This is a genomic window from Sphingobacterium sp. GVS05A (assembly GCF_019969845.1).
GTDB lineage: Bacteria > Bacteroidota > Bacteroidia > Sphingobacteriales > Sphingobacteriaceae > Sphingobacterium.
In genome coordinates this window covers 115,343-173,013 of sequence record NZ_JAHXYR010000008.1, presented here as the reverse complement: position 1 = coordinate 173,013, position 57,671 = coordinate 115,343, and the positions used below count along the sequence as shown (strand labels likewise).

The window sequence follows — 57,671 nt, the reverse complement described above, 5'->3', positions numbered from 1 at the left end:
CAATTCAATCGTTGGGGCATAACTATCGTATGCCGGTTCGAATATAATTACTTCATCTCCCTGGTTGACGACTGTTGCTATAGCTGTAAAGATGGCCTGTGTTCCCCCGGCTGTAACCGTGAGTTCTTCAGTTGGATCTATATCCACGGCATATACCGCCTTGTATTTATTTACGATCGTCTCCCGTAGACTTTGTGCACCGATCATTGGCGCATATTGGTTATGTCCTTTTTCCATTGCGGCAGAGACCAATTGTACAAGCTTGGGGTCTGTCTCAAAGTCTGGAAAACCCTGTGACAGATTCAGCGCCTGCTCCTCATTGGCAAGCGTGGTCATCTTGGTAAAGATCGATGTACCGACATGTGGAAGTTTAGCTATTAGGTTGAAGTTCATTTTTTGACATTTTATTAATCTACCAAATTAGTGGATTTTCTTATATTTGTAAATATATACAAGAATAGCAACATGATAAAATACATCACACTACTTTTTTTGGTTCTTCCGTTCTTTGGTTTAGCCCAGAAAAAAGAATTGACCAAACAGGAATATATCGCCCGCGTAAAAGCAGCACCGGATTCCATCTCAACTTTAGTTGATTTGCGTCGTGTAGGCGGCTACGACCCTGTCTATACAGAGTTACAGGCGCTTTATAATACCTTGAGTGGCAATGTAAAAAATTCCATTGAAGGAAAAGAGTTTCAGGAATATCTAAATGCACTGGAGACTGTTCAGATCGGCAAAGTTGCGCCTGCTTTTACACAAAATGATACAACAGGCACCCCTGTACAACTATCCGATTTCAAAGGTAAATATGTATTACTTGATTTTTGGGCTTCATGGTGTCCAGACTGTCGCGTTGAAAGTCCAGATCTAGTAAAAACTTACGAACAGTTCAAAGGAGACAACTTTGAAATCCTCGGTATATCCTTTGACAAAGACCGCAACTCTTGGATCAAGGCCATTCACACAGACAAGCTACATTGGAAACATGTTTCTGACTTAAAACGTTGGCAAAATGATGTTGGCACTTTATACGCGGTGAAATCTATCCCCCAAAATGTATTGATTGACCCGAGTGGAAAAATCATTGCGAAGAATTTACATGGCGATGCTTTACGTGCGAGGCTAAAAGAAGTATTAAAGTAAGAACGAATGTTAGCCATGAGGAAATAGGAGAAATATTAAAGAAAAAAACAGGTGTCCGAAAATCGAGCACCTGTTTTTTTGACACTGATTTATTATTCTATTTAGCCAAATAAAGCGCTAAACAGGTCTTCCAATTTAGCTACTGGTCTAATGGCAATATTATATTTCTTGGCATCCAATCCTTTGGTATTAAACTTGGAAATAAAGATCCCATCAAAGCCCAATTTCTCCGCTTCTTGGATACGTTGTTCAATCCGATTTACAGCTCTGATCTCTCCGGATAACCCGACTTCACCAGCAAAGGTCAGGCTGGTCTTTATCGGAATATCTTGTTGTGACGAAATAATAGCCACGATAACTGCCAGATCGATGGCTGGATCTTCAACGCGAAGCCCTCCGGCAATATTCAAAAATACATCCTGTGCGCTTAACCGAAAACCAAATCGCTTTTCCAATACAGCCAACAACATGTTTAATCGTTTTGTATCATAACCTGTAGATGAACGTTGGGCAGTACCAAATGCGGAATTGCTCACCAAAGCCTGAACTTCAATCATCATCGGTCGCATTCCCTCGAGCATAGCCGCAACGGAAACACCACTCACGGGTTCATCTCGCTGTGAAATCATAATTTCAGACGGATTTGACACCTCTCGCAACCCGGAACCCTGCATTTCATATATTCCCAATTCCGAAGCGGAGCCAAACCTATTTTTTACCGCGCGCAATATACGGTAGACGTGATGGCGGTCACCCTCAAATTGGAGTACGGTATCGACCATATGCTCTAAGACTTTCGGTCCAGCAATCGAACCATCTTTGGTAATATGGCCTACAATAAATACTGGGGTACTGGTTTCTTTGGCAAACCGGAGTAATTCGGCTGTACATTCCCGCACTTGGGAAACCGACCCCGGTGCCGATTCAATCTGCGCGGAATGCAAGGTTTGGATGGAATCTATGACAATGACATTAGGTTGTACTGTCTCGATCTGCTTGAAAATATTTTGTGTCGATGTTTCCGTCAGAATATAACAATTGGCTTTAGAGGATTGTGACAATCGCTCGGCCCGCATCTTGATTTGCTGCTCGCTCTCCTCTCCAGAAATATAGAGGGTTTTGACCTGTGGAATGGACAAAGCCAGCTGGAGCATCAATGTGGATTTTCCAATTCCGGGTTCGCCTCCTATCAACACCAGGGAACCCGGAACGATTCCCCCTCCCAACACCCGATTAAACTCCTGATCTGGAGTCAAGATACGCGATTCATCCTGATATACAATCTCATGAATAATAGCCGCTTTGTTTGCCCGCTTTGTATTCCCTGTTGTTGTTGTGCTTCGCCATTCAGGAACTTTTGAGCTTGACTTTTCGACCACTTCCTCCACGAAACTATTCCATTGTTTGCACGAAGGACACTGTCCCATCCATTTGGGAGCCTCATAGCCACAGTTTTGACAGAAATATGCAGATTTTGTTTTTGCCATTCTACGAAATTACAAATTTCTATCCTTTACTTTACCCTTCATTTTCTTTTAAAATCCGTAGAAAATTCTGTCCCATGATTTTAGCGATATCTGCTTTATTGTAACCTCTTTCTAAAAGTCCTTTTGTCAATAAAGGAAATTTAGAAACATCTTCTAAGCCTTGGGGAGCAGATTCGATGCCATCAAAATCCGACCCTACCGCAACATGGTCGATCCCTACTTTCTTGACCAGATAATCAATATGGTCCAATAGTTTGGACATTGGTGCATCGACCTCATACCTAACATCTACGGGCAACTTATCATACATCTTCCAGGTACTCAAAGTGGTATCGGCATTCTCACCAAATTGCTGTGTATAGATTCTCTTTAATCGTGTCTCATACTCGGGATCTAAAAAACCAGAGTAAAAATTGACCCCGATCACACCGCCATTTTTCTTCAGGGCCTCCAATTGTTCATCTTTCAGGTTTCGGAAATGTGGACATAAACGATAGGCATTGCTGTGTGACACCAATATAGGCTTACTGGAAACCGCAATGACATCATAAAAAGTCTGCTCACCACCGTGGGAGAGATCGACTAGCATGCCAAGTTCATTCATTTTTCGAATGATCGCTCTCCCATGATCTGTTAATCCCTTTGCCTTCGAATCCATCTTGCCAGACTCCATCGCAGCACAACTCGCCCAAGGCACATTATAGTTCCAGGTCAGGGTTAAATATTTCGCACCACGTTCATGGAGTTTGATGAGATTGTCTATGCTCCCTTCGATCATATTACCGCCTTCCACACCGATCAATGCAGCAATTTTTCCGGCTTTTAAAATAGCATCAATATCCCTTACTGATTTTGCCAAAGCAATGTTCTCGGCGTTGGCAACGATCATTTTCTCCAGTGCATCTATTTGCGCATTGGCATGCTCAAATGCACCGGTCTTCCATTTTGCATCATCGGACCAAACAGCAAATACCTGCACATCGACTCCACCTTCTTTTAATCTTGGCAAATCCGTAGCGCCTGTACTCAGTCGCTGACCAATATCCTTTCCTCCGAAAATTGATTCATAGATTACATCATTATGTCCATCCACAATAACCAGATCCTGATGAACTTTTCTATAATCCTGACTATAAGCCAACCTGTTTAAAGGTAATATGCCAAGTCCCATCAACAATAGCTTTTTTATCATTTCTTCACTTCATTGATTGCTTCATAAATGGCATCCTGAATCCGGCTACGAATATTGAGATCCAACAATTTGGTACTGACCTGCGGGTGCACGCGATTGGATAGGAAGATATAAATCAATTGGTTTTGGGGATCCACCCAGATACAGGTGCCTGTATATCCCGTATGCCCAAAGACAGTGCTATTGGCCAATTTAGAGGGGTACTCATTTTTTGGGTTTGGATCCCAGCGGTCGAACCCCAATCCTCTTCGGCTTGTCGCAGACTGCTTAGACGTAAAAAGATCTATTGTTTCAGACTTAAAATACCGCTCACCGCCGTATTCTCCACGGTTGAGCAAAAGCTGGCCATATATCGCGAGGTCATTGGCTGTAGCAAATAAGCCGGCATGTCCAGCGATACCGCCGGCCATCGCTGCCCCCTGATCGTGCACATAACCTTCCAACAATGTCTTACGAAACGAAGTATCCTGCTCGGTAGATACAATCTGCTCTTTTGCAAATCGTTCCCTTGGAAGGTACCCTGCATGTGTCATACCTAATGGTTTATAGAAATTTTCCTGAACATAATCCTGCAATGGTTCGGCAGTCTGATGTTCGGCAACCTCCTTCATCACATACATGCTAATATCACTATACACATAGTTTCCTGTTGGCTTAACAGGCGATTTTAACATTTCGGGCCACATCACATCGCGATAATAGTGATTGAGAATATAACTATTGTCAGCCATCTTGACCTGATGTTGTTGGTCCGGTACGGCAACAACATCACCTGCTTTTAAATATTTATAAAAAGGGATAAATGGTGTAAACCCTGCTTCATGTAGCATCACAGAACGCAATTTGATATCCTTTTTATTGGTATACTTTGCCTGCCACAGGTAATGCCCCATCGTACTATCGAGATTAATGATATTACGTTCCGTCAATCGCATAATCACAGGTGTAGTACCCGCAATTTTACTGACTGAGGCCAGATCAAAAATATCACTTGTTTTTGTTGGAATGTCTTTTGAATAGGTATGATAACCATAAGATTTCTCCAATAACACCTGCCCATCTTTGATAATCATCACAACTGCACCAGGGGTTGCCTGCTTTTCAATAGCTTCTTGTGCAATGGCATCAATTTTTTTGGTCAATTTACCCAAATTCAGATTGGAGTTTTTACCTGAACTGTATTGCAGCCTCGATTGAGCCGTCTTAACATTTCCTACAGTAATCGCGGCACCACCAAAAATAGACATCGCGGCATTGCGTTGACCAAGTTCAGTAAAAGGAGCCAACAACTCGATCAAATCAGACTGTGGATGTTCGGACAATGATTTTTTGTTGCGTTCTTGTTCAAAGAAATGACAAAGAACAACTTTTTTATTGTTCAGTACAGCCTGCTTTAACTGTGACAAGCAATCGGCATCCAAATCATCTTCCTTACCCGCAACAATAATCGTATTATAATATTTGATATCTTCATCAAATTTACTGAAATCAAATAGCGTTACGCCTGCATAACGTGCCAATTGGTTTGTAAACGCGGCATATTTTTCAGCATTAGGCACAACGACGGCAATACGTAACTGCGCCAGATTGCCCAGAGGGAGTAGCTGATCAACATTATTGTAAAGTATGGTTTCATTCTTTATGGTCGACTTATACTGAGCGAACAAGGGGCCAATACAGAACAAACCTGCAAATAACACCCCAAAAAATCCTTTTTTCATTCTGATTTTATCGTTTTTTAGGTTCTATCAAATAAAAATACGAATAAAATAAAAAAGCAAAGTCCTTTCCCTAAAAAAAATCAATTTTGTTACGCCTGTTTTTTACAGCTTCAGTATAGGGATTTTTAGGATGAGCAAGTATAAATCTTTTTTTTTCTGTAAGTTTGGTTAATGCCGGAATTGATTCAAGATAAAACTATATTTTCCCTTTTGGAGGTTAGCAAAAGTATCCAAAAAACGCTTGCTGAGCGTTACAAGAGCTTATATTGGATCAAGGCGGAGATGAATAAACTCAACCATTATACGCATTCCGGGCATTGTTACCCTGAGCTCGTTGAAAAACAAGACGGTAAAATTGTAGCCGAGATCAGATCAACTTTGTGGAAAGCAGACTTCACACGAATCAACAACAATTTTCTGAAAATTGCGCAAGAACCCCTACGGGAGGGTATTACGATGTTATTTCAAGCAAGTATTTCCTATGATCCGATGTATGGTTTGAGCTTAAGGATTGTCGATATTGATCCAACTTTTACGTTGGGAGAGCTGGAGAAAGAGAAGTTGGATAGCATAAGAAAGCTCAAAGAAGAGGGTATTTACGAGGCTAATAAATCAGTTCCGTTCCCAACGCTTCCAAAAAGACTAGCCATTGTTTCGGTGGAAACAAGTAAAGGCCTTTCCGATTTTTACAAGATTATCAATCAAAATCCTTGGGGCTATCGGTTGGAATGCACCTTATTTCCGGCGCTCTTACAGGGGGATAAATCTATTCCATCAATTATCAATCAACTTGCGATCATTGCCGATAAAATTGCTGAATTTGATGTGGTTGCCATTATTCGTGGCGGTGGCGGTGAGGTTGGCCTATCGAGCTACAATAATTATTTGTTGGCAAGGGCTATCGCAATCTTCCCTATTCCTGTATTGACCGGAATTGGTCATTCTACCAACTATACTGTGAGTGAGATGGTGGCCTACAAAAATGCAATCACACCAAGTGAGCTGGCTGATTTTCTCATTCAAAAGTTTCATAATTTTTCTGTTCCTATTGACAAAGCAACTGAAAGCATCCAGCTACTGATCTCTACTCGTTTTAAGGAAGAAAGGAATACTTTGGCTCAAATAGCAACGCATATCCAATGGGTTGGGAAAAGAGAACTTCAGACTGCGCGCGCCAATATTCAACAGATTCAGCACGAACTGGCTGCGCTGATCAAACTACGCTTTTATGAACATAAAACGGCGTTGGCACATACCGAACGGATTATCCAGCTTTCTGATCCGCGGAGGCTGCTTAAACAAGGGTTTTCCATTACAAAAGTCAACGGCAAGTTACTTCAATCTATCGATCAGATATCTCCGGGTGATCTGATCCAAACGATGGTGGAAGATGGCGAAATTACAAGTACTGTAACGGATAAGAAGGCGCTTAGCACCAGTTCCGAAAACAACTAACCGGAACTATATTAGTGTGAAAAATTTAAAGAGATAGCATACAATGGAACAAAAATACACGTATACCGATGCCTTCAATGAATTACAAACGATTGTAAAAGAAATTGAGAATGGAACAACAAATATTGATGAACTTGCAGAGAAAATCAAACGTGCATCTGATCTCATTGAGGTATGTCGGGCAAAATTGACCGCAACCGAAGACGAAGTGAATCAGTTGTTGCAAAAGATCTCTCCTGTACAAGATTCAGATTCTGGCTCCCCCTCCTAATATTGATATGCAACAATTTGTCTATCCCTTCGCAAAACTTTAACGAGCTCTTTATGTTGATTTATGTTGCCTGTCAATCGCCAGGTAGTGTTTAGACTTTCCTTATTATACCGTTGATTTACAATTGTTGCTTTAAACCCCATCTGTCTGATCAATTGCTCTGTATGTTCAAAATCTGCTTCAGATAAGGTCTGGAGCTCATAGTCTTTAATTTTATGGTAATTATCAATATAAGTCTGTAAATAGGTCAACAGCCCCAAAATCACTAAAACCAACCCTACACCGATAAAGGCTAAAAAAATATTCCCTGTGCCGACACACATTCCCAGAGATGCGGTTGCCCATATCGTTGTTGCTGTTGTAATTCCGCTAACTTTATTATCTTCTTTAAAGATTACTCCAGCCCCTAAAAAACCAATTCCTGTAATAATATTAGCTGCTAGCCGATCTGGATTTCCGACACCTATCTTCAACGAAATAATAGTAAAAAGGCAGGAGCCAAAACTCACCAGTATAAAAGTCCGTAATCCAGCGGATTTATTGCGGTATTCGCGTTCGACACCAATCAACAGCCCTATCAACACTGATAACATAATCAATAAGACGTCCTTGCCCTCAAAAGCATGTAATAAATTGTCCATGGGATTTACTTCTATTCCAACTCCAATTTACAAAAAATAAGGAGTACCTTTTACAGAACCCCCTATTTTTATAGTAGCTATTTAGATTTTTTTCCATGTATCCCTGGTCTAACCGAACAATAAATCAAGCATTATCAAATACATGAAAGGCGTATGTTTCCAGTACTAAAACATTGGAACTTCAATCAGCAGCAATTTTGCATTGTACTCAGCCTTAATCTCAATTTTATCCAACTCGTAGATGCCCATGGCGTCTCTCCTCGATAATGTTTCGTCGGCCACTTGTACCTTGCCCTCTAGCACAAAAAGATAAATCCCATTTCTTTCAGAATGAACAGTATACGGGATTGTATTCCCTTCATCCAAGTCCGCAATATTGAAATATGCATCTTGATGAATATGAACCGCATCTGGATCGGAAACATCAGGGGACACAATGGTTACAAACTTATTATGACGGTCCAAATGTAGGTAAGACTTCTGGTCATAACCAGGAGTAAGATTCATTTCATGGGGTATTATCCAGATCTGAAGAAACTTAACAAGCTCCTTCTGGTCCCCATTAAACTCCGAATGCTTTACTCCCTTTCCTGCAGACATAATTTGTACATCTCCAGTTTCAATGTTTCGGACATTGCCCATACTGTCCTGATGGGAAAGTACTCCTTCCAGAGGTATGCTCACAATCTCCATATTGTCATGAGAATGGCGACCAAAGCCCTGCCCCCCTTCAACCTGATCATCGTTTAATACGCGTAAAGCCCCGAAGTTTACTTTTTCTGGATCAAAATATTGCCCAAAGCTAAACGAGTGGGCACTTTTCAACCAACCAGAATCAACATGGCCACGATCGTTTTCTCGGTGTATGATCTTTTGCATCTGTTCCTCCTGCTATATAAACAACTATTAATCAGAGGGCAAAACTCATACCAACAAGCGTTTCCCGAAAAATTCTGCCAATTTGACAAAAACTCACTTAGAGCACTTTCAATTTATCAGGGGCAACCGCCAGAATAAGTGCCCGGGCAAGAATTCTATTGGGATCAACTACAACCATTCCATTATGATCTTTTTCTGGAATAGCCAATGGCAATTCGGCACATCCCAAAATAATCACCTGAGCACCTTGTTTTTTCAAGTCATCCATAGCCATTAATAGGTCTTCTCTTGCCTTATTGGCTATAGGTGCTGGCTGTGCCTTAATACCATAATCTTTATCGTAGATAGCATTGTTTACCTTTTCTTTCTGTGCACCTTCAGGTTCCACAATAGGAAAACCCTTTTTCATAAAAGCTTCCCGATATTGGCTATAAGCCTGTTCACCTGCTGTCGATAGCACACCTATTGTACTCTCTGGATAATTTTCATGAACAAAGCGCACCGTTTCATGGACAACATGAAGCAACTTCAGTTCATTCCCTAAACGGGCCATCTCATCCTGGATAACTGAAAAAATCGGTTCTGCATGCGCTGTATTCGACGGAATTGCCGCAATCGTTGCGCCAGCCTGTTCCAGTTGTTTTAAAATCATCGCTATTGCCTTTCCTGGATTCTCCTTCGATTTATCCAATAAATATGCGGAACGATCTGGAATCAAATTAGGGCAGGAAAACAATAACAGTGGCAAGTGTTCCTGATCGGAACTTGCCACTGTTTCATCTATAATTTTCTTGGCTATATCCAAGCCTGCATAAGGACCTAGGCCACCTACTATACCAATCATAACTACTATTTTTTATACCTTATGATATAACCAATAGCTCGCCGAATGGTTTGATAAAGTTTACCATTCAATGGCTTGATCCTCATCTGGAATCTGTGTATTGAGCTGACGCTCCAAAATCAATGAACCAGAAACCTTGAATTTGATCGCCGTAGTAGAAACAAGCGTATAATCGGTAAATTCGTAATCCACATTATTGATGGTGATATAACGATGCAATAAATAAGGACGGACGGCGTCCATCTGTTCTGAAACAGTATAACTTGCATCTTTTTTGACAACGAACTTCATATTTGGATTTACGGCACGAAAGCTTACCCCACCCTTGTCATTGAATGTTGCAAAAACTTGATAATTCTTCCGGTCCTTTCGCTCTTCATCTATATTACCCGCATAAAAGAAGATCGTATTCTCATCGACAACATAACTTTTGATTTGACTTTTTACGATCGGGGTTTCATTTTCATGTCCTTCCATAACAACCTTCAAGGCCGTCCCGCTATAGGTCCCGGAGTAATTGTTAAAAGGGTTGATGCGTAATAGTGCTTTTTTATAATGCTTCCGGGGATTGACCTTATATTTAGCCCCCGGATCATCCAAAATAGCCAAGGGAAGCACCCATTTTTCGGTCATATCAATACCCTTCAATGTAAAATCAATGGCCATTAATCCGGTATTTTCTCCAGACTTGATATCCACCGCTGATGGAATCGAAAAAAAGTTAGTACTGAGCTGTTTGTAATAAAAATCCGTCCTCGTCTGGAATCGTTCGTAATTCAGGATACCCAATGTATCAGCATCCACCCCAACCTTGACCGAAAGATTATTATCGTTGGTTGTCGACCCGCTGACTTCCAGTGGCTGCATAAAGGTGGTCTTTTGCCCATCCTTGTAACGAACATAGATATTCGCGACCCCCTCACTTTCCAAGGGTGCCTTAAAAGAAATGTAATGTTCGAATTGTTCCTCTTTCCATTCATCATTACAAGAGCTGCAGACAGCAAGTAAAGTGAGGAACAACAACTGTATATATGACTTGTTCATAAAATGCATATTTGGTTAATCATTATAAGTCCATCCAGGATTTTGAGTCAAATTCTTATTGCGCTTAAGTTCGGTATGGCTAATCGGCCAAAACCACATTTTGTCGGCAAAGGTTGTCTTTAAGGTCCAGATCGCGACGGGCTGATAGAAAAGGTCACGTTCCTCTACATTCATCAAAACGTTACAGCCATACACCGGCAATGCTTCTTCAACAGGCGCATCCATCCAACGGCGTAAATCATAGTAGCGCTGACCTTCGCCCATAAGCTCAATAAAGCGTTCCCTTTTCAATGTTTTACGCAGTTCATTCTTATTCCCATATATATTGGCCGAATAATCAGGCACACCTCCGCGGATGCGGACAGGATGGATGCCCTTTTGCATTTCAGCAATGTCACGGCTGATCGAGTAACTTGCTCCACGCCAAGACGGAATCGTATACGAACCGTTTAACTCATTTAGCGCCTCAGCATACATCAACAATACATCTGCATAACGGATGGCTGGCTCCGCCTTAGGAATAATACGTGAGCCAACTCCACCTTCATAAGTATCATTGGGATGAACAAACTTCTTAACCCCGAAACCCGTACGCAACCAATAGCCATTCGCTGAATTAAAGCCGTTTCCTCTTGGGTCAGCGCTATAATAGAAGATTTGTTTATTGCGGTTTTCTTCTTTTGTTTCATTAAGCAATGTCCAAAAACTTCCACTATAAGCCACCGAAGCATAGAATCTCGGTTCTCGATTTGCATATTGCAAGGACACACCGGGACGCAACGGTCTGTATGTTTTATTGTCATAATTTTCCTGGGTCACAAAACCACTGACACGATTTGAACCATTTCCACGGCCGATTTCCTTATCCTTACCCGGTACATCCGTGCCATCATTCATATAGTACGCGTCCACTAGCTTCTGTGTCAGTCCATGTGTATTCCATCCCGTTGCTGAACGCGGCAGCTGGTGGATGACCATTTGGTCGATACCCTCATTCGGCTGGTTGTTACCCCGGGTAAATATTAACTCCGGATTACCCGAAGCAGTCAATGTCCCATTAAAGACCTCTGCATATGATTTAGCAGGATCAATGTCCGCCCAACCTGCTGGCCAGCTTTTATCCGAAAAATTATGATCCTGAGGAGGTCTGACTGTTGCATCATCACCCGTTTCCTGAAAAGGTGCGGTGTAAAGCCGATATACCCCCAGTTCGATGACATCGCGTGCAGCGGCTGCAGCCTTTGCCCATTTCTCTTCTTTATAATCGGCAGACAACAGGCGTTTCATCTGCTTGTCTACCAACCGGGCAGCATAACCTGAATTATTCCCATTGGCCAAAGGACTTGCTGCATACAGAAGCACCTTAGCCCTCGCAGCCAATGCTGCCCCCACAGAGGGGCGGGCGGAACCATCCTGTCCACGTCTCATCCCAAGGGCTTCCATTTCTTTCGCAGCTGTTAATAGCTCGTTGCTGATGAATTCAGCACACTCATCATAGGTGTTTCGCGCAATAGCCAGTTCTTCATAACTATCTGTATAATCCAGGCCTTCATCGGGCAGTATCGGAATTGGTCCATATTTACGGAGCAACAACCAGTAGAGGTAAGCCCGCGCAAAACGCGCCTGCCCCCGATAATCTACGATTTCGGCCTCGGACATCTCGGTATTCATGTAGATATTATGGATAAAGGTCGAAGCATTCCGAATCCCGCGATACGATTGAGCCCATGTTCCTTGTTTATCAGTTTCTGTATACAAACCCATTTTAAACATATTATAGGACAGTTCATTTTTGGATGGATCGTAATCCTTGTCCCGATCACCATAATACATATCATCCGCGAAACAGTGTGGTGTCAGGCCTTTACTCGCGACATCGGCATTTTCACCTTTAAACTCCTCAAATACATGAGCCAGCCATTTCTCCGAATACAGCTTGCTTTTAAATGTTTTTTCCAAGGTGATCCGATCTTTAAAATATTGGTCGGACTTTAAGTAATCCTTTTTACAGGATGAGATCACAATAGTGCCCAAAGTGAGCATTAACGCAATATATAATGTCTTTCTTTGCATCTTTTTCTAATTTTATAGGTTAACATTGATGCCAAATGTAAATGACTTGGGGAGGGGATAATCCTCACCCCTTGGTGTTGCCAGCTCCGGATCCCAAAGTTTGAATTTTGACCAGGTCAATAAATTTGAGCCGACGAGAAACAGGCGAATACTATTTGCCTTAATCCGATTGGTCAGGTGTTTTGGCAGTGTATAACCAATGTCCAGGGTTTTCAAACGAAGATATTGTCCGTTTTTTAACCAAAATGTTGACTCTCTGAAATTATTAATATTGTCTCCAAAACTTAAACGTGGATAAGATGCATTCGGATTTTCGGTCGACGGGTCGCCTGATATGTCGGCAGAAATCCAACGATTATCGCCCATGACACCTTTCATTACCTGCCCCCATTCGCCCTCACGAAAGGCTTGCACCGTTTTTCCATAAATAGAAAAAGTAGACTTCCCTGATCCTTGGAAATGGACACTAAGGTCAAATCCCCGCCAACTCACTGAAGCACCTACACCATAAACCAAATTAGGTCTCCGCGTCGCTCCTATGGCCACCCTGTCTCCATCATCCACTATGCCATCTCCATTGACATCTTTATATTTTATATCTCCGGGCTGATAATTCGGTGGATTATTATCAAACTGTTGTTTCGGGCTATTGCGAATATCATCGTAATCTTTAAACAAGCCCAAAGCGATCAATCCTATAGACTGATCCACACGATAGCCTTTTTGATTTTGATAACCATATACGTTATTTTCCTCATCGATTGCCGTAATTTCGTTCTTACTATAGGTGATATTGCTACGTGCCGTAAGGTTCAATTCACCGATCTTCTGTTTATATTCCAAGCGTCCGTCGAAACCACGTGATTTTACTCCACCCACATTAGCTCTTGGAATACTCTCCAAACCAACCATGCTTGGCAAAAATCTTCGTTCCATATAAATGCCAGTACGTTTCTCATCAAAGAAATCGAAGTTGGCGACAATTTTATCGCGAAATAAAGCGATATCCAAACCCAGGTTATTTTTGGTAGCCATTTCCCATGTTACGTAGGGCGAAGCTACCTGACTATACCGAATACCACCATAATAACGATCTAGGCCATAGTCAGCCCATTGATACCCTCCTTCGGGAATCCTTTGGCCACCGTCCAGTATAAGGTTCCCACTATTATCTCTACGCCAAATTTCATCAATCGTATATAAGTACGGGAAGCGTTCGTTGTTGTTGCCTATTTTAAGTTGGTCATTTCCCACCTTACCCCAGGAGTAACGTACTTTAAGCAAATTCAGCCAAGGAACATTATTTTTGACAAAAGGCTCCTCGGAGATATTCCATGCTGCTGCTACAGCGGGAAAGAAGCCATATTGTTGCCCCATGGCAAAGTTTTCCGAACCCGTATAACCAAAATTAAAATCAGCAACATAACGCGACTTCCAATTATAGGTCAATCTTCCGGCTAATGCCTGGTTACGTCGTGATACACCATTTTTGATATCATTGCCCAAATCAACTGTTTTGGTAAAAGCATCCCGGGTGAAACGTGCTACTGCTCCTAAATTATGATCTCCAATTTTGCGGTCATAGTTGAACATGACATCATAAAACTCCCGTCTATTTCCCTCAGAATACCCTCCCTGTTCCATTTCTCTGGGATTAGCCTTATGCGTAAAAATCAGATTTCCGTTCTCATCACGCGCGCGTTCGGCATGCCATAATTCAGGCAATTTAATACGTGTGATATTGTTATTATTATAGGTATCAAAGCCGACAATCCCTCTAAGTCTTAAACCTTTGGTAATAAAATCAAAGTTCTGTTCGATTGTGACATCGGTCTGCACTTTGTTTTGCCAATTTTCATTGAATCCTGACTGTGTTGACATGACCCATGGATTGATCTTATTGCCATCTCCTATTGTTGGTACACGGCCGTTGGAATACAATACTGGCGTACTGATCGGAGAATATCCAAAAAAAGAACCCCAAAGATCCTGATCACCCAGGCCTGGACTATTCCGTTTGTCCAGTGATCCCGCGACGCCAACTTTCAATACGGTGCTTTTGGTCACGTTGATATCCGCGTTCAAACGGTAATTCCACCGTTTATAATTAGCATTTGTATTATAATCGTTGCGCAGTGTTTCATCCGTTTTATACATACCACCCTCATCTATATAGCTTCCCGACACGAAATAACGCGTTGTAGCCCCGCCTCCAGTCATGTTGAGGTTTGCCCGGTAGGTCATGGCACCATCTTTCAACAATAGATCTTTCCAGTTGACATTGGGATAAAGATCTGGGTCCAATCCCAAACGCAGGATTTCTAATTCTTCAGGACGATAAATAGGTTCAAAATTTCGTGTGATCCGGGCCTCATTTAATAGGTTAGCATAAGTAACACCATCCTCAAATTCAGGCGTAATCGTACGTGTATTATAAATGGTTTCGTCCTTAAAATTGATGTTGATCTTCCCCTCTTTACCGCGTTTAGTTGTGATCAAGATAACTCCGTTTGCACCTCTAGAACCATAAATTGCAGTCATAGCTGCATCTTTAAGCACTGTAAATGTTTCAATATCTTCGATATTTATATCATTGATATCGCGCTCGACATTGTCTACCAAAACTAAAGCGGCACTACCGCCACCGAAGGTAGAAATACCACGTATCCAAAACTCGGATATATTTCTACCGGGCTGACCAGACTGCATCATCGCCATTACTCCTGGTACATTTCCAGCAAGTGCATTCGTTATACTTGAAGTCGGGTTGGCTTTCATGGTTTCTACATCGACTCCACTTGCAGCCCCCGTCAAAGTCAGCTTCTTTTGAGTTCCCGTACCTGTTACCACCACCTCATCCAATACACTAGTCTCCGATTCTTTCAAGCTCACATTAATGATATGTGAATCTTTCACAAGTACTTCCTGTTTTTGGTAGCCAACAGAAGAGAAGACGAGTGTTTTGTAACGCTCTACCTTTATCTTATAGTTACCTTTGCTATCTGTGGTCGTCCCAAGACCGGGGGCATCTTTCACAGCGATGCTGACACCGACCAGTGGGGACTTCTGAGTATCAATAATGACACCCGTTACTTCCACAATTTCTTGTGCGAAAACACTCAAGCTGAAACTGAGAAGCGCCATACATGTTAGTAATATTTTATTCATCATCTTATCACAGGTTAATCTTGGTCATTTTCATCCATTTCCTCCAGTGCGATCTTACGAATTCGCCTATTCTCCCGGTCTCCGATATAAAAAGCTTGTTCTTTTTCATTATAGGCAATGCCTGATGGTCGATCAAAACGAGCATCTGCCCTTAGATCTCCATTAACATAACCGTAAGGATTAGTATTCAGGCTTGAACTACCTCTGCCGGCAAAAGTTGTTACGGCACCTTCAGGCGTAAGCATACGAATGGCATGATTCATAAGGTCTGTAAAATAAAAATCGTACACATCGGGCTTACCTGCTTCCACATAGGCTTGATTTTTGACAAATACCCCTTGGTAGGGCTGATTGACACGGGCTGAGGATCCGACCCCATCTTTATAGCCAGATTCACGGACCTTCCCGCAAACTAAATAGGGTTGATTAAACCGTTTTTTATCCCAATTATAGTCCGCACGCATAATATAACCTTGATTAATCACCAAAATATACGCGTAGTTTCCAGTCGGATGAATCAATGCCCGATATTCCCACTCCGGATCCTGAATCACATATAACTGTTCGGCTTTTACAGTTTTATCGGTGAAATACTGATTGAGATCGAAACGGAAGAACTCTCCCTTCGCATAACTGTTAAAATACATTTCCCCATTAACTGGGTGAATGGAGGCCCCATTACATTGTCTACTTTTGGTCAGTACTTCTTTATCGAGAAAGCTCTTTGCGCGGGAAAACAATAGGGTAGATTCATCATTCTCTCCACCTCGATCTTGTGCCACAATCATATATTTCCCATCTACCGAAAAATCTACACTACGTGGACGGTTAAAATCGGAGCGCTTTTTGGTAATCGTGCTATCCTCAAAATTAACTAGATAAAGGCCATTATTGTCATCAAATGTCACCCACAGATGTTTGGGATTCGTGGGGTCAAACTTCATAAAAGAGGAGAGCCAAAAACCACTGGCCATTTTGTTTTGGTCAGCATCTTTAAACTTGCCATCTTTCCAAGGTTCGTCACCGCGGGCATTCCTGTAACCGGCGAGCGTGGATACCACCAGCTTACGTTTATAGTCAAACTTTGCTTCAGCCCGGCCAATGACAGGTTTCTCGACTCCGCCAACACGAACTTCGATATTCCCCTCGAAAGCCTGTTTGGGGACAAGGCAATACAATGACTCACCTAAAGCATTAATAACGACTGCTTGTTGTCCACCTATTAGCACAGCAACATTTTTTGGATCATTCCCAAAATTCTGTCCATAAATAATTAGGCGTTGTCCCATACCACCCGATTTTGGACTGAAATCAGACACGACCACTGGTTTAGAAGGATCAAAAGGTTTTGCTTCGGCAACAATGGCCGGCGTGTCGTTCTTGCAGGCCCAAAGACCAAAGGTGAGAATCATAAAGACCCAGAGTCTACCCAATCGGTACAAGGCTCTGCCCGCTACTTGTTTTGTTCTCATAAATTATGATTTGGTTAGAATTTATTTCAAATACTTTTTTTTAGTACCCCAGTGGACCGCTTCCGGATATTTTATCTTTAGGCTTATCTCGTTGAAAGCATGTCAGGGACTTAACTAGTTTTCCTTACGTCGAAATTTTAGGACGAACGAATCGATGCCCGTCCTTTTGATGGGCGAACTTCTTTTAAAAGTTTACACATAATTGATTTTTTAAATTATAGCTAAATGGTATTAGCTTTTGACAGCGAAAAAAGACTTTCGTGCAATAGCTTCAAAGTCTTCCTAATTTATTTAAATTACTTTTCTAATACTTTCTATTTCCGTTTTCAAATCCCGAACATGGCACAGCTTGATGTTTTATTAGAAACTCTCTGTTCCTCGTTTAATAGTTACTTCAAACCATTCTACTAATCATTCGCATTGTACTGTCTGTTTCGTTCAAAAAAATTTGTTGGATATTTCTTAAATTTTGGTTTCTAATATTTCTCTAAGATGTTCCGCTTTATAATTGATTACTCAAAAGTAGGGAACGTAAAATTTTTGAGACTATCGAATTATCTCAATAATCTGCGTATTTGTATCAAACCAAAACATCCATAATACAATACTCTATAAACTAGCTTACTAAGAATTTATTTTTTCTGTACAACTCATCAGCTAGTTGATATATAGTCCTTGAAAAGTAGATTTATTTCATTTTGGTCCAGATTGAGATCTTGGATCCTTTTGTTTATGATTGTTAGTTTCTTTTGTCGATATTTTTTAGGGACAACACATTAAAATCAAATAGAGATCAAATTAGCTCTTTTCACAGTACTTGTTCAGTTCTCGTTCAGTATTTGCTCAGTGATAACTCAGTATAAACTGAATAATTAGTGACTGATCACTGTCTAAAAATTGATTGAAAATTGTTATTAGGTATAATCTGGTATTAGGATGTTTCGGCTTTAATGCCTATCTTAACTATCCATATTATAATCAGTTAGTTATGGCAATCATCAAAAATGGCGTTAATGGAACTGTTTCTGGGAAGGCAGGTTCCGTTGTGTTTGTGTTAACGAAAACAGGAAATTATGTGCGTTCTCTCCCGCGCATTAAAAAACGGGCACCTACGCCTGAACAGCTGCTCAGTAGAACGCGTTTCAAAATTGTGAGATCGCATATTAGTCTGTTAAATTCGATCATCAAGATAGGTTATAAGGCGTATAGCTATCCAAAGCGGGCATACGATGTCGCCATGTCTTATAATCTGAACGAAGCACTTATCCAGGAAGGAGACGGTTTTGTGGTTAACTGGCAGAAATTTATGATTGCCAAAGGAAGCCCCAATCCCATCACTTCCTACACGGTGGATTTCGATCAAGAAAAACAAGTGCTTCAGGTTACTTGGGAATATGATGCCTATCTGGAGAAGAAGTTTGACACAAGGTCTTACGATTCCTTCTTAATCCTGTATAGCGCAGCGGATAATGGTGTTGAATATCCACTTTTGATGAACGACTCGAAAAACAGCTTAATCTCTGGAAAACAAGATGTTAATATTCCAGAGCATAGAAAGGAAGCGACTTATGAAGTGTATATATTTTTCGTAGAGAGCTATGGCGGGGGGAATACAGACAGCCTCCACTTGGGTAAGATAAAAGTTTGAGCGGTATCATGTGTCATTATTCCAGATTGAATGTAAACCGTAGTGCGAAAATCTTAAAAAGATCAGATGCTTAAAATAAATAATTTAAAGAAATTTTATGGGAATCACCTAGCCTTACACATAGGAGATGTAGAATTCGGAGAAGGAATATACTGACCAAAGGACACAATGGTTCAAGAAAAAGCACCCTGCTCAAATACTTAGCTGGAATTTCATCATTTGATAGGAAATTGCATATGAAGGTTGTTCTTCACTTTTTTCTTGGGAATCAATGTAGGCTTTGTAGATACTGAAAAACAAAAAAACCTGCAAATTTACTATTTTGCAGGTTTTTATTTTGTAGCCCGTAGGGGAATCGAACCCCTGTTTCAAGAATGAAAATCTTGCGTCCTAACCCCTAGACGAACGGGCCATTTTTAATGCAACTCCAAAAGCTTTCTTGTTTTTGGAGTTGCAAATATAGACCTTAAAATCAGTATTACAAAAATAATTTTAAATATTTTTTAGATGAGGTCAAAACCGATGTCACGTCTGAAGTATTTTCCTTCAAAATAAATTCTTCCGGCATCAGCAGTTGCCTGTTGAAGCGCATCAAAAAGTGAGTCTTGTAATGTCGTAACGGCAATTACACGTCCACCGGCAGTGACAACCTTACCATCCTGCTCCTTGGTCCCTGCTTGGAATACAATAGATTCCTTGACGTTTTCCATATTCGCGATCTCTTTTCCAGATTCATAGGCTCCAGGGTACCCCCCAGCCACTAACATCACCGTAACAGCTGTTTTTGGAGAAACCGTATAAGAACGTTGGTCTAAATTTCCTTGCGCAACGCCTTCCAACAGATCCAACAGATCAGATTCAATTCGTGGCAATACAGATTCCGTTTCAGGATCACCCATACGAACATTATATTCAATGACATATGGTTCCCCTTCAATATTCATCAAACCGATGAAAATAAAGCCTTTATATGGAATACCATCTTTCTTCAGTCCTTCGACAGTTGGTTTGATGATGCGTTCTTCCACCTTATTCAAAAATGTTTCGTCAGCAAAAGGTACTGGAGAAATAGATCCCATTCCACCTGTATTTAATCCCGTATCCCCCTCACCTATCCGTTTATAATCCTTCGCAGAAGGTAATACCTTATAGGAGTTTCCATCTGTCAATACGAATACCGATAGCTCAATTCCTTTTAAAAATTCCTCAACGACAACGACGCGGCTTGCCTCTCCAAATTTGGAATCCGCAATCATCGCTTTTAGTTCAGCTTTGGCATCTTCAAGTGTTTCACAGATCAAAACGCCTTTTCCCGCAGCCAGACCATCAGCTTTAAGAACGATCGGCAATTTTTGGCTCTCTAGATAAATCAATCCTTCCTCCAATGACGCGACATCAAAAGAACGTGATGCAGCGGTAGGTACACCGTGTCGATCCATAAACTGTTTCGAAAAATCTTTTGAGCCTTCTAATTGGGCTCCTTCCTGTTGCGGGCCGATTACTGGAATATCTTTCAAATCTTCACGGTTCAAAAAATAATCATGAATACCTTTTACCAATGGCTCTTCAGGTCCCACGACTACCATTTGGATAGCATTTTCCAACACAAAGGATGCTATAGCTTCAAAATCAGTAACTTTAATATTGACATTTTGGCCATATGCTCCTGTACCAGCATTTCCTGGAGCAATAAATAATTGACCTAAACGTGGACTTTTCGACAACTTATAGGCGAAGGCAGATTCACGACCTCCGGAACCGATTATTAGGATATTCATAGCACAAAGATATTTTTTTTATGCTAATTTTCAGGCATAAGATGGTTCAAAAACGGATTTTAAATTTATTTTCCGGTTCAAAAGAACTCCAAAGCATCAATACAAATAATTTAACTGCTCCAATTCGATAATATTTTGATTTATAAGTTGATTAAAGGAAAAATATTTTCTAATTTTCAAGAAACATTAGTCATATGTACGCTCGAATATTGTTGTTAGTCAATTGCCTATTACTTCCTTTCTGGGCGCTCGCTCAAATTGATCAAACGTTACAGACATTGGAGTCTTACCATGAAAATCATGTAACCGAAAAAATTTATCTACACCTAGACAAAAATGACTATTCGGCCGGTGAAAATATTTGGTTCAAAATGTATTGCACCACCGCACCTTTCAATTATTTGAGCAATATCAGCAAAATCGCCAATATCGAATTAATCTCCCCAACAAATAACGTCATCAAGAGCATCAAAATTCCACTAACATTAGGGCTCGGCATTGGTGATTTCAGCTTATCTGACACTCTCGTAGAGGGTTCGTATAGAATTAGAGCGTACACCCGTTGGATGCAAAATGATTCCATATCCAATTTCTATGAGCGAATTATCCCTATTACCAACGGAAGAGCAGATAATGTCATAACCCAAAGCACATTACTTAAAAATGGAAATGAAAATTTCTTCCAGATCAATCTAAAAACAATTCAGGGGGCACCTCTCATAAACAGTAGTGTAAGCTATGCCCTCAAACAAGATGGCCAAAAGGAAAAGACTGGACGGTTAAAATCCAATGAAAATGGAACAATAGCACTTGAACTCAAAGATAACTTTAATGGCGGGCTATTAACATTGCAATTCCTGTCCTCAGATAAAAGACGTGTTCTAAAGAGTTTTACTATCCCAAATCCAAATCAGCAAAACAGTATCCAGATTTTTCCTGAAAGCGGTGAATTAGTAAACAATATCTTGAGTAAAACTGGAGTCAAGGTGCTTAGGCCCGCAGGCTTGGGTATAAAATCAAAAATCAAAATCGGGGAGGAAAACCAGGCGCCGATCATCGAATTTGAGACCAATACCCTTGGTATGGGAAGCATGCCGCTAATTCTAAGCACTGGAAAAAAATATATTGCCACAGCAATCTTCCCGGATGGAAATTCGGTAAGCACCCCACTGCCTCCAGTAGCAGCCTCAGGCTATGTACTCACCGTAAATTCGGGTTTAAAAGACAAGATTGCAGCCCAATTATCCTCCACTAACGATTTGGTAACCGGCAAAGAGGTTTATCTAATCGCACAATATAACGGCATCGTACTACATGCTGTAAAGCAAAAATTAAATGGACCAGAGATTCTTTTCAACATTCCCAAAAAGGATCTTCCTTCGGGAGTGATTCAACTATCTGTACTTAATGAGCAGATGACTCCCATCATCGAGAGGCTCGTCTTTAATTACAATGCTCCTAAAACAATATTTCCAATAGCGATCCAATTAAATAAATCCTCCTTTGCGACGAGAGACCAGGTCATCGCAAACCTCTCCGTTAAAGAAGGCAGTAGCGATACATCAAAAATAGCGGCACTCTCCGCAGCTGTAGTCAATCTAAGTAAAGTCGACTCTACCACAGACCAATATTATTCTTCCATAATCTCGGAGCTTCTACTCAAATCCGATCTCCGTGGTTTTATAGAGCGCCCCAATTATTATTTTGAAGATCTAAATAACATCCGGTTTAGTGAGCTTGACAACCTCATGTTGATCCAAGGCTGGCGTATACTGGATTGGAAGAATTCTCTCCTTCCAACCAATAATCTCTATCCACCAGAAAAAGGTCTCACGATCTCGGGAACTGTAAAGAAAACTGGGCGCAAAGCGGTCGTTCCCAATGCTAAAGTGACCCTAGTACCAACCAGCAATATGATGCTGAGTATAGATACATTGACAAATAATGATGGTCGATTTGTTTTTGAAGATCTCTTATTCGCCGACAGTATTAAATTTATAGTAACCGGGAATGGCCCGAAGGAGAAGAATAGGGTCGATATACTTGTCGACGAGACCACAAATCCTGCAGTTAATGAAAGCAAAGACCAGCCTTTGATCGCGAATGATGTAAACACCAAACTGATCGATCAGCTCAAAGGTAGCCAGCAATTTTTGACAGAACTGGAAGCTGCTGGTATTATTCAAAAAAGTATTAAATTAGAGGAAGTCCAAGTTAACAGGGTAAGGACCAATAAAGCAGACAAAAATTCAAGAAATCTCAATGGCCCCGGCCATGCAGATCAGGTCATATCTGCCGAAGATCTATCGACCTGCACAACCCTGGAACAATGTCTCGCGGGGAGACTAGTGGGCGTGATCTTCCGAAATGGAGTCCCTTACAGTACCCGATCGATGGGAATGAACGGGGGTAGTCCCATGCAGGTTGTTTTAGATGGAATGTACATTGAGGCGGATCAGATCAGCATGATCAATGTTCAGGACATCGCAAGTATCGAGGTGCTGAGAAGCATAGGCAATACCGCCATTTATGGTATGTATGGCGGAAACGGTGTATTGGTCATTACGAGTAAATCTGGTGAAGCATTTTCAGCGTCCTATACACCGACTGGGATTGTCACTATTGTACCGAAAGGATTACATGTAAACCGTAGCTTTTTCAAACCACAGTATAATACTACGCAAAAGCAGGAACTGAAGCGTGACCTGAGAACAACCATCGCCTGGGAGCCTAATTTGGTCACAGAGAAAAATGGAAAAACCAAATTTGATTTTTTCACTTCTGATGAACCCGGAACTTATAAAATTACCATCGAAGGAATTGACATGGAGGGTAAAATTTCCCATCTTGAATATTTAATAGATGTAAAACCACAATAGCAACCCGAACAAACCGTTATAAATTTATATAAATTCGTTATGGAGCATATCAAAACCAAAATAGAAGACCATATTTTAAGTATTTTTTTGGATCGGGGAAAGTCTAACGCCATCGATACACAGCTATTGAAAGAGCTTATAGAGACATTGGAATCTGGCCAAGAAAACGATGCCGTGCGCGGAGCGGTTCTTATCGGTAAGGAAAACTTTTTTAGTGCCGGTCTTGACCTAATAACCTTATTCGGTTATGACGAGGATCAAATCCGGGAATTCTGGAATCTTTTTTTGGAGGCAACATCGCTACTGGCCTCTTTCCCTAAACCGATAGCTGCCGCCATATCTGGACATAGCCCTGCTGGAGGTTGTGTGTTTGCCTTATGTTGCGATTATAGGATCATGGCAGAGGGTAATTTTGTCATAGGACTTAATGAAATACCTGTTGGGCTTATCGTTCCTGAAAGTATCTTTCAACTTTATGCCTTTTGGATCGGGAAACGATATGCTTACCAGAATCTCCTCGAGGGAAAACTGCTTTCTCCTCAGGAAGCAAAATTACAGGGCTTAGTCGATGAAGTCGTTCCAGCGGAAATACTTTTTAATACCGCAGCAAAGAAGATAAGACAGATCACGCAGTTTAATCAAAAGACATGGCAGACTTCTAAACTAAACTTCAGAAAAGAAATAATTCTTAAATTGCGCGAAAATAGAGAAGAAACTATTCAAGCTATTCTCGAGCAATGGTGGCTACCGTCAACACGGTCTATATTAAAGTCGATCATCGAAAACTTGACTTCAAAAAAATAATATTAAATAAACGAAAATAACATGAGAAATCTCTTTTTCTTTGTTCTTATCTGTCTCTCCATAGGTGTGATCTCCTGTAGAAACAATAAAAAAGAAGACAAGGCAGTAAAAATTGCCCAGGATTCTATCCCTTTGGATACAATAAGCAAACCGGACACGATCGTAAAAGAAGTGAAGAAAGAGGATACTGAAACACTTGAAGAAGTATTGGAAAAAATTGCCAAAGCATATACCGATCAAGACAGTAAAACAATCAACAACTATATCCATCCAAAATTAGGGATCTATATCATCTATCGTCCGGGGGCATTGGATTCATATGTGCATCAAAGTAGTTTTGACTTTTCCAAACCAGTACCAGAATATCATTCGTATGAAAAACTAAGTTACAAAGGACCTTTAAAAGCGGGAAAACTACCTGCTTTTGACTGTGGAACAATGAAATGGGACAAACTAGGCTTTTTTTATGATAAGAAGTCACGTCCGAATGAACTGTCACAAACAGCAAAATTCATGAATGAGATTTTAGATGCAAAAATTAATCAAACCGAATTACAGCGATTGAGAAATATAGAAACCAGAAGCTACCGTGCGATCATGACTTCCAACGAAAGCGAAGAACCTTTCGTTTTTCATGTCACGAAAGAGGGGGAAAAGTGGTATATTACAGTCATAGACCGCGCCTATGCAGGTTGTGACGCATAAAAGAATTTTTTACATTTAGCCATATTTAACGATCATGGGAAATTTAGATAAAGACATACTAGAGAAAATCGACGATTGGTTAACCTCCAGTTATGACGAGGAAACAAGAGCCTCCGTCCAGAAATTAATAGATGATCAGGCAGAGACAGAACTTATTGATTCATTCTACAAGGATCTTGAGTTTGGAACAGGAGGTTTAAGAGGAATTATGGGTGTGGGGTCCAACCGTATGAATAAGTATACAATTGGAAAAGCTACACAGGGATTATCAAACTATCTAAAAAAACAGTTCCCCAACGAGGAAATAAAAGTAGCCGTCTCCTACGATAGCCGTAACAATTCGCAGTCCTTTGGTCAGCTTGTTGCCCAAGTATTTGCAGCAAACGGTATCAAGGTTTATCTTTTTAACGAACTGCGTCCTACACCGATGCTATCTTTTGCAATCCGCCATTTTGGATGTAAAAGTGGCGTCATGTTGACTGCTTCGCATAATCCCAAAGAATACAATGGTTATAAAGCTTATTGGAACGATGGATCGCAATTGACAGCTCCCCATGATAAAAATGTGATCGATGAGGTCAATGCTATCGCCAGCGTCAAAGACATCCAATTTGAAGGGAATCCCCAAAATATAATTCCTGTTGGTGAAGAAATTGATCCAATTTATATTGATGCCAATAAAGCATTAAGTATACACCCGGAGGCTGTACTGGCACAAAAGGACCTAAAAATAGTTTATTCTCCGATACATGGTACGGGAATTACGATCGTTCCTAAAATGCTCGCCTCATGGGGCTTTGAAAATGTTACTGTGGTCACCGAACAAGCGACTCCCGATGGAAACTTCCCTACAGTGATCTATCCTAACCCTGAGGAGGAGGATGCCATGGCCTTAGCGAAGAAAAAAGGGGAAGAGATTGATGCAGACCTTGTTTTAGCAACCGATCCAGATGCGGATCGCGTTGGGATTGCGGTTAAAAACAGTCAAGGCCAATTTCAATTACTCAACGGGAATCAAATTGGCAGTTTGTTAATCTATTATGTGCTGAGTGCAAAAAGTGATCTAAAACAATTGGGCAACAACCCTTATATTGTGAAAACGATTGTAACCAGTAACCTTCAGGCTGACATTGCAAACCATTACCATGTTGCTCATTATGAAACACTCACTGGGTTTAAATATATCGGCGAACTGATAACAAAACTAGGTGATTCAGCGCAATATCTTGCCGGTGGAGAGGAAAGCTATGGATTCTTAGTCGGCGATTTAGTCCGGGATAAGGATGCGCCTAATTCATGTGCATTCTTGGCAGAAATGACTGCATATTTTAAGTCAAAAGGCAAGACTGTATATGAAGTTTTGTTAGACATCTATCAAGAATTTGGTTGTTATCAGGAAAAACTGATCTCCTTAACAAAAAAAGGAAAAGCTGGAGCCGAGGAAATTCAAGCCATGATGGCTGGTCTACGGCAAAACCTACCTACCAAGCTCGGCGGAATCGAAGTCAAAGAAATTAGGGATTATGAGCTTTCCCAGACCACTGACATGAAAACAGGCCACAAAAGCGAAATTACTCTTCCAAAGTCGGATGTATTACAGTTTATCACTGTGGATGGTGACGTGATTTCAGCTAGACCTTCGGGCACAGAGCCCAAAATCAAATTCTATTGCTCCGTTAAGGGGACGCTTCAAGATAAAAGTAATTACCTAAGCCTTCAAAATATATTGGAGGAAAAGGTAGACCGTATGATGAAAGATATAGTTGGATAAATGGAAAAATGGAAACGATTATCATCGGAATATATTTGTAAGGAACCTTGGGCAACATTACGCAGGGATACTTGCGAACTACCCGATGGGCGCATTAATGACCACTATTATGTCCTGGAATATCCGGATTGGGTCAATATGGTCGGCATCACTGCACAAAATGAGCTATTAGTAATCCGGCAATACCGCCATGGTGCAGGTATCATTTCATTGGAAATTCCGGCCGGTACCACTGAGCCAGGAGAAAATCCACGAGACGCCGCAGTCCGGGAAATGCTCGAAGAAACGGGATATCGGTTCGATAAAATTGAAGAGATTGTGAGCCTCTATGCCAATCCTGCGACAAGTGGCAATATCACGTATACCTACCTCATGACAGGTGGACAGAAAGTTCAAGAACAAGATCTGGACGAACATGAGGAGATTGAAGTTTTTCTTATCCCACTTGAGGAAGCGAAAACAATGTTGCTGGAAAACAAATTTAGCCAGGCATTACACAGCAGCGCATTATTCTATGCTTTTAATAAATTAGGCTTGTTATAAAACAAGCCTAATTTTATTCTGTTTTTCTCTTTCATACTTTAATTTTTACTAGACTTTTGATTTTTGTACCTTTGTCCTATGGCAAGAGAAATTTTTGAAACCAAGCGCAAGGCCCTGAAAATAAATCTAAATCCTGAGATTTATGGAACCTTCGCTGAGATCGGTGCTGGACAGGAAGTCGCACGAAACTTTTTCAATGCAGGGGCCGCTTCAGGCACAATTGCAAAAACAATGTCGGCTTATGACATGGCATTTAGTGACGCGATTTACGGTGAGGAAGAAGACGGCAGATATGTCAGCAGGACCCGTTTACAAAAAATGCTTTCTCATGAATTTAACTTGTTGACCCAACGCTTGCATGGTGATAAATATTGCAACAAAAAATTCTTTGCCTTTGCGGACACTGTTACCACGCTTAACTTCACCAAAACCAATGAGCCTCATGGCTGGATTGGTCTACGTTTTCAACATGAAGTCGGTGGCCCCACAAACGATATTATTGTCCACGTTAGACTTTTGGACAGTGACAATCAGCTGCAACAAAAAGTACTGGGCATTATCGGTGTAAACCTGCTGTTTGCGGCTTATTACTACACAGAAAATGTGCAGACCCTGATTGAATCCTTGGTCGATAATTTATCTGTCGGATCGGTCGAAATTGATTTAGTTAAGTTAAATGGTCCTTTGTTTGAAAATGTCAGCCAACGACTGATCAACTTATATCTCATTGCCAAAGGATTTGCAAAGGCAGCTATTTTCCAACCAGATGGTAAAGCGGTACAGATCAAGGATTATTTGTACAAAAAGAATATCATCTTGCTTCGTACAAAATACCGCCAGAAATCACTTCCTAACTTTGACCTATTTAACCTTGCTGTCGAGCAGTTTAAGAAAAATACGGGGGCAACGGACAGCGATACCATTGTATTGATTGAGGTGTTAATGGGTAATGTATTGGAAGATACACATGAGATCACGGATGAAGATCTACAGGAATTTGCATCGAGAGCAGATGAATTATGTGCCACAGGTAATAACATTATCGTCAGCAACTTCCGTAGAAATAATCATCTAGCGGAGTTTATAAGCAACTTCAAACCCAAAAATATCGGGATTGCAACAAACGTTTATAACTTAAAAAATATCTTCAATTCCGATAACTACAATAAAGAACTGTACACCAATGAACTATTATCCTACATCTCAGGTATGTTCAATAAAAATGTAAAGCTTTATGCTTATCCATATCTATTGAAAAAGGAAAATAAAATCATCACAACGCAAAATATGCCGGTCTCGGAAGAAGCCAAACCACTATTTGAATTCTTAATTAAGAACGGTTATATCATTGACATTGAAAATTACGACGAGAAATTTGTAAAAACCGTATAACATAAATCTCTGCTATAATTTTTTATATAGTCCAATTTGATTAAATTGGACTATATTTATGTTTAAGCCTTATGAAGCAAGAAAATGTAATATTAGTCGATTCCAATGACGCTGTCATTGGGAGTATGGAAAAATACGAAGCTCACGAAAAGGGTTTGCTACATCGAGCTTTTAGTGTCTTTTTGTTCAATGACAGGGATCAGCTGCTTATGCAGCAAAGGGCTTTGGACAAATATCATTGCGGTGGCTTATGGACCAACAGTTGCTGTTCGCACCAACGTCTTGGAGAAAGCAACCTAGATGCTGCCGAACGTCGTCTGATGGAAGAACTCCGGATCAGGGCATCAGACATGTATGATGCATTTTCATTTGTATACAAAGCCGAGTTTGACAATGGCCTTACCGAGCATGAATTTGATCATGTACTTATTGGAAAATTCAATGGTGAGTCTAATTTTAATGTTGCGGAAGTAGCAGCCATACAATATATGGATCAGCAACAGATCAAAGATGAGATCGCGCACTTTCCAGAGAAATTTACCCCTTGGTTCAAGCTCATTTATCAACGTGTATTTGAAACCTATTTGGACAAATACAAGAAATAAGATCATCAAAAAGGCCTGTAGCGATAAAAGCAGATCGACGTCCTCCGTATCATGGCCAAACTCCATCAACAGCACGCTAATAGAAGCTTTAGGGGCCGCTAGTCCTGCAAATAAAAAAGAGCAATTCTATAACAAATTGCTCCCCTCATTTTATACTGATCAAGAAACCACTATAAGTATTTTTTATAAATGGAATACATAATCTTTAGATCGTTTTCATTCAAAAATGCGGTATTCACATCTTGTTGAATATAGTGAATTTTAAAAGCCTTTATGGCTGCATCCAGATTACGGACATCATAGCCAATAATACGCAAAGCCATTTTTGGATTAAAATCGGTTGGCGGCGTTTCTAAAAATTCCTCATACCAATAGCCAAATCCCTGATCTGCCAATTTTTTCCAAGGGAATCGTGATGGGTCATTTTTACGCGAAGGTGCCAGATCCATATGTCCGATAAAATTTGCCTGTGGAATCTTATAGGTATTTTTCAAATAGTTCAGCAGCTGAACCAACGCATTTATCTGTGCATCCGTCCAGGGGTCTGTCGTCCCATTATTATCCAACTCGATACCTATCGACGAAGAGTTCAGATCAGTATCATTTCCCCACTTACCCAGACCAGCATGATGTGCCCGGTATAGATCATTCACCATCTGTACTACCTTACCATCCCGCCCCACAACATAATGTGAACTTACTCCGGCTTTCGCAGAGTGAAACGTACGGATTGTCTGTCCTAACGAATCTTGAGCTGTATGATGAATGACCACAAAATTAGGCTTTCGGATACCGAAATTGATGGAGGCGATCCACTGCTGATCTTTGACATTGACTTTCTCCAACTGCCCAGATACAGGAGACTGGCGATACAGCTTAGAAAACTCTTTTGCTTGGTTTTTATATACCTTTTCGGTCTTAGCATATTTATTGCCAGCACAAGATGTGATCAATGCTGCAATAATAAAAAGATTGAATCGTGATGTTATCCTCATATCGAAATGTTTCAACACAAATATACTTCCAAAATAGGATATCGGTGTGATTGTACCCTAAAATGATACAATAATCTTCCTTTTCAGAGGAGGCTCCAATGAAATTGCCAATTGTTTTCGAGTGATTAGCCGCACATGAATAGCTGATCATCAAAAAGTCCAGACGGAATAGCTGGACTTTTTGAGATCGATGTAACGTATCGATATTTTATTTTAAAGCGCTTACATTCAATTTACCCATGAATGCCTTCAGCTCATCTAAACTATACCCATTGCCTCTTAGTGTGATCAAATAACGATCTTTTTCAAGGTAACTGATTTCTGAACTCTTTGGTGTCGAACCTTCTACACCTTTATTATCGGTTGTTTTTGCACGCTTTCCTTCAAAATCACCCGTTTTCTCTACTTCTGTATCAGTAATATTTTCTGAATCAACCATAAAACCCATTTGAGCAAGACTAACAATAGCGGAAGCAGTTTCACCCGCACCATCAATAATGCTTATTTTAATGTCCTTTTGATCATCGACAGTATACGTTGCGTCGCCAGAAACAACACTGACACCATACATTGAGCCGGCAGAATAAGATGTTCTTTTCAAACCGTCTAAACTTTCTGGGAGAAATGCTTTTAATTCGTCCGAACTCAATGGTTTTTCAGATTTTAGTTTGGTCTGAAGTTCTTCCATTTTCTTTGCACCGTCAGTCAGGTTATCTAGATTAGATACCCCTTTAACCACATCCGAGATTCCCGCACTTGTTTCATTATCATCTGCTGCACCATCCTTGGATTCGTTGCGATTACCGCAACTTGTGATCAAAATAGCTGCACCCAATAATAGGGACATTACGCTCAATTGTCTTTTCATGATTATCAGTTTTTTAGATAAAACGTTAGAAAGATAAAAAAATGATTTAATAGGCGCAACTATTTAAAATATAGCAGTAAAATAGCCCTATTCGTTTTTCCGAACTTATTCAAGAATGTTTGGGAATCCTCATACTTCCATTCTTTTCTGTGCCTATCCTTTTGGTTTATAAAGGCTTCATTTAAAAGCCTTAAATATTGTCCAGACTCCTGCAAATAAGCTCGTGTGGTCTCACACGAACAGCCAGTACATTTTGTATAACAACAATATAATGACCTTTTCCAAATTCTCAGTAAAAATAAAAGCCCCTCCGATGTGGAGAGGCTTTAAGGATATTATTTTTAAGACTATTACGCCTCAGCATATTCTTCGATAGACGGACATGAGCAGATCAATGTACGGTCTCCCTGAGAGTCGTTTACACGACCTACAGAAGGCCAAAACTTACGCTCTCTTACGTACTCCAACGGATAAGCCGCAGTTTGACGACTGTAAGGTCTATCCCACTCATCTGCAGTAACGACTGCTGCTGTATGTGGAGCATGCTTCAATACGTTATTTGCTTGTTCTACTTCGCCAGATTCAACCGCAGCAATCTCCCGACGAATGGCAACTAATGCATCACAGAAACGATCCAATTCAGCTTTAGATTCAGACTCTGTTGGTTCGACCATCAATGTTCCCGCAACAGGGAAAGAAACTGTTGGTGCATGGAAACCGTAGTCCATCAAACGTTTTGCGATATCAGCAACTTCGATACCTACATTTTTGAATCCACGGCAATCTAAGATCATCTCATGCGCACAACGACCATTGCTACCAGAATAAAGTACTGGGTAGGCATTCTCCAAACGTGCTTTAATATAGTTTGCATTCAATATTGCTGTGCGTGTAGCGTTAGTCAACCCTTCACCACCCATCATCGAAATATAAGCGTGGGAGATAATCAAGATTGATGCTGAGCCAAATGGTGCTGCCGAAACAGCAGTAATTCCTTCTTCTCCTGAAGTAGAAACAACTTGATGGTTTGGCAAGAAAGGCACCAAGTGTTTAGCAACACCGATCGGCCCCATACCTGGACCACCACCACCATGTGGAATACAGAACGTTTTATGCAAGTTTAAGTGACAAACGTCAGCACCAATATGGCCCGGACTAGTCAAACCTACCTGTGCATTCATGTTTGCTCCATCCATATATACCTGACCACCATTGGCGTGAATGATTTCACAAACTTCAATGATAGATTCCTCAAATACACCATGTGTAGATGGGTAAGTTACCATTAAAGAGTTCAGGTGAGCAGCATGTTCTTCTGCTTTTGCTCTTAAATCTGGGATATCAATATTTCCAAGCTCATCACATTTCACTACCACCACTTTCAGACCAGCCATTGAAGCCGATGCAGGGTTTGTACCGTGTGCAGAAGCTGGAATCAAACAGATGTTACGACCATGATCGCCGCGGCTCTCATGATAAGCACGGATAACCATTAGACCTGCATATTCACCTTGCGCTCCTGAATTAGGCTGGAAGCTCATTTTAGCAAAACCTGTGATCTCTGATAACCAATCGTTCAATTCACCGATCATCTGCATGTAACCAGAAGTTTGATCTGTTGGTGCAAATGGATGTAATCCACCAAATCTCGCCCAGGTAACTGGAGTCATTTCAGCTGTCGCATTCAGCTTCATTGTACATGAACCCAATGGTATCATAGAATGACACAATGATAAATCTTTCGCTTCCAACGATTTAATATAGCGTAACATTTCATGTTCAGAATGGTAGCTATTAAAGTTTGGATGAGTTAAGTAAGCTGAAGTACGAATCAATTCCGCAGGAATCGAAGAGCTCAAGTTTTCCTCTAGCGTATCGAAATCTACATCGTTCAATGTTTTGCCTTGAATTTTTGCAAACACTTTTACGATCGTTTTGATATCCTCATAGGTTGTTGTTTCATCAATAGCGATAGAAACTTGTGAACCATTGTAGTAGAAGTTCAATTCATTGTTCAACGCTTCAGATTTTAAAGCGCCAGCGTGCCCACCTAAATCTACACGTAGAGTATCAAAGTAAGCGTTATTCAATTGAGTATAACCCAAAGACTGTAAAGCTTGATCCAATAAATTTGCTAAAGCATTGATACGGGATGCAATATTTTTGATTCCTTCTGGACCATGGTAAACAGCGTAGAAAGAGGCCATGATAGCCAATAAAGCTTGCGCTGTACAGATATTAGAAGATGCTTTATCACGACGGATATGTTGCTCACGAGTTTGTAAAGCCATACGTAAAGCGTACTTTCCATTCGAATCAGAAGTTACACCTATAATACGTCCGGGAATATTGCGTTTGAAGCTATCACGTGTAGCGAAGAATGCGGCATGAGGACCACCAAATCCCATTGGTACACCAAAACGTTGTGAGTTACCAACAACAACATCTGCCCCCCATTCTCCTGGAGGAGTCAACAAGGCTAAACTCATTAGATCTGCAGCCGCACATACTGTAATATTTTTACCGTGTGCAGCGTCAGCAAATGATTTGTAATCAATGATTGATCCGTCCGCCGCGGGGTATTGTACAAATGCAGCAAAAACATCATCTGTCAACTCTGATTCTTGAATAGCTGTAATTTTCAGCTCGATACCGAAAGAAAGCGCACGCGTCTTTAACACGTCGATCGTCTGTGGATAAGCATTTTCAGAAACCAAGAATACATTTGCATCTTTGTTTTTACGTGCTGAATAAAGCATAAACATCGCTTCAGCAGCAGCTGTAGCTTCATCCAACAATGAAGCGTTTGCAATTTCCAATCCAGTAAAATCAGAAATAACGGTCTGGAAGTTTAACAGCGCCTGTAAACGACCTTGTGCAATTTCTGCTTGGTAAGGTGTATATTGTGTATACCATCCTGGGTTTTCAAACACATTACGTTGAATAACACCTGGAAGGATCACATCATAGTAACCCTGACCAATAAAAGATTTAAAAACTTTATTTTTCTCTGCGATTTCCGCTATCCGCTTTAAATAAGCAACCTCAGACAATGCTTTTGGAAGATTTAAAGGTTTTGGAGCGCGGATTTGAGAAGGGACCGTTTGGTCAATTAGCTGGTCAATTGACGATACGCCCAATTTGGCCAACATTTCATTCGCTTCAACTGGACTTGGGCCATTGTGGCGACTTTCGAATTTTTCTTGGAAGTGTATATTGCTCATGTGTGCAAAAAGTTAACGCTTATAGACAGTTAGCGACATAATAATTAGGTAATTAACTCTCTTATAAACAGTCGTTTTTTGGATGAGCAAAGATAGCAAAATAAATGACTGAAAACGAAGCAAAAAAGTGTATAAAAAGTCAGTTTTCAGTACAAGCGAATGTGCAATCGATTGTCCTCACTACATTAAAATTCAAATAAAGACAACCAACAGCTTTTCATATTAAAAATATACCAATCAATCCGAAAAAAGATTGACACAATGACAAAAAACAAAAGATTATGCTACTATTTTTCAACCATCATTTTTTCTTTTTAAAGATATTCTTTTTGCAATGGCGCTGATTTTTCAATACATTAGTATAAGTACCAATTGTAATTGATTGCTGACACAACGAAATTATTCAGAACGAATGTCACGCAGATTCTGGAATACGCTGATTCGCTCAAAAATATTGAGAACAGGTATTTTCTCTTTCCTACAATAGGGCTCATACAAGTAAGATTATCATTTCTTTTTAACAAATATAAACCAGCGAAGTAACGATTATAAATCATGAGAAAACAGGTAACAGACAGCGTACTTCTAGTAAGACCCTCTGTCTTCCGCAAAAACGAACAGACCGCAGTCAATAATTTTTTCCAAAAGGACATTGAAAATCTAAGCGGCGAAGAAGTAAATAGAGAAGCACAAGGTGAATTTGATGCTCTTGTCAATGAATTGAAATCACATGGTATTTTAGTGACCGTCATTCAGGACGATGAAAAATCTGAAAGCCCAGACAGTATATTTCCGAACAATATTGTCTCTTTCCATCAGGATGGCAAAATTATTTTTTATCCGATGTTTGCCCCCAACCGCCGAAAAGAGCATTTATTGGACTTTGAGGGGCCGTTGAAGCAAAACGGTTATTATGTAAAGTTGATTAAAGACCTCAGCGAGTCCGAAAATAATCGACAATATTTAGAAGGAACAGGTGCTCTTGTACTAGATCGTACACATCGCATTGCTTATTGTGCCCTGTCTGAACGAGCGGACCGGACAATGTTAGATGAATATTGTAAAACTGAAAACTACACTCCTATTGTCTTTCATGCATTTCAGACAGTCAATGGCGAACGCAGACCTATCTACCATACCAATGTGGTATTGGCTGTGGGAGAAGATTTTGCAATTTTATGCCCGACTGCAATTGATAATCCATCTGAGCGTGAGGCACTACTAAAGAAATTAAAAGACACTGGTAAGGAAATCATCGAGATCAATGAAAACCAACTGGAAAATTTTGCAGCAAACTGCCTTCAGGTGAGAAATAAATATGGAAATCGTTTTATTGTCCTAAGTGATAAAGCATTGTCATCATTAACACTGTACCAAACGGCACAATTGGAAAAACACGGCAAAATTATCCATCAGGATTTACATGTCATTGAAACCTGTGGCGGTGGTAGTGTCCGTCATATGATGGCTGAGGTATTCCTTCCAAAGGAAAAAGTGATGAATGCTTAGGCATTCATCACTTCCATAGATAATCAAATTTCCAAGATAAAATAAAGAAAGACCAAATCCATAATGAATTTGGTCCTTCGTCCACTTTACAATATTCACCTTGCTAATCAAAGGCTTATTTTGACTTAGGTGCTAAAATCGGTTTTTAATATAACCATTTTTGTTTATTAGCTAAAAAGAATAGCGTAATCCTAGCTGAAATTGATAGGGATTACCTGAAGGAGTAACTATCCCTGAATTGTTCACATTATAATTAAACTGCTGTTTCGTAACATCAAAAGGGATCAGCTTCTCTCCAGCAGCATCTTTTCCACCTAAAGCATATAAATTCTGGTTACCTAAAGATTCATTGATACCCCAAGTTTTCTTGAAGAGATTGCCCACGTTGAAAAGATCTCCCGATATTTCCAATGCATGGTTCTTATACAAATTGAATTTCTTAGCAATCCGTAAGTCAATCAAACCATAGAAACCATTTACTCCTCCATTACGTTCGGCCATTTTACCCTGGTATTTTTTGATATAATCTTTAAGACTTTGACTCGCCTCGGGATTATTCAACAGATTGTTTAAGCCAGTAACCAGTTGTTTTGACGTATTGGGATTATTGGGGTCAAAGATAAAGGCCAGATCATTGTCTCCAGCAACAAAGTCTCCATTAATATTTCCTCCCGCCAATAAACTATAACGTGTACCGCCAATACCAGAATAGCGTACCCCCACACTAACACCGTAAAATGTTGGCAACGTACCATAGATCACAATCTTATTGCGGAATTGATTGTTCGAATAGCTCATCTTACTCAAATCGCGCGGATCATCTTTCACAGCCAAAGATAAAGTTGCTGTATTAGCTACATTTCCGTTGAAGGAGGTATTGTCTTTCGCATCATTCCAGGTATAGCTAACCGAGATAGATCCATCTTTATAATATTGATAACTGGCATCCAATACGACAGCAAATTGATTAACTTTTCCTTCAGAATTCAATTCCAGAACGCGGCCAAACTTATCAGAAATACGTCCTTTTTTCCAATCCGGAGCACCGTCTACGATAGATGTTGCTGGGACAAATACACCTCTATTATCCTCATTAGCCAATCTAAAGAAAGGATCCTGTACCATATTTCGATCTACGTACATATAGTTATTGCGTCCTAAATTCATATATCCCGAAACGCTCGCTTTTAATTTTTCTGTAAAAAAGTGTGTATAAGATACATTGGCTTTATATACAACTGGAATCTTGGCATCTGGACCATAAGTATTGATGGTCGGTACTTGGAACTGGGCCAAAGTAGGCGCTAAAGAAGGATCTTTTCGGTAGTCAATAAAATTCGGTGTCGGTACATCAGCCCCACGAACATCAACAGTAGCAAAGTGCTTACCATCGAAAGTAAGGTTATTGATCGTCATATAGTTATTGATATCCGAAGCAAATATACCTCCCCCCACTCGGAAGAAATCTTTACGTTCTTCGTTTACATCCCATGTCATTTGAAAACGAGGCTGGATAACGAAAGACTTCAGTTTATGATCTGTACGTACTCCGACCTCTTTTAACAATTCTTCGTTTAATGGAGAGGTTGGATAATGACCATAATCCAGTCGCAATCCAGCTACCAAATCCAATCCTTGTGCTAATTTAGTTTGTAATTGCCCGTACACACCAGCATTGAATATCTTACCGGCTACTGCAGGGTCATTGACCAATGGAACTTCACGATAGTAAGCGTATGGCTTCATCTCGTCAAAGTTTTGCATGGCTGTCTTTCCATCACTCGGTCTAAAGTGAAAGCGGCCATTGACCTCACTTCCATAAATAGAGTTTGCGTGCGTATACATCAAGTCCACGCCAAAGGTGTAATTAATATTATCGGTACTGTAATAGATATTATCAACAAGCTGAAATACGTTATTTTTAAAGGATTCCTGCGCAAAACGATGACCACCCAATTGCAATGTCGTCTTCTTATCTTCTCCAGCAACCTTGGAAACTGCATCTTCTACAATTGCACGGGGAATATTTTGACTAGGTAAAAGGTCTCCTGGACTACTCTTCTGATAGGTATAGAGATGTTGTACTTTCAATTCATTGGTTACCTTAGGGGAAATAGTTGTACGTAATGTTGCCAATAAACTATTGTCAATATTTTTGTCATTTCCATAGGATTCATATAACGTAATTGGCTTATTGTCCTGCAGCCCCAATTTATTGTTATCGCTCGTAAAATTATTGCGGATTGTCAACAAGTTTTTATCATTGATCTGCCAGTCAATACGGCCGAAAATCGCGTCAGAACCTCTCTTTTTATCAAAAGCACCATATTGACGTTCATTACCCAATCCATACTTTTTCCGTCCAATATTGACAAACTCATCCAACGTCGCATTTGTCACATTGAATCTTTTTTCATCGGCTTCAGAGTTGATATCCGCAATAATCAAAGGACGGGAGTCCTGCTGATGATCCCAAGCAACAAAATAGTGCAGTTTATCTTTTATAATCGGACCACCTAAAGTAAAGCCATATTGATAAGTTGAAAAATCATTGCTTCGCTTATTTCCTCGGATATCATATGGGCTGGACAACCAGTCGGCACGAGAATATAACCACGCGCTACCTTGGGTTTTATTTGTCCCTTGTTTTGTCACAGCACTGACGGTTCCCCCTCCCGCCCTGCCATAGGTTACATCATACTGATTTGTCACGACCTTAAATTCACGGACAGCTTCTATGGAGATTGAAAATGGGGCGCCACTCCGACTTGTTGTTGACCCTGCCGAAGTTGGGTTTTTCGCATTCATACCATCAATCGTAAAATTGGTAGAAGATCCAAGCTGACCACCAATATTATCGCCTTTGCTCAATGGAGATAAATCCATTAAAGACGTAAAATTACGACCATTGACGGGTAGCTTTGCGATATCTCGGGCTGTCACTGCAGTTGCAGCACCAAGGTTCTCAATTTTATTTTTCAACGTACTTATTCCCGTGAGTTCAACCGTTTCCAATACGTTGGATGCATTTTGAATAGGAATATTCAGTCGAATAACATCACCTTGATTTAATGTGAAGCCAGAGCGAATTTGTTCGCCATAACCAATAAAGGTAACTTTGATAATATATGGTCCCCCTAGTGGAAGTTCCTTAAAATTGAAATCGCCATTGGCGTTGGTCGATGTTTTGGTGGTAAAACCTGTAGATTCGTTACGAACCTCTACTGACGCTCCATGAACCCCTTTGTTATTTTCGTCCGTAATCTTTCCGGAAAATCCAGCTTGGGTCGTTTGGGCATACAAACCTGTTCCTATCGCAATGGCACAAGTCGTAAGTAATATTTCTTTCATTTAGTTATTGATTGTAATACGGCAACAAAACTACTCTGATAGTATTAACAGAAGCTAAACGAAATATTATGAAATCATAAACAAAGCATCATAAAACACTATATAAAAAAATAACGAAGCAAAAATAAAAGATAGGGAACGATAGGCCTATTCCGAATAAAACGAAAATCACGCAAATTAAAGCTAAGTTTCATCATCCGGCTTGCCTAATATTCATAAAAAAAGTCAGTATTTTACTGACTTTTAATATAAGATTGTAAATTTGAAATCCAAGGGATTAAAATATTTATAAAGATCTCTAAAAAGGTTATCCCCATATTTTACATACAACAAGGCAAAGTTTTCAGATCGCTCTTGTAGCCCTCCCCCGGGAAAGAGCTTTTCTTTTACATTGTCGATATCTGCCAATGCATGCTGATGGTTTCGTTTTTCGGCTTTCATCAACTTTTTTTCTAGGTTGTTCATCGCCTTTTTCAGGCGAGCTTTTATCGCTTCGGTGCTGGGTCCTAGACTAGGATCAATTTTGTGTGTACGTAACCTTATCTTTCCGAAGATCGCATTCAGTTCCATCCATTCATCATTAAGATTCAATCTTTCCTTGGTATGACGACGAACATACTCTTTCTTCAAAACCTCTGCAGAGCGAAAAATGCTTTTGAAGGTTAGATCGACCCGGAAAAGCTTGGCGGCCACATTATCTTCGGTAATCATGGCTGAATTTCGCGGAATTAAGATAGGGAAATCTATTTGATACTGATCAAAATTAGATTTTAGTTGCATCCAATAGACCATCTCAGCACCACCACCAATATAAGCTAAATTAGGAAGGATAATTTCCTGATACATTGGGCGCATTACCACATTTGGACTAAAACGTTCAGGATGGGCATCTATTTCTCTTTCCAGCTCTTCCTTGGTAAAATATATATTTTGATGCAGAACCTCATATCGGCCGTCTGCAGCCAGAACCAAGCGTTCTCTAAAATCATCGGTCAGATAGAAGAAATTGATCTCCCGAGCATGTACCTGTGTAGAAAAACCTTTCGCTTCCAGTTCTTTCGATCTGTCTGTGATGGCCTTAAAACTATTTTCGGATAAAATATCCGTTTTGATAATCGGCTTAAATAATTCCTTCAGTTCTTTATCATCTGCATCAATAATCAAAAGACCATAGGATTTAAAAAGTTCGTTCACCATATAACGCGTCGCATCTGCCAACCTTTTGTGTTTCAGATAAGCTTGCTCTACAATACTTGTAAGCTTAGCAGAATTGTCTGAAAGACCAAGGATATTGGTGTATTGCTTTACTGCATCGACAATGGAGGCGGTATCCATACGTCCTGTAGCGGATACGGTAGGTGTCTCCCATGCGATTTTCTTTCCGTAGACCTTGGTATGATTAATTTCTTCAAAATCATGGTCCTCAGTCGCCATCCAATATACCGGGATAAAGTTTTTCTCCGGATATTTGGCCCGTAGGTCTTCTGACAGACGTATCGCTGTCAGAATCTTAAATATAAAGTATAATGGCCCTGTAAAGATATTCAGTTGATGACCTGTGGTAATCGTATAGGTATTCTCCTGCAACAACAAATCTATATTTTCGGCTACGGTGGGAGAATCCTGCAACAAAGTCGCATATTGAGCTTTTAGGCGCTCCACAAGAATTGTGCGGTGGCCAAAATGCCTTTTTTCGTGCAATTGCTTCTCAAAACCGTCAAATGTAGGCCAGTGTCCAACAAACGGTTTCAGCGCCTCGTCATGAGCCAGGTAGGCCAGCAATGTTTTGGAGAAACTATTTGTCTCACTATATTCGATATAAGTTGCTTTCATATATGCTTATTGTACGATATACAAATGTATTTAGTTTGAGCAGACAAAATACTGATTTTTAATAAAAAGCTCATTCCACTTTTAAATTATATCATTCTATTGACAAATGTCCAACTGAAACCTTCATGTTTTCACAAGCACCAACAACGATGAAAATCGAAGGAAGGTTCTTTCTGACCAATAAACTGGGCGTAGCGAGCTCATTAATACCTCAATGAAAAAGTACAAATCAAATAAAAAAAGCTATTTCAAAAAAAGAGCCGCCCCATATCTGGGAGGCTCCTCTGTATATTATTTCATGATCTGCACAGATCAATCAAGTATTATTTCCTGACAATTTCGCCATAGAGATCAAAATCCTCTGCACGATCTATTTTTACCTGAACAAAATCTCCGATCCGTGCATAGGAATCAGCTGCCGAAATCAGCACCTCATTGTCCACTTCTGGGGAATCATATTCTGTCCGTCCGATAAAATAATCTCCGTCCACACGATCCACCAGCACTTTATAGGTATTACCTATTTTTGATTGATTGATCTCATAAGAAATACCCTGTTGAACCTCCATAATAGCCTCAACACGTTCTTCTTTTACTTCCTGTGGAACATTATCCACCAAGGTATGTGCATGCGTCTTCTCTTCATGTGAATAAGTAAAACAGCCCAAACGGTCAAAACGGGTTTCCTCTACCCATTCCAACATCTCCTGAAAATCTTGTTCGGTCTCGTCTGGATATCCACAGATTAATGTTGTTCGCAATGCGATATTCGGTACTTTGTCGCGAATGGCATTGACAAGATCAATCTGCTTTTGTTTGGTCGTCCCTCTACGCATAGACTTCAACATCGGGTCGGAGATATGCTGCAATGGCATATCCAGATAATTACAAATATTTGAACGCTCATTCATTGCATCCAAAATATCCATAGGAAAACCAGAAGGATAAGCATACTGTAAACGGATCCAATCGATACCATCAACATCTGATAAATGGCGCATCAAATCAGAAAGATTACGTTTACCGTAGATATCAAGTCCATAATAGGTCAAATCCTGAGCAATTAAAATCAGCTCCTTGGTACCGTTTGAAGCCAAAAATTTAGCTTCTTTAACCAAATCATCAATTGATTTGGAAACATGCTTTCCACGCATTAAAGGTATTGCACAGAATGAACATGGGCGATTACAACCTTCCGCGATCTTAAAATAAGAAAAGTGTGAAGGAGTCGTCAATAGACGTTCGCCTAATAATTCATGACGATAGTCTGCTCCGATAGCGGTTAGTAAATCAGGCAAATCATTTGTGCCAAAATATGCATCCACACTCGGAATTTCAGCCTGCAATTCGGGTTTATAACGCTCCGATAGACATCCGGTAACAATCACCTTATTGATCTTACCTTGATCCTTTAATTCCGAATATTGCAAAATTGCATCAATGGATTCCTGTTTGGCGTTGTCAATAAAACCACAGGTATTAATGACAACAATATCGTTCTCCTGTATATTTGAGGCTTCATGGACTACCTCCATCTGATTACCTTTTAACTGGCCCATCAGCACTTCACTATCGTGAATATTTTTCGAACAGCCCAAAGTAACCACGTTCACACGTGGTTTATTGATCAAAGGGACAGATTTCGTATATTTTGTCTTCATATGATTAGAAGGGTTTGTCAAGAAAAAAAGCTGATTATTAATCATTCCCGGGAAAGAATGAAAGCCTTATTTCTGACAATTGTTTTAGTATTCTATTTGAAAAGGGAATCTACAAACTCCTTTTTATTAAATAATTGGAGATCGCCTATTTTCTCGCCCACACCGATGTATTTCACAGGGATTTTGAACTGATCGGATATCCCGATAACGACACCGCCTTTGGCTGTTCCATCCAATTTTGTCAGTGCCAAAGCATTTACATCTGTCGCTTGTGTAAATTGCGTACATTGTTCTATAGCATTCTGACCTGTCGAAGCATCTAAGACCAATAAGATTTCATGCGGAGCGCCGGGAACAACTTTTTGCATGACATTTTTAATTTTGGTCAATTCATTCATTAAACCAACCTTATTATGTAGACGGCCAGCAGTGTCAATAATACAGACATCTTCACCATTCGCTACAGCAGATTTAATGGTATCATAGGCTACCGAAGCGGGATCTGAACCCATTGCCTGTGCAACAACGCGCACATCAACACGTTCACCCCAGAGTTTAAGCTGATCTACAGCAGCCGCACGAAACGTATCCGCCGCACCCAAAACCACTCTACTTCCCCCCTGTTTAAGTTGATGGGCAAGTTTACCTATTGTGGTGGTCTTGCCAACACCGTTCACCCCGACAACCATAATTACATAAGGTTTATGATCTCCGTAATTAAAGTTTTCAAAATCTGAGCTATTATTCTCTGCCAGTAATGTCTGAATTTCTTCTTTCAGTAAATTGTTCAGCTCCGAAGTGGACACATATTTATCTCTGGCAACACGCGCCTGTATACGGTCGATGATTTTTAAAGTCGTTGTAACCCCTACATCAGAAGTAACCAAAACCTCTTCCAGATTATCAAGCACATCGTCATCCACAGTCGATTTACCGACTACAGCTTTCGTTATCTTGGAAAGAAATCCTTCTTTTGTTTTTTCCAAACCTTTATCTAAGGCTTGTTCTTCTTCTTGTGTTTGTGGTTTTTTCTTAAAAAAATCAAATAATCCCATGGAGTGTTTAGTGAAAATTGATGTCCAAATATAAACAAATGTCCTCAACAAAAAAAGCCCTTTCGGTAGGATACCAAAACGGCTATTTTTATCGAATTCTTTTTAAAGAAAAACTTTAAAAAAGGAAAATGCTACTAGTTATTTTTTTGAGCTTCTGCAACTACGTCTTTCACTTTATCGTTGTGAATCATACCTTCTTTGAAAGTATACGCGCCAGTTTTCGCAGATTTAGTAGTAATAATAACCTTTGTAAATTCTTTACCGCCACCTTTTTGTAACGATGCAACTGCTTTCTTTGCCATGGTATTTTAAATATTTTTACTCAGCTCTCTATTGCAAGTGCTAAGATCGGTGAATTACTTAATTTCTTTATGAACAGTAACTTTTCTCAATACTGGGTTGAATTTTTTCAACTCTAAACGCTCAGTTGTGTTCTTTTTGTTTTTTGTAGTGATGTAACGAGACATTCCCGGAAGACCACTTTCTTTGTGTTCAGTACATTCTAAGATAACTTGTACTCTATTTCCTTTTTTAGCCATTGTTTTACTTTATTTTGATCCTAATATAGGATTGAAATTCATGAATAATCTTAATGTAACAGGCGATAAATCAATATTAAATTGATCCTTTAACGATAAATTTATTGATCGCAGCTGTGATACCGTTCTTGTTGATAGTCTTGATAGCAGAAGTAGATACTTTCAAAGTAATCCAACGATCTTCTTCTGGAATGTAAAAACGTTTAGTTTGTAAATTTGGATAGAATTTACGTTTAGTTTTAACGTTTGAGTGAGAAACGTTATTTCCTGTTAACGCTGCTTTGCCTGTTAAATCACAAATTCTTGACATGATATTATCTTTTTTGTTGTCTTTATTACAATATGTTAATCCTTTGCACTCTCTGCAAAGAGTTTGCAAATATCTATATTTTTTTTTAGATAAGCAACAACATTATGGGAATTATTTTTAAAAATAGTTCTACACAGGAATGGTATGGGCAAAAATAAAGCATTTTATTGTATTATATTTGCTCTGTAAAGAAAAATAGTTTTCAACAATTCACATTTATGAACAAATATCTTCGCAAGGGTCTAAGAGAAATAATCATTGGTGTATTATTGGTTATCCTCGGTTATTACCTAATGGAACAACGTTCCAATTGGTATAAATTAGCAATGCTCGTCGGAGTGATTACCTTCAGCATTGGTTTCCTTACATTAATTTATAGAATGATTCGAAAAGTGGACCGTAATGCGATTATCGAGATGCGTGGAGAGGCTCAAAAAGAGGATATTCATAAAAAAGATAAGGAAGAAGATGCTGAACAAAACTAGGGGTATCGTCTTAAAAACAACAAATTATTCGGAAAGCAGTCTCGTCGCGCAAATATATACCGAGTCATTTGGCATGCAATCTTATCTCATTACTGGCGCACGTAAATCAAAGGCAAAAATCAAAGCCAATATCTTACAACCTTTACATCTGTTGGAAATTATAGCAACACACAAGGATAATGGTTCTCTACAGCGCATTTCGGAAGCTCGCCAAACTCCGGTATTGCAAGAAATACCCTACGATATTATAAAAAGCTCACTGGCGCTATTCTTAAATGAAATCTTGTATAAAGTATTGAAAGAACAAGAGAGTGACCCTTATTTATTTGAATTCATCCACCAGTCTATCCGATGGTTAGATGAAACCCATTTAAATCTGGCCAATTTTCACCTGGTATTTCTAATCAAACTAACACGCTTTCTTGGCTTTTATCCGGCCGCATCCAAACAGATGCTCCCCTATTTTAACCTACACGAGGCGACATTTTCAAACAGTCTCCCCGAACACCCCCTTGTGCTCCAGGAACCACATACTTCAATTTTCCGGGGTCTAATAACATCAGAATACTCAAATTGTGATCATATCAAAATGTCCAGTACAGACCGGCAATTTTTATTGGAAAAGTTACTGGATTTCTACCGTCTTCACCGCACAAATTTCAAGGAGATAAAATCACTCTATATACTTGAGGAGATCTTTCGGTAGTGCTTAGTGCTGTGACCCAATCCCAAATTACAGCAAGCAAAACCTCCATGCACCGCCACCACTTACTAATAAGATGCACGAACTACATGCTATAAATGAAAAGGTCATTTCATCCTCCTATTTATTCAACAATGAATTTGAACAACGATACATTCTATAATAATTGTTTTATCGGATAAATTATTGGTACATTTATTGTAACAGAATTGTAATAACATTGATTTACTAACACATATTTTTCACCTAAAAATCTTAAAATTATATGGAAATTAAAGATTGGTTTTTGAAAGTCGTAAGGGATAATTATGCAAATTTTAACGGCCGAGCCCGTCGCAAAGAGTACTGGATGTTCTTTTTGGCAAACGTTATCATTGGTGTAGTCTTTGGAATACTCGGACAAATCGCAAGTTTATTTTCTTACATCTCTTATCTTGTAAGCTTAGCTTTACTGATTCCAGGTATCGCTGTTGCAGTACGGAGACTACATGATACAAATAAATCGGGTTGGTTTTTACTATTGGCACTTATCCCATTTGTCAATTTATACTTGATTTATCTATTGGTTATAGAAGGCGACAGAGGCCCAAATGAGTATGGCCCTGATCCTAAGGCAGAGGAAAATGGAGCGAATCACCCATTCAATCAAGCTCAAGATCCATTTGGCTCTTCACAACCGAATAACTCCTTTGGAAGTTCACAGCCTGCACAAAATACGGGGAACAATGATCCGTTTGGAAATTCACAAACGCCACCTTCACCTTCAACACCACCTGCAGATAAAGATCCATTTGCATAGGTCGTTCTAACGGAACAAAAAAAGAGCTTTCATTTAAAAATGAAAGCTCTTTTTTCTTATTCACTTTTTGTCAATTGCGGAATTTTCTGAAAAAGCGAAAAATCCCTAAGATCAATGTTTATGTTTCTTTTTCTTCTGCTGTCCTGGAGCAAAATCTTTTGCTGATTGTTCTCCATAATATTTTTTTGCCTGACCAGGGGGCATTCCCTTCGATCCACCTTTGTGTCTATGCCCATGTCCATGATGCGTGGAATAACATGCGGACATCGAAATTGCCACTACAACTGAAAGGATCAATACTAAAGTACGTTTCATGTTAAACTATATATTTGAAACATGTTAGTACAATTATCAGTCCAAAATATTAGCTCAATAAAAAAGCCCATGCTGATGGCATAGGCTTTTTCACAATAAATATATCTTGAATCTAATTAGATAACTCTTACATTTACCGCATTAAGACCTTTACGGCCTTGTTCAACTTCGTAAGATACATTGTCATTCTCACGAACTTTGTCAACTAATCCAGAAACGTGAACAAAAATTTCGCTCTCGCCTGAATTAGGGATGATGAAACCGAAACCTTTGGTCTCATTAAAGAATTTTACTTTACCTTCTTGCATGGCACTATTTTATTAATTTCCCTAAAGGTATAGAAATAAAATTAAAAATCTTAACGTTTTTATTTTTTTTATCCGTTAAACTTTTTTGTCAACTTTGGCTCCAATCTTGTAGCAATGCGACAATAGCAATCGTATTATTATAAAACTTTAAGATAGTAAAACATGAAAAAAATATTATTAGGACTGGCTTTTTTAGGTTTGATGACAAAACTAAACGCTCAACAAATGGTAAATAAAGAATTTGTATCCACAGTGGGTCGCGCAGAAGAAGAAGTGACTCCAGACATCATCTATATAGATGTTACACTAAAAGAGTTTTATGACAATGGAAACACCAAGAAAAAGGTTGCTATAGACAAGTTAGAAAAAGACTTATTTGACTCGGCAACAAAAGCTGGTATTAAAAAAGAAGATTTTACGATCCAAAATATCTGGAGTTACAATACACCGGAAAAAAAGAAAAAGGATACGGATATCTTACTTTCTAGACAATACCGCATTAAAGTAACAAACTTAAACAACTTAGATCAATTGTTGGATGGGGTTGATAAAGCAGGTATTCAAAGCACTTACATCAGTGAATATGATTATTCGAAGAAAAAAGAGTTAGAAAAGACCTTAAAAACGAAAGCTGTATTGGATGCGAAAGCGAATGCACAAATTCTTGCCGAAGCAGCAGGGCAGAAAATCGGTAAAGCGATCGTGCTTTCTGAGACACCGCAACAGATTATCTTTGGTGTTCAACCAATGATGCGTAATGCGATGTATAAAGGCGCCATGGCTGAAGCGGCAGACGCTGCTGGTGAAAATGGCCTTGACTTAAATATCAGACCAATGAAAGTAACGAGCGAAATCAGCGCTTCTTTCGAACTATTATAATCATGCAGAGGGAATTATCTCCAGAAGATAAGAAGAAACAAATAGACCAAGATTTCGGTTGGATCAACCGAATATCTTGGTTAATGGATAATCAGTTCAAGATTGGCAACTTCCGATTCGGACTGGATCCGATCTTGAATCTGATTCCTTTGGGCGGTGCTGTTGCTGGCTTTGGCACATCACTGGTTCTGGTCATCGCCATGTGGCGAAATGGTGCTAGCCCCAAGTTAGTCATCCGTATGCTACTCAATATCACCCTTGATGCGATCTTAGGAAGCATCCCCTTTCTAGGTAATATCTTCGATTTCTATAGTAAAGCCAATGAAAAGAATATCAAATTACTACGCGAGCACTATTATGAAGGCCGGCACAAAGGTTCGGGCATCGGTATTATCTTAATGATCGTATTTATCCTATTTATCCTAATAGCTGGTGTTTGTTACCTAATCTGGACTTTCTTTTCCTGGGCATTTTCGCTGTTAAATGGAATTTCTTTCTAAGATCCACCCTTTTCACACCGTTTTCCCTTCGCTGCACAACTTCGATATCAAAACAATTGTGCATATCTAATATCTATTTAATAATTTTGATTGCGGTAGATCCAGTTGTGACACGATCTCTCAACACTAATTTTAGCATAAAAAAATGAGCAAAAAAAGAATATTTGCCCTGCTTCTGATTATCATCATGCTGGCGGCTATACTGACAAACCCGAGCAAAGAGGAACATGAAAAAATTGTCCGTGCAAAGGCTGAGCAATTACTAAAAAGTCAGCTTCATGCAAAAGACCAGGCTTTTTTCGGATTGGGAATGCAACTTTTCGGCAACAAATTAGTGGACAGTTTTGTCCAGAATTCCGTTGTTATAGACAATTATTATCTTTTCTCTCTTACCAAGATCAAATGGCAAGGCACAGAACAGATTATCGGAGGTGGTGCGTTTAAACAGATTTGGCTGAGCCCCAAGATTGATGAAAAAGCAGATGAAATTATTGCTGCATTGAAAAAAATCTAATATGTCCTTAGAAATTCTTTACGAAGATGAATCCATTGTGGCGATCAATAAGCCGCATGGTCTTTTGGTACATCGTTCATCCATTGCGCGTGACACGTCCGAATTTGCCCTTCAAATACTACGTGACCAGCTGGGCAAAACCGTATACCCTGCTCATCGCCTGGACCGTAAAACTGGCGGGGTCCTTTTGTTTTCTCTGAACAAAGAAACGGATCAATACCTACAAAAGAGTTTTCAGGAACATCAAATTGATAAAAAATACCTTGCTGTGCTCCGAGGGTTTGCTCCTGAGGAAGGGATTATCGACTATCCTTTGAAAAAGGAAAATGGCACACTACAAGATGCACAGACATCGTTCCGATTATTAGCAAAGAGTGAACTCGATATTCCTTTCGGGAAATTTCCAACTTCTAGGTACAGTCTTGTTGAAGCCAATCCACTTACAGGTCGCATGCATCAACTACGACGTCACTTTGCACACATCTTTTACCCCATTATCGGCGATCGTCCGCATGGTTGTAATAAGCAAAATAAATTTTGGAAAGAGAACTACCAGATGGATACGATGCTACTGCATGCCTCTGAATTAACCTTCAAACATCCACTGTCTGGTGAAACTGTTCATGTAAAAGCAGCTATCCAATCCGATTTCCAAAAAGTACTTGGAATCTTAAACATACACGAATTATGTTAAAATTAATTCTCGAAGCATTTATTAGCATATCGGGCATCGCGGCAGCATCTGGGATTGTCTACAACAATGATGAGCTTCATATAGTTTCGGACAACAGCAATTACCTCTATAGCTATAACCTCGCTCAACAACGCTTATCCAAAACAGTCTTGTTGGAAGCTGAGCCCATGGAAAATATAAGCAAAGCGAATAAAATGGATCTTGAATCAATTACATTCGATGGCAATCGTTATTATCTCTATGGCTCAGGGTCAACTGAAAAAAGAAACAATCGTTTTATTTGGGACGGAAAAAAGGTCATACAGGAAGACTATAGTAAGATATATACGCATTTTATGCAGAAATTTGGGATAAGCAAAGAGGACTTTAACATAGAAGGCGTTGTACATATTGATGACCGGATATTGTTTTTCAATAGAGGAAATGGCCCCAAAGGCATCAATGCTGTTTTAGAATATAACAGTAATGATGAAGATAAATCGAGGTACATTACTATCGAATTACCCACGTTAAATGGGATCAGTACTGGTTTTGCCGATGCGACAGTTGTCGGTGATGACATTTATTTCATCGCCACTGCAGAAGATGCAAAATCGACCTATCTCGATGGAGAGATCGCAGGATCTTTACTTGGGAAAATATCAACAGATCTGTCTTCCAAACCTAAAGTATTTCAAATACCCGAAAATCACAAATTTGAGGGAATCACCTTCAAGGAGAAAACCGATAACGGTTTAATTTTCTTACTCTGCGAAGATACTGATACAGAAGATGCTGAACTGACGGTTTATTCGTTGAAAGTAACGAATTAAATCGTTTGTTCTAAAATAGAATCAAAGCTAGGAATCACGTATATTTTATTAAATTTGCAACTGATTAAAACTTAATTTTTATGTTAAAAAATACTGCCCTTTCGGAGACACACATTGCTTTAGGAGCAAAGATGGTTCCCTTCGCAGGCTTCAACATGCCAGTGCAATATACCGGTATCAATGATGAGCACGAAACAGTTCGTACAGGTGTAGGAGTTTTTGATGTAAGTCACATGGGCGAATTCATCCTTAAAGGAGAAAAGGCCCTGGATCTTCTTCAAAAAATCTCTTCCAACGATGTATCGAAATTATATGACGGTAAAGTTCAATATGCTTATATTCCGAATGAAACGGGCGGTGTAGTAGACGATTTCCTAACTTACCGCATAGACGATAACACCTATTTTTTGGTTGTCAATGCATCCAATATCGAAAAAGACTGGAACTGGATTTCCAAATACAATACCGATGGTGTAGAAATGAAAAATATTTCTGACCAAACTTCTTTATTTGCTGTTCAAGGACCTAAAGCAGCGGATGCTTTACAATCGCTGACAGATATCGAACTTGCCCCAATGGAATATTACACCTTTGCTAAAGGTACTTTTGCGGGAGTAGATAACGTATTGGTATCGGCAACTGGCTATACTGGTGCAGGTGGTTTCGAAATTTATGTTGCCAATGAAGATGCTCAGAAAGTTTGGGATGCTATTTTTGAAGCTGGAAAAGCTTACGGAATTAAACCTATCGGATTGGGTGCTCGTGATACGCTACGTCTAGAAATGGGTTTCTGCCTTTATGGAAATGATATCGACGACAATACCTCTCCTTTAGAGGCTGGCTTAGGTTGGGTAACTAAGTTTACAAAAGACTTTGTAAATTCCGCTGCTCTTAAAGCTGAAAAAGAAGCTGGACTTAAAAAGAAACTAGTTGGTTTTGAAATGATCGACAGAGGTATTCCGCGTCATGATTATGAGATCGTAGATGCTGATGGCAATGTGATTGGCCGTGTTACTTCGGGAACGCAATCTCCAACATTGAAAAAATCGGTAGGTTTGGGTTACGTAGATACTGCATTTGCAAAAGACGGTACAGATATTTTTATCCATATCCGTAATCAAAAAGTTAAAGCGAAAGTAACGAAACCTCCATTTGTAAAATAAGAACAGGTGTAGATAATATAAAAAAGAGCAGAAGACGATCGTTTTCTGCTCTTTTTGTATGTAATAAGTAAGAAACTCGCTCCTATTTATTTTTTCCCTTTGCTTGCTTAGCAGCATATTCCTGCTTTTTTTCACGGTCCTTTTCTTGGATAACGACTTTTATCCGCTTGCTTAAGACAACCTTAAGGTAAATCAGAACAACCAAAAATGCGATAGACAGTCCTGTCACCAACATATTTCCGGCTTTATACCCCTCAAATCCACAATACGCCAAAAATACAATGGCTAGGTTTAATACTATATTCAGTATAAAATATTTTGTCATGTTACTTTTTTGTTAATCCCAATACACGTGGTCGCCACACAAAGAAATAGAAAATTCCACCGATAATATTAAGCAGTACGATAGCCAATGCCATCAACATCCGCTCACCATTGGAAATGGTCCTGGAAAGCATAATTTCCCGCAAGGCCAATATCACCCATAAAAGAGACAATAAAATAGAGAGACTACCTAATACGGGAAAGATACCTAGATTTAAGAGCCGAGTTAATAAGGCTACGATATAAAAAGCAAGACTAAACAAGAAAGCTTGTTTAGTCTGATGCTCCAAGTTTTTCATATTAATAAACGTCTAACTCTGGATCGATTTCCTCTTTCCATGCCAAGATGCCGCCTTTTAAATTTGCTAGGTTATCAAATCCTTGCTGCTCCAACAACATAATTGCCTGTGCTGAACGTTTTCCAGAACGACATTGAACGATAACTGGTTTATCCTTCGCAATCTTATCGGACTCGATCAAAATTCCTGAAAGTGGAATATTTAAACCTTCCAAATTTGAAACTTCGTATTCAAATGATTCACGCACATCAATCAATTGAAAATCTTCGTTATTATCGATCTTGCTCTTTAATTCTTGTACAGATACTTCTTTCATTGTCAAATAATTTATACCCAAATATACTACAATTTTATTGAAAGCATCTTTTCTCGGAACTCATTAACATCTTCCATTTCAACTTTCATGACCTTAGCATAAAGATGATATGGGTTTATGCTAAGGGACTACAAATTTACGCTAAAATTACAGGCGAAATCATTATCTTCATCCGAACATTACTAACTTTATGAAATCAGCACCTAAAATATTTTTAGCCTTATCGTTAATTGCGCTATCTTCCATGACATTTGGACAGCAAGTAATTTCCGAACAGCAACGTCAGGACGTGAGCCGTATCTTAAATACCTTGGCTTCAGATGATATGCGTGGAAGATCGGCTTTGACAAAAGACATCGAGCCTGCAGCAGATTTTATCGCCGGAGAAATGAAAAAAATAGGACTCAAACCTTATGCGGAAGAATCTTTCAGACAGTCATTCCAACTGGACAAACTCTCGCCAAAAAGCAATACTGCAACTATAAATAAAAAGACAATTCCTGCTGAGCATATCATATCGCTTGGGAACCATGTGGACCTCAAATGGGATGATAAGAGTCCCATTAAAATCGTTAATATTACATCGGATGCGGATTTCGCCCAAGCCTTTCGGGAACAGTCCCTATCCAAGGAAAATACGCTTGTACTAGTAGATCCATCCTTTGAAGCCTCTTTTGTTCGTTTTGGCCAAATGCTCAGCAATCCCAAGTTTATTGAAGATTCGAGTATACAAAAACCCTCAATAGTTTATCTGCTGACAAAAGAAAAACCAAAAACATTCCACATTCATATTGAACGGAACCTTCAAAACTTTCCACTTTTTAATGTTGCGGGAGTTATCCCCGGAAAAAGTAAACCAAATGAATATGTAATTTTCTCCGGCCATTATGACCATATCGGCATATTACCTGCTGTTGGACAGGACTCGATTGCCAATGGAGCAGATGACGATGCTTCGGGAGTAACAGCGATGTTGACACTTGCAGACTACTATAAAAAGAAAAACAACAATGAAAGGACGCTTATTTTTGTGGCATTTACAGCAGAAGAGCTCGGCATGTATGGTTCCAAATATTTTTCTAATCACATCAATGCAGATCAGGTCGTAGCAATGATCAACATGGAAATGATCGGAAAAGATTCAAAATTTGGTCCCAATACGGTCTATATAACAGGATATGATCAATCCGATTTAGGCAAATTAATGCAAGAAAACCTAAATAACACAACTTTCAAATTTTATTCAGATCCTTATATAAAGCAAAATTTATTCTATCGAAGTGATAATGCTGTGTTAGCCGCAAAAGGTGTTCCTGCGCATTCATTCTCGACTTCTCAAATGGATAAAGATGAGTATTACCACACAGTAAAGGATGAAGTAGCTACATTAAACGTTCAAAATATTATCTCCAGTATCGAAGCGATTGCAATTGGAGCTTCAGGTATTGTAGAAGGCAAGCAAACTCCTTCGCGTGTGGAAAAATTAAAAGACTAGGAAGACGCTGTACGATCTATTGCCAGCTGCATGACATAGTCATTGAGCACATAGTCATAATAGGGAATATCAACAGTTTCGGTAACCTGAAAACCCTGCTTTAAATAGAAATGGTAAGCAGGGTTATTTCTATTGACATTGAGTTCCAAAATATCCTTGCCTTTGACTTTCGCTTTTTCGATAGCAAAGTCAATCAATGCTTTCCCAAAACCTTTTCCCTGTACATTGGGCATCAAATAGAGCTTTTCAATACGAAGTTTATCTGCAAGAGTTTTCAATGCAACAAAACCTTGGCCAATACCGTCTTCCTTCAGAATATAAAAGAACTGTCCACCTACCATTCCTTCCGCTAAGCCCTCAATGGTATAGCTTTTCTCCAGCATAAAATCAATCTGGTCTTTTGAAAGTATTTCTCCATAAGCATCAGGCCATATAATATGTGCCATATTAGAAATGCTACGGATATCTGTCTGTTCGGCTAATTCTATTGTTATCATGAGATTGTCTCTCCTATTAAAATATATTTTGATTTCAAAAATCTGAGGGTAAATAAACCATCCGCCACTGTTTCATAAAGATCTTCACCAATTTTTCGAAGCCCCTCTGTCGTGATTTCTTCACTTTGGGAATCTATTTTTAGCTGTTCACCCCCTGTTTTCCATTTTGTAAAACCGGTAGTGACAAAATAGTAGCGTACCCCCTTAGCTAACAAGACCACATTAATCAGATCCAAATAGTGTTGATAGCGTGCAAGACCTATTTGATCCGTAATAATATTGACCGCCTTATACTGATGTTTAATGAGATAGCCAAGGGCTGATTGCAAAAAATTATCGATATATGGAATTACTTTTAAATTCTCCTGTGCTTGATTCGCTGGGGTCTGCGCAAAAACAATATCAAACTTGTACCCTCTAGCGTCCAATGGATCAACCATATTGTTTTCTATAACAATTGTTGGACTCCATTCAAGCAATTGCCCCAAATCTTCTTCGTCTATGAGAAAAAAGTCTTCAATCAGCAGAGCTGGCTCCTGGTTCTCACGAACGATATGATGTGATGACATACTAAAGATCTAATAGCCTAATCTGCGCAAAGTGATATACGCCATTAACCCTGTACTGATCTCCAACGAGGACTCGTCAACATCAAAGGTTGGTGTATGAACCGCAGAAGTTATTCCTTTCACTTTATTTCCTGTGCCCAGTCGGTAGAAACAAGCATTGATTTCTTGTGAGTAGTAGGAAAAATCTTCGGCAGCAGGCCAAAGATCTAAATCCACGACATTCTCTTTTCCAAGATATTCCTCCGCAAAAGCACGCGCACTCTTCGTCAGTTCAGGCTCATTGATCAAAAATGGATAGCCTTTGCGAACCTCAAAATCACAGGTAGCACCCATACTTTCAGCGATTCCGACAGCCATTTTTACCATCTTCTCATGTGCTTCAGCACGCCATTGCTCATCGAATGTGCGGAATGTACCCTCGAGATAAACCTGGTCAGGAATAATATTTGTTGCACCGTTAGCGATGATTTTGCCAAAAGACAAAACCGTCGGTGTACGCGGATCTGCAAAGCGGCTTGCTATCTGTTGTAAAGCTGTAATAATATGTGCTGTGATCACAATCGGATCAATATTCTGATGTGGATGTGCTCCGTGCCCTCCTCTTCCTTTAACGGTCATAAATAACTCGTCACAGGAAGCCATATATTTCCCTTCACGAAATCCGACTTTGCCGACTTCGATAAACGGCATTACATGTTGACCTACTATAGCAGAAGGTGCTGGATTTTGAAGTGCTCCTTCTTTGATCATAATGGATGCTCCTCCGGGTAAACGTTCTTCGCCTGGCTGAAAGATTAACTTTACTGTACCGCCAAATTCAGCTTTCAAGCTATGTAATATCTTCGCAGTTCCCAAAAGCGAGGATGTATGTACATCATGGCCACAAGCGTGCATGACGCCTGGGTTATTGGATCCATAAGGTCGTCCTTCGACTTCCTGAATAGGTAATGCATCCATATCCCCTCGCAATGCGATTACTTCATCTGAAGGGAGTTCACCTTTAATTAGAGCTACAATACCCGTATCTGCTTTTACTTCGTAAGGAATGCCTAATTGATCCAGCTGCGCCTTTACAAATGCCGAAGTATTATGCTCTTCAAAGGAAAGTTCAGGATTTTGATGAAGGTGTCTACGGTTAGCGACTGTATCTTCAAAATATTGATGGGCTAAGGCCAGGACTTTTTCTTTCGTACTTGCCATGAGGTTGTTTGATTTATTGATAGACAAAAACGCTTTCTGAAAATACGAAAACGTTACTAAAATATTGACGTAGCTCACGCATAAACGCATTTGCTTCGGAACGACTTCTAAAGTCGCCCACCTTCACACGATAATTGGGTTCATCATAGGTGATATAGGTATCAACGTCCTTATACATTCCCCGAAAACGAGTTTGCTCCGAAAAAGCTTGATTTCGACTAGATCCAGCAAAGATCTGTACGCGAAAGCCTCTCACTTTGACTCTTGTTGCAGCAGAACGTACAACTGGTTTCGAAGGAACCGTTGTGATTTTGCTTTCGACAGGATTGATTCCCATGGCAGCCCTAAAATTTTGAAGCTGTGTAATCAAAGAATCTTTGGTTACAATAACTCCACCCTTTTCTTGCGCTTTTACATTAACGATCGTAAATAGCACAAGTGCATGTATGAAAATCAATCCTCTCTTCAGCATAGTTTAACTTTTCTTATCGATTAGTTATTTGCGCCGTGGCAATTTTTATATTTTTTTCCTGAACCACAAGGACATTCGTCATTGCGTCCTACTGTATTCTCGTTACGAACAGGTTCTTTCGGTCCATCATTCACATCTTCTTCACTGACTCCTGTTGGTGAAACTAATTCTGCTTTTGTTTCAATCGTCTTTACAGGAGCTTGATTTACTTGTCTAGCCTGTAATGAAGTTGTTTCCTGTCCAGGAATCTCACCTTTGAAAATAAAGCTCACGACATCCTTGTTCATAGCAGCCAACATGGATTTGAACAAGTTAAAGGCTTCCATTTTATAGATAATAATCGGATCCTTTTGTTCATAAACAGCATTTTGAACAGATTGTTTTAGATCATCCATTTCACGTAAATGCTCTTTCCATGCTTCGTCGATCAATGCCAAGACAATTCCTTTTTCAAACGATTTGAA

General features: G+C 39.7%; 54 protein-coding genes and 1 tRNA gene (2 of these 55 running past the window's edge). 22 read left to right on the top strand and 33 right to left on the bottom strand.

Annotation, left to right across the window (positions count from 1 at the left end; all coding sequences use genetic code 11):
• Positions 1 to 393 carry the 5' end (the start) of a methionine aminotransferase gene (locus LC454_RS19675; RefSeq protein WP_223584114.1) on the bottom strand. 756 nt of this gene lie to the left of the window's left edge, so the window shows 393 of its 1,149 coding nt (coding positions 1-393); the start codon lies at positions 391 to 393; its stop codon lies off the left edge, out of view.
• Between the two features lie 72 nt (positions 394 to 465).
• On the opposite strand from LC454_RS19675, the gene LC454_RS19670 reads away from it, so the two are divergent.
• Positions 466 to 1,146: a peroxiredoxin family protein gene (locus tag LC454_RS19670; protein ID WP_223584113.1), complete on the top strand. Its 681-nt coding sequence runs from the start codon at positions 466 to 468 to the stop codon at positions 1,144 to 1,146.
• A gap of 101 nt (positions 1,147 to 1,247) precedes the next feature.
• Here the strand turns inward: LC454_RS19670 and radA are convergent, their stop codons facing one another.
• The 3 genes from radA to LC454_RS19655 are packed head-to-tail and all read right to left on the bottom strand — an operon-like array spanning position 1,248 to position 5,546.
• Positions 1,248 to 2,633 (bottom strand): DNA repair protein RadA, encoded by a 1,386-nt coding sequence (gene radA, locus LC454_RS19665; RefSeq protein WP_223584112.1) that lies wholly within the window; start codon positions 2,631 to 2,633, stop codon positions 1,248 to 1,250.
• Between the two features lie 31 nt (positions 2,634 to 2,664).
• Positions 2,665 to 3,825 carry a dipeptidase gene (locus LC454_RS19660; protein WP_223584111.1) on the bottom strand — a complete coding sequence of 387 codons (1,161 nt, stop codon included), beginning with the start codon at positions 3,823 to 3,825 and terminating at the stop codon, positions 2,665 to 2,667.
• On the bottom strand, positions 3,822 to 5,546 hold the full coding sequence (locus LC454_RS19655) for a serine hydrolase domain-containing protein (RefSeq protein WP_223584110.1): 1,725 nt from the start codon (positions 5,544 to 5,546) through the stop codon (positions 3,822 to 3,824). Before LC454_RS19655 ends, LC454_RS19660 begins: the two co-directional genes overlap by 4 nt.
• Positions 5,547 to 5,717: 171 nt before the next feature.
• On the opposite strand from LC454_RS19655, the gene xseA reads away from it, so the two are divergent.
• Positions 5,718 to 7,001 (top strand): exodeoxyribonuclease VII large subunit, encoded by a 1,284-nt coding sequence (xseA, locus tag LC454_RS19650; RefSeq protein WP_223584109.1) that lies wholly within the window; start codon positions 5,718 to 5,720, stop codon positions 6,999 to 7,001.
• A 43-nt stretch (positions 7,002 to 7,044) separates the two neighbouring features.
• Complete coding sequence (xseB, locus tag LC454_RS19645) at positions 7,045 to 7,272, top strand: exodeoxyribonuclease VII small subunit (RefSeq protein WP_120261223.1); 228 nt, start codon at positions 7,045 to 7,047, stop codon at positions 7,270 to 7,272.
• On the opposite strand, the gene LC454_RS19640 is transcribed toward xseB, so the two are convergent.
• The 7 genes from LC454_RS19640 to LC454_RS19610 all read right to left on the bottom strand — a co-directional run bounded on the left by LC454_RS19640 (position 7,269) and on the right by LC454_RS19610 (position 17,393).
• Positions 7,269 to 7,913 (bottom strand): MgtC/SapB family protein, encoded by a 645-nt coding sequence (locus tag LC454_RS19640; protein WP_223584108.1) that lies wholly within the window; start codon positions 7,911 to 7,913, stop codon positions 7,269 to 7,271. The genes xseB and LC454_RS19640 overlap by 4 nt on opposite strands.
• A gap of 165 nt (positions 7,914 to 8,078) precedes the next feature.
• Entirely contained in the window at positions 8,079 to 8,792 is a 714-nt protein-coding gene (locus LC454_RS19635; protein ID WP_223584107.1) for a pirin family protein, read from the bottom strand.
• A 97-nt stretch (positions 8,793 to 8,889) separates the two neighbouring features.
• On the bottom strand, positions 8,890 to 9,636 hold the full coding sequence (locus LC454_RS19630) for an aspartate/glutamate racemase family protein (RefSeq protein ID WP_223584106.1): 747 nt from the start codon (positions 9,634 to 9,636) through the stop codon (positions 8,890 to 8,892).
• 60 nt (positions 9,637 to 9,696) lie between these two features.
• Positions 9,697 to 10,680 (bottom strand): DUF4973 domain-containing protein, encoded by a 984-nt coding sequence (locus LC454_RS19625; protein ID WP_223584105.1) that lies wholly within the window; start codon positions 10,678 to 10,680, stop codon positions 9,697 to 9,699.
• A gap of 15 nt (positions 10,681 to 10,695) precedes the next feature.
• Positions 10,696 to 12,753, bottom strand: a complete 2,058-nt coding sequence (locus LC454_RS19620) for a RagB/SusD family nutrient uptake outer membrane protein (RefSeq protein WP_223584104.1) — start codon at positions 12,751 to 12,753, stop codon at positions 10,696 to 10,698.
• Positions 12,754 to 12,765: 12 nt separating this feature from the next.
• Positions 12,766 to 15,924, bottom strand: a complete 3,159-nt coding sequence (locus LC454_RS19615; protein WP_223584103.1) for a SusC/RagA family TonB-linked outer membrane protein — start codon at positions 15,922 to 15,924, stop codon at positions 12,766 to 12,768.
• A gap of 11 nt (positions 15,925 to 15,935) precedes the next feature.
• Entirely contained in the window at positions 15,936 to 17,393 is a 1,458-nt protein-coding gene (locus LC454_RS19610; RefSeq protein WP_223584102.1) for an IPT/TIG domain-containing protein, read from the bottom strand.
• Positions 17,394 to 18,381: 988 nt separating this feature from the next.
• Between LC454_RS19610 and LC454_RS19605 the strand changes: the two genes are divergently transcribed.
• Positions 18,382 to 19,041 (top strand): DUF6266 family protein, encoded by a 660-nt coding sequence (locus tag LC454_RS19605; RefSeq protein ID WP_223584101.1) that lies wholly within the window; start codon positions 18,382 to 18,384, stop codon positions 19,039 to 19,041.
• Between the two features lie 340 nt (positions 19,042 to 19,381).
• On the opposite strand, the gene LC454_RS19600 is transcribed toward LC454_RS19605, so the two are convergent.
• Positions 19,382 to 19,453: transfer RNA gene (locus LC454_RS19600), tRNA-Glu, on the bottom strand.
• A 91-nt stretch (positions 19,454 to 19,544) separates the two neighbouring features.
• Complete coding sequence (gene purD / locus LC454_RS19595) at positions 19,545 to 20,819, bottom strand: phosphoribosylamine--glycine ligase (protein WP_223584100.1); 1,275 nt, start codon at positions 20,817 to 20,819, stop codon at positions 19,545 to 19,547.
• Positions 20,820 to 21,013: 194 nt separating this feature from the next.
• Between purD and LC454_RS19590 the strand changes: the two genes are divergently transcribed.
• From LC454_RS19590 to idi, 7 genes are all read left to right on the top strand, one after another.
• Positions 21,014 to 23,698 (top strand): carboxypeptidase-like regulatory domain-containing protein, encoded by a 2,685-nt coding sequence (locus LC454_RS19590; RefSeq protein ID WP_223584099.1) that lies wholly within the window; start codon positions 21,014 to 21,016, stop codon positions 23,696 to 23,698.
• 39 nt (positions 23,699 to 23,737) lie between these two features.
• Positions 23,738 to 24,502 (top strand): enoyl-CoA hydratase/isomerase family protein, encoded by a 765-nt coding sequence (locus tag LC454_RS19585; RefSeq protein ID WP_223584098.1) that lies wholly within the window; start codon positions 23,738 to 23,740, stop codon positions 24,500 to 24,502.
• Between the two features lie 21 nt (positions 24,503 to 24,523).
• Positions 24,524 to 25,207, top strand: a complete 684-nt coding sequence (locus tag LC454_RS19580) for a hypothetical protein (protein WP_223584097.1) — start codon at positions 24,524 to 24,526, stop codon at positions 25,205 to 25,207.
• A gap of 34 nt (positions 25,208 to 25,241) precedes the next feature.
• Entirely contained in the window at positions 25,242 to 26,978 is a 1,737-nt protein-coding gene (locus LC454_RS19575; RefSeq protein WP_223584096.1) for a phospho-sugar mutase, read from the top strand.
• Positions 26,979 to 27,521, top strand: a complete 543-nt coding sequence (locus tag LC454_RS19570; RefSeq protein ID WP_223584095.1) for an NUDIX hydrolase — start codon at positions 26,979 to 26,981, stop codon at positions 27,519 to 27,521.
• Positions 27,522 to 27,599: 78 nt separating this feature from the next.
• Positions 27,600 to 28,913 (top strand): nicotinamide mononucleotide adenylyltransferase, encoded by a 1,314-nt coding sequence (locus LC454_RS19565; RefSeq protein ID WP_223584094.1) that lies wholly within the window; start codon positions 27,600 to 27,602, stop codon positions 28,911 to 28,913.
• Between the two features lie 71 nt (positions 28,914 to 28,984).
• Complete coding sequence (gene idi / locus LC454_RS19560) at positions 28,985 to 29,518, top strand: isopentenyl-diphosphate Delta-isomerase (RefSeq protein WP_223584093.1); 534 nt, start codon at positions 28,985 to 28,987, stop codon at positions 29,516 to 29,518.
• Positions 29,519 to 29,688: 170 nt separating this feature from the next.
• On the opposite strand, the gene LC454_RS19555 is transcribed toward idi, so the two are convergent.
• The 3 genes from LC454_RS19555 to gcvP all read right to left on the bottom strand — a co-directional run bounded on the left by LC454_RS19555 (position 29,689) and on the right by gcvP (position 34,605).
• Complete coding sequence (locus LC454_RS19555) at positions 29,689 to 30,513, bottom strand: N-acetylmuramoyl-L-alanine amidase (RefSeq protein ID WP_223584092.1); 825 nt, start codon at positions 30,511 to 30,513, stop codon at positions 29,689 to 29,691.
• A gap of 208 nt (positions 30,514 to 30,721) precedes the next feature.
• On the bottom strand, positions 30,722 to 31,381 hold the full coding sequence (locus LC454_RS19550) for a hypothetical protein (RefSeq protein ID WP_223584091.1): 660 nt from the start codon (positions 31,379 to 31,381) through the stop codon (positions 30,722 to 30,724).
• Between the two features lie 350 nt (positions 31,382 to 31,731).
• The gene (gene gcvP / locus LC454_RS19545) at positions 31,732 to 34,605 is read right to left on the bottom strand and encodes an aminomethyl-transferring glycine dehydrogenase (RefSeq protein WP_223584090.1); all 2,874 of its coding nucleotides are present in this window, start codon (positions 34,603 to 34,605) and stop codon (positions 31,732 to 31,734) included.
• A 555-nt stretch (positions 34,606 to 35,160) separates the two neighbouring features.
• Here gcvP and ctlX point away from each other — a divergent pair.
• Positions 35,161 to 36,114 carry a citrulline utilization hydrolase CtlX gene (ctlX, locus tag LC454_RS19540; protein ID WP_223584089.1) on the top strand — a complete coding sequence of 318 codons (954 nt, stop codon included), beginning with the start codon at positions 35,161 to 35,163 and terminating at the stop codon, positions 36,112 to 36,114.
• Between the two features lie 171 nt (positions 36,115 to 36,285).
• On the opposite strand, the gene LC454_RS19535 is transcribed toward ctlX, so the two are convergent.
• From LC454_RS19535 to rpmB, 7 genes are all read right to left on the bottom strand, one after another.
• Positions 36,286 to 39,465 (bottom strand): TonB-dependent receptor, encoded by a 3,180-nt coding sequence (locus LC454_RS19535; protein WP_223584088.1) that lies wholly within the window; start codon positions 39,463 to 39,465, stop codon positions 36,286 to 36,288.
• A 243-nt stretch (positions 39,466 to 39,708) separates the two neighbouring features.
• On the bottom strand, positions 39,709 to 41,298 hold the full coding sequence (gene bshC, locus LC454_RS19530) for a bacillithiol biosynthesis cysteine-adding enzyme BshC (RefSeq protein WP_223584087.1): 1,590 nt from the start codon (positions 41,296 to 41,298) through the stop codon (positions 39,709 to 39,711).
• Positions 41,299 to 41,621: 323 nt separating this feature from the next.
• Positions 41,622 to 42,959, bottom strand: coding sequence for a 30S ribosomal protein S12 methylthiotransferase RimO (rimO, locus tag LC454_RS19525; protein ID WP_223584086.1), 1,338 nt, complete (start codon positions 42,957 to 42,959; stop codon positions 41,622 to 41,624).
• Between the two features lie 92 nt (positions 42,960 to 43,051).
• The gene (gene ftsY, locus LC454_RS19520; protein WP_223584085.1) at positions 43,052 to 44,014 is read right to left on the bottom strand and encodes a signal recognition particle-docking protein FtsY; all 963 of its coding nucleotides are present in this window, start codon (positions 44,012 to 44,014) and stop codon (positions 43,052 to 43,054) included.
• A 134-nt stretch (positions 44,015 to 44,148) separates the two neighbouring features.
• Complete coding sequence (locus LC454_RS19515; RefSeq protein ID WP_223584084.1) at positions 44,149 to 44,316, bottom strand: DUF4295 domain-containing protein; 168 nt, start codon at positions 44,314 to 44,316, stop codon at positions 44,149 to 44,151.
• Between the two features lie 54 nt (positions 44,317 to 44,370).
• Positions 44,371 to 44,553: a 50S ribosomal protein L33 gene (gene rpmG / locus LC454_RS19510; protein ID WP_002998409.1), complete on the bottom strand. Its 183-nt coding sequence runs from the start codon at positions 44,551 to 44,553 to the stop codon at positions 44,371 to 44,373.
• A gap of 76 nt (positions 44,554 to 44,629) precedes the next feature.
• Positions 44,630 to 44,863: a 50S ribosomal protein L28 gene (rpmB, locus tag LC454_RS19505; RefSeq protein ID WP_046672597.1), complete on the bottom strand. Its 234-nt coding sequence runs from the start codon at positions 44,861 to 44,863 to the stop codon at positions 44,630 to 44,632.
• Positions 44,864 to 45,081: 218 nt separating this feature from the next.
• Between rpmB and LC454_RS19500 the strand changes: the two genes are divergently transcribed.
• From LC454_RS19500 to LC454_RS19490, 3 genes are all read left to right on the top strand, one after another.
• Positions 45,082 to 45,348 (top strand): signal peptidase, encoded by a 267-nt coding sequence (locus LC454_RS19500; protein ID WP_223584083.1) that lies wholly within the window; start codon positions 45,082 to 45,084, stop codon positions 45,346 to 45,348.
• Positions 45,332 to 46,054: a DNA repair protein RecO gene (gene recO / locus LC454_RS19495; protein ID WP_223584082.1), complete on the top strand. Its 723-nt coding sequence runs from the start codon at positions 45,332 to 45,334 to the stop codon at positions 46,052 to 46,054. The genes LC454_RS19500 and recO overlap by 17 nt, the downstream gene beginning before the upstream one ends.
• A gap of 262 nt (positions 46,055 to 46,316) precedes the next feature.
• Positions 46,317 to 46,850: a DUF805 domain-containing protein gene (locus LC454_RS19490; protein ID WP_223584081.1), complete on the top strand. Its 534-nt coding sequence runs from the start codon at positions 46,317 to 46,319 to the stop codon at positions 46,848 to 46,850.
• Positions 46,851 to 46,961: 111 nt separating this feature from the next.
• Here the strand turns inward: LC454_RS19490 and LC454_RS19485 are convergent, their stop codons facing one another.
• Positions 46,962 to 47,165, bottom strand: coding sequence for a quinol oxidase subunit 4 (locus tag LC454_RS19485; RefSeq protein WP_120261252.1), 204 nt, complete (start codon positions 47,163 to 47,165; stop codon positions 46,962 to 46,964).
• Between the two features lie 116 nt (positions 47,166 to 47,281).
• Complete coding sequence (locus LC454_RS19480; RefSeq protein ID WP_046672593.1) at positions 47,282 to 47,473, bottom strand: cold-shock protein; 192 nt, start codon at positions 47,471 to 47,473, stop codon at positions 47,282 to 47,284.
• A gap of 162 nt (positions 47,474 to 47,635) precedes the next feature.
• Between LC454_RS19480 and LC454_RS19475 the strand changes: the two genes are divergently transcribed.
• The 6 genes from LC454_RS19475 (at position 47,636) to gcvT (ending at position 52,035) form a co-directional block, all read left to right on the top strand.
• On the top strand, positions 47,636 to 48,352 hold the full coding sequence (locus LC454_RS19475; RefSeq protein ID WP_223584080.1) for an SIMPL domain-containing protein: 717 nt from the start codon (positions 47,636 to 47,638) through the stop codon (positions 48,350 to 48,352).
• A gap of 2 nt (positions 48,353 to 48,354) precedes the next feature.
• Positions 48,355 to 48,852: a DUF4112 domain-containing protein gene (locus LC454_RS19470; protein WP_223584079.1), complete on the top strand. Its 498-nt coding sequence runs from the start codon at positions 48,355 to 48,357 to the stop codon at positions 48,850 to 48,852.
• Between the two features lie 145 nt (positions 48,853 to 48,997).
• On the top strand, positions 48,998 to 49,366 hold the full coding sequence (locus tag LC454_RS19465) for a DUF4359 domain-containing protein (RefSeq protein ID WP_223584078.1): 369 nt from the start codon (positions 48,998 to 49,000) through the stop codon (positions 49,364 to 49,366).
• A 1-nt stretch (position 49,367) separates the two neighbouring features.
• A complete protein-coding gene (locus tag LC454_RS19460; RefSeq protein WP_223584076.1) occupies positions 49,368 to 50,060 on the top strand; it encodes a pseudouridine synthase in 693 nt (230 codons plus the stop codon).
• Complete coding sequence (locus tag LC454_RS19455; protein ID WP_223584075.1) at positions 50,054 to 50,872, top strand: DUF6929 family protein; 819 nt, start codon at positions 50,054 to 50,056, stop codon at positions 50,870 to 50,872. Before LC454_RS19460 ends, LC454_RS19455 begins: the two co-directional genes overlap by 7 nt.
• An 80-nt stretch (positions 50,873 to 50,952) precedes the next feature.
• Positions 50,953 to 52,035 carry a glycine cleavage system aminomethyltransferase GcvT gene (gcvT, locus tag LC454_RS19450; protein ID WP_120261258.1) on the top strand — a complete coding sequence of 361 codons (1,083 nt, stop codon included), beginning with the start codon at positions 50,953 to 50,955 and terminating at the stop codon, positions 52,033 to 52,035.
• 82 nt (positions 52,036 to 52,117) lie between these two features.
• Here the strand turns inward: gcvT and LC454_RS19445 are convergent, their stop codons facing one another.
• From LC454_RS19445 to LC454_RS19435, 3 genes are read right to left on the bottom strand one after another with little or no spacing between them, the layout of a single operon-like run.
• Positions 52,118 to 52,360 carry a DUF6358 family protein gene (locus LC454_RS19445; protein WP_223584074.1) on the bottom strand — a complete coding sequence of 81 codons (243 nt, stop codon included), beginning with the start codon at positions 52,358 to 52,360 and terminating at the stop codon, positions 52,118 to 52,120.
• Position 52,361: 1 nt separating this feature from the next.
• On the bottom strand, positions 52,362 to 52,658 hold the full coding sequence (locus tag LC454_RS19440) for a PLDc N-terminal domain-containing protein (RefSeq protein ID WP_120261260.1): 297 nt from the start codon (positions 52,656 to 52,658) through the stop codon (positions 52,362 to 52,364).
• A gap of 1 nt (position 52,659) precedes the next feature.
• Positions 52,660 to 52,974, bottom strand: a complete 315-nt coding sequence (locus tag LC454_RS19435; RefSeq protein WP_223584073.1) for a rhodanese-like domain-containing protein — start codon at positions 52,972 to 52,974, stop codon at positions 52,660 to 52,662.
• 190 nt (positions 52,975 to 53,164) lie between these two features.
• Between LC454_RS19435 and LC454_RS19430 the strand changes: the two genes are divergently transcribed.
• The gene (locus LC454_RS19430) at positions 53,165 to 54,469 is read left to right on the top strand and encodes a M20/M25/M40 family metallo-hydrolase (RefSeq protein WP_223584072.1); all 1,305 of its coding nucleotides are present in this window, start codon (positions 53,165 to 53,167) and stop codon (positions 54,467 to 54,469) included.
• Here LC454_RS19430 and LC454_RS19425 read toward each other — a convergent pair.
• The 5 genes in view from LC454_RS19425 to secA are tightly spaced (at most 20 nt apart) and all read right to left on the bottom strand, a layout consistent with a single transcriptional unit that may run on beyond the window.
• Positions 54,466 to 54,966, bottom strand: coding sequence for a GNAT family N-acetyltransferase (locus LC454_RS19425; RefSeq protein WP_223584071.1), 501 nt, complete (start codon positions 54,964 to 54,966; stop codon positions 54,466 to 54,468). The genes LC454_RS19430 and LC454_RS19425 overlap by 4 nt on opposite strands.
• Positions 54,963 to 55,535, bottom strand: a complete 573-nt coding sequence (locus tag LC454_RS19420) for a thiamine diphosphokinase (protein ID WP_223584070.1) — start codon at positions 55,533 to 55,535, stop codon at positions 54,963 to 54,965. Before LC454_RS19420 ends, LC454_RS19425 begins: the two co-directional genes overlap by 4 nt.
• Before the next feature lie 9 nt (positions 55,536 to 55,544).
• Entirely contained in the window at positions 55,545 to 56,735 is a 1,191-nt protein-coding gene (locus tag LC454_RS19415; protein WP_223584069.1) for a M20 family metallopeptidase, read from the bottom strand.
• 13 nt (positions 56,736 to 56,748) lie between these two features.
• The gene (locus LC454_RS19410) at positions 56,749 to 57,207 is read right to left on the bottom strand and encodes an SPOR domain-containing protein (RefSeq protein ID WP_120261266.1); all 459 of its coding nucleotides are present in this window, start codon (positions 57,205 to 57,207) and stop codon (positions 56,749 to 56,751) included.
• A 20-nt stretch (positions 57,208 to 57,227) separates the two neighbouring features.
• On the bottom strand, positions 57,228 to 57,671 hold the end of the coding sequence (gene secA / locus LC454_RS19405) for a preprotein translocase subunit SecA (protein ID WP_223584068.1). It continues 2,844 nt past the right edge of the window; 444 of the gene's 3,288 nt are visible here — the last part of the coding sequence; its start codon lies off the right edge, out of view — the gene reads right to left on this strand; the stop codon is at positions 57,228 to 57,230.

Excerpts from the sequence above, each read along its gene's own strand:
- LC454_RS19490 (WP_223584081.1), top strand. The coding sequence starts at position 46,317 with ATGGAAATTAAAGATTGGTTTTTGAAAGTCGTAAGGGATAATTATGCA.
- rimO (WP_223584086.1), bottom strand. The coding sequence starts at position 42,959 with ATGAAGACAAAATATACGAAATCTGTCCCTTTGATCAATAAACCACGT.
- LC454_RS19655 (WP_223584110.1), bottom strand. The coding sequence starts at position 5,546 with ATGAAAAAAGGATTTTTTGGGGTGTTATTTGCAGGTTTGTTCTGTATT.
- LC454_RS19565 (WP_223584094.1), top strand. The coding sequence starts at position 27,600 with ATGGCAAGAGAAATTTTTGAAACCAAGCGCAAGGCCCTGAAAATAAAT.
- gcvP (WP_223584090.1), bottom strand. The coding sequence starts at position 34,605 with ATGAGCAATATACACTTCCAAGAAAAATTCGAAAGTCGCCACAATGGC.
- idi (WP_223584093.1), top strand. The coding sequence starts at position 28,985 with ATGAAGCAAGAAAATGTAATATTAGTCGATTCCAATGACGCTGTCATT.
- LC454_RS19460 (WP_223584076.1), top strand. The coding sequence starts at position 49,368 with ATGTCCTTAGAAATTCTTTACGAAGATGAATCCATTGTGGCGATCAAT.
- LC454_RS19585 (WP_223584098.1), top strand. The coding sequence starts at position 23,738 with ATGGAGCATATCAAAACCAAAATAGAAGACCATATTTTAAGTATTTTT.
- LC454_RS19420 (WP_223584070.1), bottom strand. The coding sequence starts at position 55,535 with ATGTCATCACATCATATCGTTCGTGAGAACCAGGAGCCAGCTCTGCTG.
- bshC (WP_223584087.1), bottom strand. The coding sequence starts at position 41,298 with ATGAAAGCAACTTATATCGAATATAGTGAGACAAATAGTTTCTCCAAA.
- LC454_RS19635 (WP_223584107.1), bottom strand. The coding sequence starts at position 8,792 with ATGCAAAAGATCATACACCGAGAAAACGATCGTGGCCATGTTGATTCT.
- LC454_RS19515 (WP_223584084.1), bottom strand. The coding sequence starts at position 44,316 with ATGGCAAAGAAAGCAGTTGCATCGTTACAAAAAGGTGGCGGTAAAGAA.
- xseA (WP_223584109.1), top strand. The coding sequence starts at position 5,718 with ATGCCGGAATTGATTCAAGATAAAACTATATTTTCCCTTTTGGAGGTT.
- rpmG (WP_002998409.1), bottom strand. The coding sequence starts at position 44,553 with ATGGCTAAAAAAGGAAATAGAGTACAAGTTATCTTAGAATGTACTGAA.
- LC454_RS19620 (WP_223584104.1), bottom strand. The coding sequence starts at position 12,753 with ATGCAAAGAAAGACATTATATATTGCGTTAATGCTCACTTTGGGCACT.
- ftsY (WP_223584085.1), bottom strand. The coding sequence starts at position 44,014 with ATGGGATTATTTGATTTTTTTAAGAAAAAACCACAAACACAAGAAGAA.
- rpmB (WP_046672597.1), bottom strand. The coding sequence starts at position 44,863 with ATGTCAAGAATTTGTGATTTAACAGGCAAAGCAGCGTTAACAGGAAAT.
- LC454_RS19430 (WP_223584072.1), top strand. The coding sequence starts at position 53,165 with ATGAAATCAGCACCTAAAATATTTTTAGCCTTATCGTTAATTGCGCTA.
- LC454_RS19630 (WP_223584106.1), bottom strand. The coding sequence starts at position 9,636 with ATGATTGGTATAGTAGGTGGCCTAGGTCCTTATGCAGGCTTGGATATA.
- LC454_RS19575 (WP_223584096.1), top strand. The coding sequence starts at position 25,242 with ATGGGAAATTTAGATAAAGACATACTAGAGAAAATCGACGATTGGTTA.
- LC454_RS19555 (WP_223584092.1), bottom strand. The coding sequence starts at position 30,513 with ATGAGGATAACATCACGATTCAATCTTTTTATTATTGCAGCATTGATC.
- LC454_RS19550 (WP_223584091.1), bottom strand. The coding sequence starts at position 31,381 with ATGAAAAGACAATTGAGCGTAATGTCCCTATTATTGGGTGCAGCTATT.
- LC454_RS19455 (WP_223584075.1), top strand. The coding sequence starts at position 50,054 with ATGTTAAAATTAATTCTCGAAGCATTTATTAGCATATCGGGCATCGCG.
- LC454_RS19470 (WP_223584079.1), top strand. The coding sequence starts at position 48,355 with ATGCAGAGGGAATTATCTCCAGAAGATAAGAAGAAACAAATAGACCAA.
- xseB (WP_120261223.1), top strand. The coding sequence starts at position 7,045 with ATGGAACAAAAATACACGTATACCGATGCCTTCAATGAATTACAAACG.
- LC454_RS19580 (WP_223584097.1), top strand. The coding sequence starts at position 24,524 with ATGAGAAATCTCTTTTTCTTTGTTCTTATCTGTCTCTCCATAGGTGTG.
- LC454_RS19465 (WP_223584078.1), top strand. The coding sequence starts at position 48,998 with ATGAGCAAAAAAAGAATATTTGCCCTGCTTCTGATTATCATCATGCTG.
- purD (WP_223584100.1), bottom strand. The coding sequence starts at position 20,819 with ATGAATATCCTAATAATCGGTTCCGGAGGTCGTGAATCTGCCTTCGCC.
- ctlX (WP_223584089.1), top strand. The coding sequence starts at position 35,161 with ATGAGAAAACAGGTAACAGACAGCGTACTTCTAGTAAGACCCTCTGTC.
- LC454_RS19640 (WP_223584108.1), bottom strand. The coding sequence starts at position 7,913 with ATGGACAATTTATTACATGCTTTTGAGGGCAAGGACGTCTTATTGATT.
- LC454_RS19570 (WP_223584095.1), top strand. The coding sequence starts at position 26,979 with ATGGAAAAATGGAAACGATTATCATCGGAATATATTTGTAAGGAACCT.
- LC454_RS19610 (WP_223584102.1), bottom strand. The coding sequence starts at position 17,393 with ATGAGAACAAAACAAGTAGCGGGCAGAGCCTTGTACCGATTGGGTAGA.
- LC454_RS19415 (WP_223584069.1), bottom strand. The coding sequence starts at position 56,735 with ATGGCAAGTACGAAAGAAAAAGTCCTGGCCTTAGCCCATCAATATTTT.
- LC454_RS19440 (WP_120261260.1), bottom strand. The coding sequence starts at position 52,658 with ATGAAAAACTTGGAGCATCAGACTAAACAAGCTTTCTTGTTTAGTCTT.
- LC454_RS19615 (WP_223584103.1), bottom strand. The coding sequence starts at position 15,924 with ATGATGAATAAAATATTACTAACATGTATGGCGCTTCTCAGTTTCAGC.
- LC454_RS19425 (WP_223584071.1), bottom strand. The coding sequence starts at position 54,966 with ATGATAACAATAGAATTAGCCGAACAGACAGATATCCGTAGCATTTCT.
- LC454_RS19535 (WP_223584088.1), bottom strand. The coding sequence starts at position 39,465 with ATGAAAGAAATATTACTTACGACTTGTGCCATTGCGATAGGAACAGGT.
- LC454_RS19605 (WP_223584101.1), top strand. The coding sequence starts at position 18,382 with ATGGCAATCATCAAAAATGGCGTTAATGGAACTGTTTCTGGGAAGGCA.
- gcvT (WP_120261258.1), top strand. The coding sequence starts at position 50,953 with ATGTTAAAAAATACTGCCCTTTCGGAGACACACATTGCTTTAGGAGCA.
- LC454_RS19670 (WP_223584113.1), top strand. The coding sequence starts at position 466 with ATGATAAAATACATCACACTACTTTTTTTGGTTCTTCCGTTCTTTGGT.
- LC454_RS19485 (WP_120261252.1), bottom strand. The coding sequence starts at position 47,165 with ATGAAACGTACTTTAGTATTGATCCTTTCAGTTGTAGTGGCAATTTCG.
- LC454_RS19500 (WP_223584083.1), top strand. The coding sequence starts at position 45,082 with ATGAACAAATATCTTCGCAAGGGTCTAAGAGAAATAATCATTGGTGTA.
- radA (WP_223584112.1), bottom strand. The coding sequence starts at position 2,633 with ATGGCAAAAACAAAATCTGCATATTTCTGTCAAAACTGTGGCTATGAG.
- LC454_RS19410 (WP_120261266.1), bottom strand. The coding sequence starts at position 57,207 with ATGCTGAAGAGAGGATTGATTTTCATACATGCACTTGTGCTATTTACG.
- LC454_RS19475 (WP_223584080.1), top strand. The coding sequence starts at position 47,636 with ATGAAAAAAATATTATTAGGACTGGCTTTTTTAGGTTTGATGACAAAA.
- LC454_RS19660 (WP_223584111.1), bottom strand. The coding sequence starts at position 3,825 with ATGATAAAAAAGCTATTGTTGATGGGACTTGGCATATTACCTTTAAAC.
- recO (WP_223584082.1), top strand. The coding sequence starts at position 45,332 with ATGCTGAACAAAACTAGGGGTATCGTCTTAAAAACAACAAATTATTCG.
- LC454_RS19435 (WP_223584073.1), bottom strand. The coding sequence starts at position 52,974 with ATGAAAGAAGTATCTGTACAAGAATTAAAGAGCAAGATCGATAATAAC.
- LC454_RS19625 (WP_223584105.1), bottom strand. The coding sequence starts at position 10,680 with ATGAACAAGTCATATATACAGTTGTTGTTCCTCACTTTACTTGCTGTC.
- LC454_RS19590 (WP_223584099.1), top strand. The coding sequence starts at position 21,014 with ATGTACGCTCGAATATTGTTGTTAGTCAATTGCCTATTACTTCCTTTC.
- LC454_RS19445 (WP_223584074.1), bottom strand. The coding sequence starts at position 52,360 with ATGACAAAATATTTTATACTGAATATAGTATTAAACCTAGCCATTGTA.
- LC454_RS19480 (WP_046672593.1), bottom strand. The coding sequence starts at position 47,473 with ATGCAAGAAGGTAAAGTAAAATTCTTTAATGAGACCAAAGGTTTCGGT.